At 72.5% G+C, this 57671-nt stretch carries 32 protein-coding genes (1 of these 32 only partly in view); 8 read left to right on the top strand and 24 right to left on the bottom strand.

From position 1 onward, the window contains the following. The 6 genes in view from ACFWHU_RS15140 to ACFWHU_RS15115 are tightly spaced (at most 38 nt apart) and all read left to right on the top strand, a layout consistent with a single transcriptional unit that may run on beyond the window. Window positions 1–416, top strand: the end of a protein-coding gene (locus tag ACFWHU_RS15140) for an amino acid adenylation domain-containing protein (RefSeq protein ID WP_387225176.1). The gene continues 1453 nt to the left of window position 1, outside the view; the window shows 416 of its 1869 coding nt (coding positions 1454–1869); the start codon falls outside the window, past its left edge; the stop codon is at window positions 414–416. Window positions 417–432: 16 nt separating this feature from the next. Beyond that, window positions 433–5022, top strand: a complete 4590-nt coding sequence (locus tag ACFWHU_RS15135) for a condensation domain-containing protein (protein ID WP_387225175.1) — start codon at window positions 433–435, stop codon at window positions 5020–5022. Between the two features lie 38 nt (window positions 5023–5060). After that, on the top strand, window positions 5061–5984 hold the full coding sequence (locus ACFWHU_RS15130; protein ID WP_387225174.1) for a 3-hydroxyacyl-CoA dehydrogenase family protein: 924 nt from the start codon (window positions 5061–5063) through the stop codon (window positions 5982–5984). Further along, a complete protein-coding gene (locus ACFWHU_RS15125; RefSeq protein ID WP_387225173.1) occupies window positions 5977–12885 on the top strand; it encodes an amino acid adenylation domain-containing protein in 6909 nt (2302 codons plus the stop codon). Before ACFWHU_RS15130 ends, ACFWHU_RS15125 begins: the two co-directional genes overlap by 8 nt. Beyond that, complete coding sequence (locus tag ACFWHU_RS15120; protein ID WP_387225172.1) at window positions 12882–22085, top strand: amino acid adenylation domain-containing protein; 9204 nt, start codon at window positions 12882–12884, stop codon at window positions 22083–22085. The genes ACFWHU_RS15125 and ACFWHU_RS15120 overlap by 4 nt, the downstream gene beginning before the upstream one ends. Then, window positions 22082–22300: an MbtH family protein gene (locus ACFWHU_RS15115; protein ID WP_387225171.1), complete on the top strand. Its 219-nt coding sequence runs from the start codon at window positions 22082–22084 to the stop codon at window positions 22298–22300. Before ACFWHU_RS15120 ends, ACFWHU_RS15115 begins: the two co-directional genes overlap by 4 nt. A gap of 72 nt (window positions 22301–22372) precedes the next feature. Here ACFWHU_RS15115 and ACFWHU_RS15110 read toward each other — a convergent pair whose 3' ends face one another. The 8 genes from ACFWHU_RS15110 to ACFWHU_RS15075 form a co-directional block, all read right to left on the bottom strand. After that, window positions 22373–23224, bottom strand: a complete 852-nt coding sequence (locus ACFWHU_RS15110) for a nuclear transport factor 2 family protein (protein WP_385799944.1) — start codon at window positions 23222–23224, stop codon at window positions 22373–22375. After that, window positions 23221–24705, bottom strand: coding sequence for a phytoene desaturase family protein (locus tag ACFWHU_RS15105; RefSeq protein WP_385799943.1), 1485 nt, complete (start codon window positions 24703–24705; stop codon window positions 23221–23223). The genes ACFWHU_RS15110 and ACFWHU_RS15105 overlap by 4 nt, the downstream gene beginning before the upstream one ends. After that, window positions 24702–26444: an ABC transporter ATP-binding protein gene (locus tag ACFWHU_RS15100; protein ID WP_385799940.1), complete on the bottom strand. Its 1743-nt coding sequence runs from the start codon at window positions 26442–26444 to the stop codon at window positions 24702–24704. Before ACFWHU_RS15100 ends, ACFWHU_RS15105 begins: the two co-directional genes overlap by 4 nt. Continuing rightward, on the bottom strand, window positions 26441–27199 hold the full coding sequence (locus ACFWHU_RS15095) for a class I SAM-dependent methyltransferase (RefSeq protein WP_387225170.1): 759 nt from the start codon (window positions 27197–27199) through the stop codon (window positions 26441–26443). Before ACFWHU_RS15095 ends, ACFWHU_RS15100 begins: the two co-directional genes overlap by 4 nt. 46 nt (window positions 27200–27245) lie before the next feature. Then, window positions 27246–27824 (bottom strand): hypothetical protein, encoded by a 579-nt coding sequence (locus ACFWHU_RS15090; protein ID WP_385799937.1) that lies wholly within the window; start codon window positions 27822–27824, stop codon window positions 27246–27248. Further along, the gene (locus ACFWHU_RS15085) at window positions 27821–29554 is read right to left on the bottom strand and encodes an alpha/beta fold hydrolase (protein ID WP_387225168.1); all 1734 of its coding nucleotides are present in this window, start codon (window positions 29552–29554) and stop codon (window positions 27821–27823) included. Before ACFWHU_RS15085 ends, ACFWHU_RS15090 begins: the two co-directional genes overlap by 4 nt. 345 nt (window positions 29555–29899) lie before the next feature. Next, the gene (locus ACFWHU_RS15080; RefSeq protein WP_383835403.1) at window positions 29900–30091 is read right to left on the bottom strand and encodes a hypothetical protein; all 192 of its coding nucleotides are present in this window, start codon (window positions 30089–30091) and stop codon (window positions 29900–29902) included. Window positions 30092–30120: 29 nt separating this feature from the next. Beyond that, on the bottom strand, window positions 30121–30312 hold the full coding sequence (locus ACFWHU_RS15075; protein WP_242574632.1) for a hypothetical protein: 192 nt from the start codon (window positions 30310–30312) through the stop codon (window positions 30121–30123). Between the two features lie 613 nt (window positions 30313–30925). Here ACFWHU_RS15075 and ACFWHU_RS15070 point away from each other — a divergent pair. Together ACFWHU_RS15070 and ACFWHU_RS15065 are read left to right on the top strand one after the other, a co-directional pair. Beyond that, window positions 30926–31462 carry an ArsR/SmtB family transcription factor gene (locus ACFWHU_RS15070; protein WP_385799932.1) on the top strand — a complete coding sequence of 179 codons (537 nt, stop codon included), beginning with the start codon at window positions 30926–30928 and terminating at the stop codon, window positions 31460–31462. Between the two features lie 76 nt (window positions 31463–31538). Further along, window positions 31539–31847, top strand: coding sequence for a hypothetical protein (locus ACFWHU_RS15065; RefSeq protein ID WP_387225167.1), 309 nt, complete (start codon window positions 31539–31541; stop codon window positions 31845–31847). Between the two features lie 46 nt (window positions 31848–31893). On the opposite strand, the gene ACFWHU_RS15060 is transcribed toward ACFWHU_RS15065, so the two are convergent. From ACFWHU_RS15060 to ACFWHU_RS14985, 16 genes are all read right to left on the bottom strand, one after another. Then, complete coding sequence (locus ACFWHU_RS15060) at window positions 31894–33255, bottom strand: MFS transporter (RefSeq protein ID WP_387225166.1); 1362 nt, start codon at window positions 33253–33255, stop codon at window positions 31894–31896. A 50-nt stretch (window positions 33256–33305) separates the two neighbouring features. Beyond that, complete coding sequence (locus ACFWHU_RS15055) at window positions 33306–33770, bottom strand: hypothetical protein (protein ID WP_387225165.1); 465 nt, start codon at window positions 33768–33770, stop codon at window positions 33306–33308. Further along, window positions 33767–34795 (bottom strand): 4'-phosphopantetheinyl transferase family protein, encoded by a 1029-nt coding sequence (locus ACFWHU_RS15050; RefSeq protein WP_387225164.1) that lies wholly within the window; start codon window positions 34793–34795, stop codon window positions 33767–33769. Before ACFWHU_RS15050 ends, ACFWHU_RS15055 begins: the two co-directional genes overlap by 4 nt. Next, window positions 34776–35948: an acyl-CoA dehydrogenase family protein gene (locus ACFWHU_RS15045; protein ID WP_387225163.1), complete on the bottom strand. Its 1173-nt coding sequence runs from the start codon at window positions 35946–35948 to the stop codon at window positions 34776–34778. The genes ACFWHU_RS15050 and ACFWHU_RS15045 overlap by 20 nt, the downstream gene beginning before the upstream one ends. Next, entirely contained in the window at window positions 35945–36757 is an 813-nt protein-coding gene (locus ACFWHU_RS15040) for a hypothetical protein (RefSeq protein WP_387225162.1), read from the bottom strand. Before ACFWHU_RS15040 ends, ACFWHU_RS15045 begins: the two co-directional genes overlap by 4 nt. Further along, window positions 36754–37686 (bottom strand): hypothetical protein, encoded by a 933-nt coding sequence (locus ACFWHU_RS15035; protein ID WP_387225161.1) that lies wholly within the window; start codon window positions 37684–37686, stop codon window positions 36754–36756. Before ACFWHU_RS15035 ends, ACFWHU_RS15040 begins: the two co-directional genes overlap by 4 nt. 3 nt (window positions 37687–37689) lie before the next feature. Next, the gene (locus ACFWHU_RS15030) at window positions 37690–37956 is read right to left on the bottom strand and encodes an acyl carrier protein (RefSeq protein WP_078073563.1); all 267 of its coding nucleotides are present in this window, start codon (window positions 37954–37956) and stop codon (window positions 37690–37692) included. A gap of 122 nt (window positions 37957–38078) precedes the next feature. After that, window positions 38079–39386, bottom strand: a complete 1308-nt coding sequence (locus ACFWHU_RS15025; RefSeq protein WP_385799918.1) for an alanine racemase — start codon at window positions 39384–39386, stop codon at window positions 38079–38081. After that, window positions 39379–40776 carry an ATP-grasp domain-containing protein gene (locus ACFWHU_RS15020; RefSeq protein WP_385799916.1) on the bottom strand — a complete coding sequence of 466 codons (1398 nt, stop codon included), beginning with the start codon at window positions 40774–40776 and terminating at the stop codon, window positions 39379–39381. The genes ACFWHU_RS15025 and ACFWHU_RS15020 overlap by 8 nt, the downstream gene beginning before the upstream one ends. A gap of 80 nt (window positions 40777–40856) precedes the next feature. Further along, window positions 40857–41786, bottom strand: a complete 930-nt coding sequence (locus tag ACFWHU_RS15015) for a 3-oxoacyl-[acyl-carrier-protein] synthase III C-terminal domain-containing protein (protein WP_387225160.1) — start codon at window positions 41784–41786, stop codon at window positions 40857–40859. Then, window positions 41783–43129: a glutamate synthase-related protein gene (locus tag ACFWHU_RS15010; protein WP_387225159.1), complete on the bottom strand. Its 1347-nt coding sequence runs from the start codon at window positions 43127–43129 to the stop codon at window positions 41783–41785. Before ACFWHU_RS15010 ends, ACFWHU_RS15015 begins: the two co-directional genes overlap by 4 nt. Continuing rightward, the gene (locus tag ACFWHU_RS15005; protein WP_387225158.1) at window positions 43126–44142 is read right to left on the bottom strand and encodes an asparagine synthetase A; all 1017 of its coding nucleotides are present in this window, start codon (window positions 44140–44142) and stop codon (window positions 43126–43128) included. Before ACFWHU_RS15005 ends, ACFWHU_RS15010 begins: the two co-directional genes overlap by 4 nt. Before the next feature lie 14 nt (window positions 44143–44156). Beyond that, on the bottom strand, window positions 44157–45437 hold the full coding sequence (locus ACFWHU_RS15000; RefSeq protein ID WP_387225157.1) for a methylaspartate mutase: 1281 nt from the start codon (window positions 45435–45437) through the stop codon (window positions 44157–44159). After that, entirely contained in the window at window positions 45434–45859 is a 426-nt protein-coding gene (locus ACFWHU_RS14995; RefSeq protein ID WP_387225156.1) for a cobalamin B12-binding domain-containing protein, read from the bottom strand. Before ACFWHU_RS14995 ends, ACFWHU_RS15000 begins: the two co-directional genes overlap by 4 nt. A gap of 265 nt (window positions 45860–46124) precedes the next feature. Continuing rightward, a complete protein-coding gene (locus ACFWHU_RS14990; RefSeq protein WP_147874551.1) occupies window positions 46125–46331 on the bottom strand; it encodes an MbtH family protein in 207 nt (68 codons plus the stop codon). Window position 46332: 1 nt separating this feature from the next. Then, window positions 46333–56841, bottom strand: a complete 10509-nt coding sequence (locus ACFWHU_RS14985; protein WP_387225155.1) for an amino acid adenylation domain-containing protein — start codon at window positions 56839–56841, stop codon at window positions 46333–46335. Window positions 56842–57671 lie beyond the last annotated feature (830 nt).

Below are 57671 nucleotides of genomic sequence, written 5' to 3'. Positions count from 1 at the left end.
TCGTGCCGACGGACCGGATGCCGCTCACCTCCACCGGCAAGGTGGACCGGACGGCGCTGGCCGCCCTCGCTTCCGTGGCCGGGGATCCCCCGCCCCGGCCACGGGACGACGACGGCTGGACCCACCTCCAGAGCGTCCTGCGGACCGTCTGGGCCGACGTACTGGGGCACCCGGACGCGGGCACGGACGACAACTTCTTCGGCCTCGGCGGCAATTCGCTCAAGGTGCTTGAGCTGTACAGCGCACTCGAGGAGCGGTGGCCAGGAACGGTGCGCGCCGGAGAACTGTTCGACCTCACCACCATCGCGGCCCAGGCCCGCGCCATCGGGGAGCGCGTCGGGGGCGCTGCCGGCGACACCGCGGAACAGGCCCCGCCGACAGCCCGCCGTTCCGTCCCGGTCGCCTACGAGCTGTGAAGAAGGAGTGTTCCGCGTGAACGCGCAGACAACCGGTGCCGCCACGGCCGACATCGCGGTCATCGGCATCGCGACACGGCTGCCCGAGGCCGCCGACCTGGCCACGCTGCGCGCCAACCTGCGCGCCGGCCGGGACTCCGTGCGGCCCGTTCCCCCCGAACGCGTCGCCCCCACCGGCCTCGACGCGTCGCTCGACTACCCGGACATGGGCTACCTCGACCGGATCGACCTCTTCGACCACGAACTGTTCGGCCTCTCCCGTTACGAGGCGGAGGTGACCGACCCCCAGCACCGGCTGGCACTGCACCTCACCCAGGAGGCCCTGGAGAACGCCGGATACACCCCCGCCGCACTGCGCGACAGCCGGACGGCGGTGGTCTTCAGCTCACCCGGCAACGGATATCTGCCGTTCGTGAGCGAGCCGGGCACCCTCAGTCTCATGGGCAACATGCCCTTCGCCCTGCCGGCCCGTATCTCCCACCTCTTCGCCCTGACCGGACCGTGCTACGGCGTGGACACCGGGTGCAACGGATCGCTGGTGGCCGTCCACCAGGGCTGTCGCGAACTCAGGGACGGCGAGGCGGACTACGCCGTGGTGGGCGGCGTGAGCCTGCGTCACTTCATCGCCCCGGCGGCGGCGGCCGACGACTTCCCCGGCATCGCCTCGCCGACCGCCCGTTCCCGGGCCTTCGACGAGGCGGCGGACGGCGCGGGCGCGGGGGAGGGCGGCGCGGTGCTGCTGCTCACCACCCTCGAACGGGCCCTGGACGAAGGCGCGTTCGTCCACGCGGTGATCCGGGGCACCGCCACCGCGCACAACGGCCGTCACTCCGCCACCATCGCCACGCCCAGCGCCCGCGCGCAGGCCGACGTCATCGCACGGGCCTGGGACCGGGCCGGACTCGACATCGGTACGGCCGGATACCTGGAGGCGCACGGCTCCGGCACCCGGCTGGGCGACGCCGTCGAGGTGGAGGGGCTGGCGCTCGCCCGGCAGGGGAGGCGCGAGCCGCTCGCGATCGGCTCCCTGAAGACCAACCTCGGCCACCTCGACCACGCGGCCGGCATCGCCGGGCTGGTCAAGGCGATCCTCAGCGTGCGGCACGGAGAGCTGTACCCGTCCCTGCACTTCCGGCAGGCCGCGGCGGAGGTCGACCTCACCGGGGCCGAGCTGGAGGTGGTGACCTCGCTGCGGCCGTGGCGGACCGAGGGCGTACGGCGGGCGGGCGTCAGCTCCTTCAGCCTGGGCGGCGTCAACGCCCACTGCGTGGTCGAGGAACCGCCCCCGCTCCCCGATGTCCCGTCGGACGGGGCGCCGCGGATGGTCGGTGTGTCGGGCCGTACCGAGGCCGATCTGTACGCGCTGTGCGAGCGGCTCTCGGTGGAACTGCGCACCAGCCCGCTGCCGTTCGAGGACATCGCCTGGACCCTGAACACGGGCCGGGAGCACCACCCCTTCCGCCTGGGCGTGGTGGCCGACCGGACACGGCACCTCGCCACCGAGCTTGCCGCCGCGGTCACCTGGGGCCGGCTCGCCCCGGTGTCCACGCCGCCCGCCCGGCCCCGCGTCGTCCTCCTGCTCTCCGGCGACGCGCGGCCGCCCGCCGCGACCGGTGCGCCCGCCCCGCTACCCGAGACCCTGCGGCTCCCGGCCGCCCACGCCGACGCCGTACGCGGGCAACTGGCCGCACACGCCGCCTTCGTCGGGGCCGGGATCGCACCGGACGGGCTGATCAGCTCCGGAGTCTCCCGCTACGCGGTCCGCCATCTGGGCGGCACGCTCACCGACGAGGACATCAGGGACCTCGCGAGCGGCGACGTCACCGTCTCGCCCGTGGACCCGGACCGGCTGCGGGCCGCCGCCGACGAACAACTGGCCCTCGGACCGGTCGTGTTCGTCGAACTGGGCAGCCGCGGGGAGCTGAGCGACCTCCTCGCGGACCACCTGGCCGACCGTGCCGACGCCCATGTGCTCACCGCGGGACCCGCGACGGACGGTGTGCTCGGTGTGCTGGCGCGGCTCTACGAACTGGGGCACGACCCCGACTGGGCAGCGCAGACCCCGGCGGGGCGCCGTGTGCCACTGCCGGGCCCGCCGTTCCGGGGCGTTCCCTGCTGGGCGCGACGGACCGGCGAGCTGTTCACGGCCTCCGCCGCCGCGCCGCCGGACACCGCGGTGATCCCTGAGGCCCCGGCGGTACGGAAACCCGCCCCGCCCGTTCTCGAGCCGTCCGCCACTGCCACCGCGCCGGGCGTCCCGGCGGAGGCTCCGGGCGCGACGCCCGCCACTGCCACCGCACCCGAGCCGCCCGCCCCGACCGCACCCGAGCCGCCCGTCGTGCTCCAGCCGTCCGCCACCGCCGCCACACCCGAGCCGCCCGCCGCCCCGGACTCCGAGGCCGAGGTGCTGCCCTGGCTGCGCGAGACCCTGGCCGAACTGCTCTACGCGGACGCCGTCGCCCCCGACGACGACTACTTCGCCATAGGCGGCAATTCCATCATCGCCCTGCTCCTCCTCAAGCGCGTCGAGCAGCGCTACGGCGTCAGCCTGCGCATGATCGACGTCTACGACCACCCGGCCGTCGGCGATCTGGCCTCCGCCGTGCAGGCCGATCTGACGCCGCCCTCCGGCCCCGCCCCGTCACCCGGATCCCAACGGGCCATACCCGGCGAGGACACCACCGCCCTCCCGCCGATCCGGCGGACCGACAACCTGGTGCTGTCCTACGGGCAGGAACGCATGTGGTTCCACCACCAGCTCGATCCGGGCACCACCCTCTACAACCTCCCGGGCGCGTCCCGGCACAGCGGCCCGATCGACCCGGAAGCCATGCGGCTGGCCTGGGAGGACCTGGCCCGGCGCCACGAAGTCCTGCGGTCCAACTTCGTCTCCGTCGACGGCCGCGCACGGCTCGCCGTCCGGCCCGAGCTCGGCGACTTCTTCCGCTACGAAGACCTGACGGGCAGGCACGACGCGGAGCGCACCGCCCGCGAGATCATCCGTGTCGAGTCCGAGCGGTCCCTCGACGTGGAACGGGACTCGCTGGTCCGCGTCACCCTGATCCGCCTCGCACCCGACGACCACCTCTTCTGCTGGCTGACCCATCACGCGGTGAACGACGGATGGGCGCCGCAGATCCTGATGCGCGAGCTGATGGAGTTCTACCAGGCACGCTGCGAAGGACGGGAGCACCTTCCCGAACCGCTGCCCGTGCAGTACCGCGACTACGCGCACTGGCAGCGCGAGCTGATGGAGCACGGCCTGCTCGAAGGCCAGCTGCGCTACTGGAAGGAACGGCTCACCGACCCCCCGGTCCTTCAACTCCCCACCGACCGCCCGCGCGCCGCGCGAATGGACTTCGCGGGAGCCGCCCACGGCCTGACCATCCCGCCCGAGCTGGTCGACCGGCTCCGCAAGGTCGGTGTGGAGGAATCCGCCACGCTCTTCACGATGCTGCTCACCGGGCTCACGATGACCCTGTCCCGGTGGGCGGACCAGCAGGACATCGTGGTCGGGACCCCCACGATCGGCCGTACCCGTCCCGAACTGTGGGGCCTGCTCGGCTTCTTCAACAACACCATCGCACTGCGCTCGGACCTCTCCGGGGACCCGGACTTCCGCACGCTGCTGCGCCAGGTGCGCACCGGCGTGATCGACGGCCTGGAGAACCAGGAGATCCCCTTCGACGCCGTGGTGCGCGAAGTGGCCCCCGAGCGTGGCCCGGCCCGTAACCCGATCTTCGACGTCATGTACGTCCACCAGACGCTGCCGCCGCACTTCGTCTTCGGCGAAAGCCTGTTCGGCCCGGCCGTTGACGAGGAGGGCGGTCCGCTGTTCCCCGGTCTTCCGCCGGGGACGTCCAAGTTCGACATCTCGGTGGTCGTCGGGGAGCGCGCCGGAGCCGACGACCTGGACGTGGTGGTGGAGTACAGCACCCACCTCTTCGACCGGGGCACGATCGCGGCGATCACCGGCTCCTGGGTCGACCTGCTGTGGGCGGCGACCGGGGACGCCGATCTCCCGCTCTCCGCGCTGCCGGGCCGGCCCGCCGACCACCACCGGGTTGACGCCGCGGCCGGCCTGCGCCCGTTCGAGCTGCCCACCGACCGGCCGCGCCCCCAGGGCGGCGGCAGCGGTACGACGGCCCGTCACGAGGTCCGGCTCCCCGACGGACTCGCCCCGGCCCTCGACGAGGCGGGCCTGCTGGCCGTACTCGTCACCCTGCTCACCGAGCGCGCCGAGTCCGACGAACTGGTTCTCGGCCTCGTCCGGCCCCACACGGCGCCGCTGCCCCTGCGGATCGACGTGACCGACGAGCCCTCGCTCACCGAACTCACCGCGCGGATCGCCCGGTTGTACGCGGAAGCGGAGGTGCGGGCGCAGGCCGGGCCGCTGCCGGGGGAACCGCTGCCCTTCGACATCACCGCGGACCTTCGAGGTACCGCGGGCGCGGCCGACGGCCCCGCTCCCGACCTGCACTGGAGCGTCGCCGACCACTGGATCGCCGTCGACTACCGCACCGAATTGTTCGACGAGGCGACGGTGCTGGCCCTGGCCGACGACTTCGTCACCCTGGCGCGCGCCGCGGCCGCGTCCGCCGAATGACAGCGCGAGCGTGCACCGAACGGGAAGGAACCACACGCGTGGTCGAGAGCAAGGACAGTGAGCCGAACACCGCCGGGATTCCGGTGGGCGTCGTCGGAGCGGGCACCATGGGCGCCGGGGTCGCCCAGTGCTTCGCGGCGGCCGGCCATCCCGTCGTGGTGGTCGATCCCGACCCGGCGGCCCGTGCGAGCGGACCGGAGCGGCTGCGCGCCGGCATCCGCGCCGCACGGCTGCTGCGCCGGCAGGACCCCGGCCCCGCCGAGGAGCGCGTGAGCTGGGCGGCGGACACGGCCGCCCTGTCCGATGCCCTCTTCGTGGTGGACTGCGCCCCGGAACGGATCCCGCTCAAGGCGGAGATCTTCCGCGCCCTGGACCGCACGTGCCCCGCCGAGGCGGTGTTCGCCTCGTGCACCTCCGCGATTCCCATCGGCCACCTCGGCTCCTTCACCGACCGCCCCGCCAACGTCATCGGCACCCACTTCATGAACCCGGCGCCGCTCAAGGACACCGTCGAGGTCGCCACCTCCACGTCCACCGGCGCGCAGACCGTACGCAGGACCCTGGACCTCCTGGCCGGCCTCGGCAAGAAGGCGATCGTGGTCGGCGACGGTCCCGGGTTCGTCAGCAACCGCGTACTGATGCTGACGGTCAACGAGGCGGCCACCGTCGTGGAGGCAGGCACCGCCGACGCCGACACCGTGGACCGGGTCTTCAAGGACTGCTTCGGGCACGCCACGGGGCCGCTGCGCACCGCCGACCTGATCGGTCTCGACACCGTGGTCGACACGCTGGCCGTGCTGCGCGAGTTCACCGGTGACGACCGGTTCCGTCCGACACCGCTGCTGTCGAAGCTGGTCGCCGAGGGAAGCGTCGGCAGAAAGGCCGGCCGCGGCTTCCACTCGTACCCCTCACACCGGTCCTCCATCGATCCGCGGCCCGCAGGAGCTGACAGCCATGTCTGATCACGGCAGCACGTGGATGCCGAACGCCGACCTCGTCGCCGAGGCCGTGGACATCCACGGCCCGGTGGACGTGACCCTTCTCCAGGACGCGATACGCCAGGTGACCGGCGAGGCGGAAGCCGTGCGTCTGCGCGCGAGCGACGGCGCCGGCGGCCGCGCGGAGTTCACCGACGGCGGGAGCGTTCCGCTGACCATGGTCGACCTGGGCGACGAGCCGGACCCGGCCGCCGCCCTCGACGCCTGGCTGCGGGGGGAGACGGCGCCGGGCCGGGACACGTCACGGTCCTCGCAGGCACTGATCCGGCTCGCGGACGACAGGTTCACCTGGTTCCACGGGCATCCCCGGCTAGCCCTGGACACGTACGGCTGCGCCCTCGTCAGCCGCCGCGCCGCCGAGGTCTACACCGCGCTCGTGGCCGGCCGGCCCGTCTCCGAGGGCGCTCTCCCGCCCCTCGCACGGCTCACCGAGGCCGAGGCCGCCTACCGGGCCTCGTCGGCGCCCGAGGCGGACGCCGCCTTCTGGCGGGAACGCCTCGCCGGCCTGGCGCCCTCCGCGCCGTCCACGGCCCCCGGCCTCGCACCGGTGGCGGGTCTCCCGCAGTCGGCCCCGGACACGGAGCGGGTACGCGCCGCGGCCCGCTACTGCGGAGCCCACCCGCGAGCGGTCCTGATCGCCGCCGTCGCCGCCCATCTGCACCGGACCACCGGCGCCGCCGATGTGGTCCTCGGACTGCCCGTGGACGGCCGTTTCGAGCGCGCGCTTCAGCGCGTGCCTGGCGCCGCCGAGGACATCGCCGCGCTCCGCCTCGACGTGCGGCCGGACACACCGTTCGCGGACCTCGTCCGGCAGGTGGCCCGTGAATCGCGCCGGGCCCGGCGCCACCAGCGGTTCCGGCACGCCGAGGTCTGCCGGGCGCTCGACGCGACGGGTGTCTCCGAGAGGCTGTACGAGGCGATCGCGGACGTACGGGAAGCGGCGCCGGACCTGCGCTTCGGGGACCACCGCGCGGTCGGCCGACGCCTGGGCAGCCGGCTGTCCACCGCTCCGAGGTTCCTGCTGGACCAGGACCCGGACGGCCGGACCCTGCGCGTGGCCGTTCTCCACTCCGGGACCGAGCTCGACCTCGGCGCCCATGCCCGCGACCTCAGCACACTCCTGACCGCGGCGGTCTCCGCACCGGGCCACACCTTGGCGGTGCTGGACACGCGGTCCGCCGGGGAACAGCCCGGCGCGGTCGCCCCGGCACCGGCCGCCACGGGGCGGACGGACCAGGACACGCTCACGTCGGTGCTGGACGCGGCCGCGCGACGCGGCCCGGACGCCGTCGCCGTACGCGACCGGAACGGACAGCTGACCTACCGCCAACTCCACGAGCGGGCCAACAAGCTGGCCCGGCTGCTCATCAGCCGCGGCGCGGGTCCCGAGCGGCTGGTCGGCCTGCTGCTGCCGCGCACCACCGACATGCTCGTGGCGATGCTGGCGGTCCTGAAGTCCGGCGCAGCGTACCTGCCGCTCGACCCCGCCTACCCCGACGAGCGCCTCCGCTACGTGGTAGGCGACGCCCGGCCGTCCTGTCTGCTCACCGACACCGCCCACGCCGACCGGGACCTCGGCACACCCACCGGCCCGATGCTCGCCCTGGACGAGGAGTCGGTACGGGCGGAACTGACGTCCGCCGCGTCGCACGACATCACCGACGGCGAACGCACCGCACCACTGACGCCCGGTCACCCGGCGTACGTCATCTACACCTCCGGATCCACCGGCGCCCCCAAGGGCGTCGTCGTGACACACCGCAACGTGCTGCCCCTGCTCGCGTGGGCCGAGGAGGAGCTCGGCGCCGACGCGCTCGCGCACAGTCTCGCCGCCACCTCGTTCAGCTTCGACGTGTCCGTGGCCGAGGTGTTCCCGCCGCTCGCGACCGGCGGCACGGTCGAGGTCGTACGGAACCTGCTGTCGCTCCTGGACGACGAACCGCCCCGGTGGTCCGGCGGTCTCGTCTGCGCGATTCCCTCGGCGCTCGGCAAGCTGCTGGACCGTACGAACCTCGACCTGTCGGCCCGCACCCTGGCCCTGGGAGGCGAGGCCCTGCCCGCCGACCTCGCCGACCGGGTGGTCCGGACGATGCCAGGCACCCGGCTGTTCAACGCCTACGGGCCGACCGAGGCCACCGTGTACGCCACCGCGTGGCGGGCCGACGTTGACCCGACGACGACCGCGCCGCCCATCGGCCGGCCTCTCGGCCACGTCCGCGCCTATGTGCTCGACGACGCCATGAAACCCGTCGAGGTCGGCGCGGCCGGGGAGTTGTACCTGGCCGGTGACGGACTGGCCCGCGGCTACCTGGGACGTCCCGGGCTGACCGCGGACCGCTTCCCGGCGGACCCCTTCGGCCCGCCCGGCACACGGATGTACCGCACCGGGGACTCGGTCCGCCGCCGGTCCGACGGGCAGCTCGACTTCCTGGGACGCGTGGACGAACAGGTCAAGATCAACGGCTTCCGTGTGGAGCCCGGCGAGGTGGAGGCCACACTGGCCCGCCACCCCCAAGTCGCCGAGGCGATGGCCGTCGTACGCACCGACCACGCGGGGGACGCCCGGCTGCTCGCCTATCTGGTCCCCGCCGACGCGTCCGCGCGGCCCGCGCCGCAGGAACTGCGCGCCTGGCTCACCGAACGCCTTCCGGCGCACCTGGTACCGGCCGAACTCCGTCTCACCGACGCCCTTCCCCGCACCCCCAACGGCAAGCTCGCCCGCGAGACCGACCCCGCGCCGCTCTCCGTGCCGCAGCCGGATCCGGCCCCCTCCACCGCCGTCAGCCCCGCGCCGCCGGCCGTCGTCGTGTCCCCGCCCGCCCCCGCCCCCGCGCCGGAGCCGGCGCGCGAAGCTCCCGCCTCGCGGGAGGACCTGGTCGCCGCCGCCTTCGCGGAAGTGCTCCGCGAGTCCGACGTGCCGCGCGACAAGAGCTTCTTCGACCTCGGCGGCGACAGCATCATGTCCATCCAACTGGTCAGCCATCTGCGCCAGTCGGGTCTCGTCCTCATCCCGCAGGACATCTTCGAGTACAAGAACGTCCAGGCCCTCGCCCGGATCGCGCGGGAGACCGGCCGGCAGTCCACCGGCGGGGACGCGGTGGCCGTCGGTGACGTACCCCTCACCCCGATCATGCACTGGCTGCGCGACCAGGGCGGGCCCATCGACGGCTTCCACCAGGCCGTGCTGCTCCGGGTCCCCGGCGGCGTGCGCGAGTCCCTGCTGACCTCGGCCGTCCAGTCGCTGATCGACCACCACGACGCCTTCCGGCTCCGCCTCGACCGCTCGGCACCGGGCTGGTCCCTGGAAGTCCGGCCGGTCGGCAGCGTCTCGGCCGGTGACTGCGTACGCCGCGTGCCCGTCGAGAGCCTCTCCGGGGAGGCCCTCCTGCGTGTGCTGTCCCGCGAGACCGCGCGGGCGCAGACCGAACTCGACGTGCGGGACGGCCGTATGGTGCGGGTGGTCTGGTTCGACGCCGGCCCGGACACACCCGGCCGGCTCCTGTTCATGGCCAACCACCTGGCCTGCGACGGTGTGTCCTGGCGCGTCGTGGTGCCCGACCTGGTCGGCGCGTACGAGGACGTCGCGGCGGGACGCTCTCCCGGCCCGCGCCCGGTCGAGACGTCCCTGCGCCACTGGAGCCGCGCGCTTCAGGAGCAGGCCCGCACCGAGGAACGGCAGGCCGAACTGCCCCTGTGGGAGCGGATGCTGGCCGTACCGGGCCCCCGCTTCGCCCGGCGCCCCCTGGACCCCGCCCGCGACACCACCGGCACGGCCCGCTCCCGCACGGTCGTCTACGGCGCCGAACGGGCCCGGCACCTGTTCACGACCATCCCGGCGGCCTTCCACTGCGAGATCAACGACGTACTGCTCACGGCGCTCGCGCTGGCAGTACAGCGGTGCATGGGCACCACCGAGGACGTGGTGATCGACATCGAGGGCCACGGCCGCGAACCCGTGGTGCCGGGCGCCGACCTGTCGCGCACCATCGGCTGGTTCACCAGCATGTACCCGGTGCGCATCGCGCCCGGCGCCCCGCTCTCCGGCGGGACGGTGCCGTCCGGCAGCGACCTCGGCCGTGCCCTGCGCGGGGTGAAGGAACAGCTCCGTGCCATCCCGGACAAGGGCATCGGCTTCGGCATGCTCCGCTACCTCAACCCGGAGACCGGGCCCCGGCTGGCCGCCGCCGAGCCCAGGCACATCGGCTTCAACTACTTCGGCCGCTTCCTCCTCCCCTCCGAGGGCGGCGAACAGGTCTGGTCACCCGCTCCCGAGACGGGGATGACGGCGGGCGCCGACGCCGGGATGCCGCTGGACCACCCGCTGTCCATCAACGCCCTCACCGAGGACACCGCGGACGGCACCGCGCTGCGCATCGCGTTCTCCTGGGCCGACGGGATCGTGGACGACGAGCGGGTCGACGAACTCGTCGACAACTGGTTCGAGTTGCTGGACGCCCTGGCCGCCCACGCGGCCCAGCCGGGCGCCGGCGGCCGTACCCCGTCCGACTTCCCGCTGGTCCGGCTCGACCAGCGGGCGATCGAGCGGCTGGAGAGCGACCACCCCGGTCTGGACGAGATACTGCCGCTCTCCTCCCTCCAGCAGGGCATGCTCTACCACCTGCTCCTCGGCTCGATGAACAACCCCGAGTCCGGCGACCCCGCGGAGGTGTCGCACTCCCTGTACACCATCCAGTTCTGGCTGGAACTCGAAGGGACACTGGACACCACGGCCATGCGGGCCGCCTTCCGCGCCCTCCTGGACCGCCACCGCAACCTCGGCGCGGCTTTCGTGCACACCGGACTCCCGCATCCCGTCCAGATCTTCCGCCCCGGCATGGACGTGCCCTGGCAGGAGACGGACCTGAGCGGCCTGCCGGAGGACGAACGCGAGCGCGAGGTCGAACGCCTCCTGGAGAAGGAGCGGGCCCGGCCCTTCGAGCCGGCCCGGCCGCCGCTGCTGAGGCTCCTGCTGATCGACCTCGGCGCGAACCGACGGCGGCTGGTGCTCTCCACCCACCACATCCTGCTGGACGGCTGGTCGCTGCCGATCATCATCGGCGAACTCTTCGCCCACTACCGGGCGCGGGTCACCGGGACGCCACACGCGCTGCCCACCGGCACGCCGTTCCGTGAGTACGCCAACTGGCTCTCCCGCGTGGACGGCGAGGCGGCCGAGGCCGCCTGGCGCACCGCACTGGCCGGCTTCACCCCCACCAGGATCGGGAACCGGCAGCCCGGCGAGCCGGTGCCGTCGCGGCATCTGCGCTCGTCGCTGGGCGAGGACGTCACCGGAGCGCTCGTGGGCACCGGCCGACGGTACGGTGTGACGCTCGCGACCGTGCTCCAGACCTGCTGGGCCATCCTGCTCGCCGAGGAGACCGGCCGTCAGGACGTCGTGTTCGGCTCCGTGGTCTCCGGCCGCCCCGCCGAACTGCCCGGGGTGGAAGCGATGGTGGGACTCTTCATCAACACCGTGCCCACCCGGGTGAGCCTCGACCCGGAAGAGTCGCTCGGTTCCCTCTTCGTACGGGTCCAGAACGAACAGGCCAAGCTGCTGCCGTATCAGCACATCAGCCTCACCGACATCCGCCGTATCACCGACAGCGGCGACATGTTCGACACGATGATGTCCTTCGCCAACTACCCCTTCGACGGGGAGTCGTTGCGCCGCCCCGCGCCGGACCTGGAACTCATCCGTGCCTCCGGTGAGGACCGGCAGCACTACCCGCTGGGCGTGGTCCTCAGCCACCGCGACGACGTCCTGAGCCTCCAGATCGAGTACCACCCCCACCTCATCGACCCGGACCGCGCGAACGACCTGGTCGAGCGCTTCGTCGCCCTGCTGACCCGCAGCGCGCACGCGCCGCACAGCGTCCTCGGCGAACTCCGGTCCGCCGACCTGCTCGTGGACGGGGCCGCGGACGTCCCGGCCGCGGCGCTCCCGGCCCCCGGCCCGTCGGCACTCGGCGGGGGCACCGGGGTGCTCCTGCCGCTGCGTGAGGAGGGCAGTCGCCCGCCCCTGTTCTGTGTGCACCCCGCGGCCGGTATCGCCTGGTCCTACGCCGGACTCAGCGGGCCGCTCGGCACCGATCAGCCGCTGTACGGGCTACAGGCACGGGGCCTGGACGGATCACAGGTACTGCCGGGGTCGGTCGCCGAGATGGCGGCGGACTACGTCGCCCAGCTGCGCACCGTACAGCCGACCGGTCCCTACCACCTGCTCGGATGGTCGTTCGGCGGCATCGTCGCGCACGAGATGGCCGTGCAGCTCCAGCGGGCGGGGGAGGAGGTCGGGCTGCTGGCCGTACTCGACGCCATGCCCGCCGCCCCCGCCACGGGGAACAGCACCGGCCCGGACGGCGCGAGCGACGGGAGCGCGGCCGCGGAGGCGAGCGAGGCCGGCGACGGGGACGACGGCGCGGGCGCACCCGGCCGGTTCGGCCCGGACCACGTGATGCGCACGATCCTCCAGTTCTTCGGCTACGACCCCGCCATCTGGGCCGACGAGGAAATGACCTATCCGCGGTTCCTGGAGATCAGCCGCGCCTACCCCGGTCTGCTCGCGACGTTCGACGAGGCGATGATCGAGACGCTCTGCCGCGTCTACGCGAACAACGCAGTCCTCTCCCACGAGCACACCCCGTCCCGTTACACCGGTGACCTGCTGGTCTTCACGGCACTCGAAACCTCCGCCGACGACGCCGCACGCCAGTGGGAGCGTTACGTCGACGGCGGGAAGCCGGACGTGCGCGCCGTGGAGTGCCCGCACGCGGAGATGGGCCGGCCCGGTCCGCTGGCGGAGATCGCCGAGATGCTCGCCCCCGCGCTGCGCGGCCGGCCCACCGGGTCGGAGGTGACCGGGTGACCCTGCCGGACCGGTCCGGTCCGGTGCCCCTGACCTCGGCCCAGCGCGGTATCTGGCTGGGCGACCGGCTCGCGGGTCCGGGGCGCTACCACGTGGGTCTGTCCATGGACATCATGGGACCGCTGGAACCGGACCTGTTCGAGGCGGCCTTCGAGGTGGCCGTCACCGAGACCGCGCCGCTGCGGGCCCGGTTCACGGTCGACGACGACGGCGAACCGCGGCAGTGGGACGGGCCGTCGCCGCCGTGGACCGTGACCCACGTCGATCTGCGTGCCGAGCCGACCCCGGCCGTCGCCGCCATGGCATGGATGCGCACGGATGTGGCCCGGCCGTTCGACCTCGGAGCGGGGCCGCCGTTCCGGACCGCACTGCTGCGCCTGGCCGACGACCGGTTCTGCTGGTATCTCGCCTGCCACCACCTGGTGCTCGACGGCCTGGGCAGCGCCCTGTTGGCGCGCCGGGTCGGCCGGCTCTACGCGGCCCTGGAGCGCGGGGAGCGGCCGGCGCCGGCCGTGCACCCCCTGGACGCGCTGCTGACCGCGGAACGTGCCTACCGTGCCTCGTCCGAGGCGCCCGCGGACCGCGATTTCTGGAAGGCGAGGCTGGCCGGGGCGACACCGCTCCGCCACCCCGGCACGGCCGGCGGCCTGGCGGTGCGCGGCGGCGCCCGCCTGCCCGCCGCGGGCCTGGCCGGACTGCGCGACACCGCCCGGCGGCTCGATGTGCGATGGCCGGTGCTGGCGACGGCCGCCGCGGCGCTGCTCGCACACGTCCGTACCGGCGCGGGCGGCACCGGCGAAGTGGTGCTGGGTCTGCCGGTCACCGCACGCGACCGGGAAGCGTCCCTGCTGGCCGCCGGCACCGCGTCGAATGTTCTGCCGCTCCGCACGCGGGTCCACGCGCACCGCCCGGCCCGCGACCTGGTGCGCGCGCTGGCCGACGAGATGAGCGCCGTACTGCCCCACGGGCACTATCGGCACGAGGACCAGCTGCACGACCTCGGACTGACCGGATCGGGAGGTTCGCTGTACGGACTGGCCGTGAACGTACTGCCGTTCAGCTACGGCCGCGACTTCGCCGGCCGCCCCGCGGCGATGCGCAACATCGCCATCGGACCGGTCCAGGACCTGTCCGTCACCGTGTACCCGGACGACCGGCGCGGCGGCCTGCGCATCGACCTGGACGCCGACCCCGCCCGGTACACGAGCGCCGAGGCGGCGGCCGAGGCCCGCCGCTACGCCAGACTGCTGCACCGGCTGGCCACCGACCCGGAAGGCGACCTGCGCGACCACGCCCACCTGTCCGCGCGCGAACGCCGCAGCTCGGCGCCCGGACCGGGCGTACGACCTGCCGTCGCCCCGACGACGCTCCCACAGCTCTTCGAGCGGGCCGCGTCCCGCTTTCCCGACGCGGCGGCTGTCCAGGACGGCGACACCGTCCTGCGCTACCGCGAACTCGACGCACGCGCCAACCGGCTGGCCAGGGCCCTGGTCCGGCGCGGCGCGGGACCGGGACAGCTGGTCGCCGTACAACTCCCGCGCTCCGTCGACCTGGTGACCGCGCTCGTCGCCGTGGCCAAGTCCGGCGCCGCCGCGGTGCCCGTCGACCCGCACTGGCCGGACGAACGGATCCGGCTGATCCTGGCCGGCACCCGCCCGGTCTGTGTGCTGACGCCCGGCGAACTGGCCGCCCTGCTCTCCGTCACGGACGACACCACGAACCTCACCGACGCCGAGCGCGGGACCCCACTGCTGCCCGCGCATCCCGCCTACGTCATCCACACCTCGGGATCGACGGGCCACCCCAAGGGCGTCGTGGTGCCGCACGAAGGACCCGTGGCGCTGCTGACGGACACCGCCTCCCGCTTCGGTTTCGGTACGAGCGACGTGTGGACGCTCTTCCACTCCTGCGCCTTCGACTTCTCCGTATGGGAGTTGTGGGGCGCGCTGGTGCACGGCGGACGCCTCGTCGTCGTCCCGCACGACGTGGCCCGCTCACCCAGAGCCCTCCTCGATCTTCTCGTCCGCGAGCGCGTCACCGTGCTGAACCAGACCCCGTCCGCGTTCGCCGCCCTCGACCACGCCGACGCCGAGGACCCGGCGCGGGGCCGCGCACTGGCCCTGCGATGGGTGATCTTCGGGGGCGACGCGCTGCTGCCGCGAACCCTGCGCGACTGGTACCGGCGCCACGGGCCGGACACCGCCCCTCCCACGCTCGTCAACATGTACGGCATCACCGAGACCACCGTCCACGCCACCCGCCTCGACCTGACCGCCCGCCACGCCGAACACGGCGGAAGTCCGATCGGCACCGCGATCCCCGGAACCCGGATCCACCTGCTGGACGACAGCCTGCGCCCCGTACCGCCGGGTGTCACAGGCGAGTTGTACGTCGGCGGCCGGGGCCTCGCCCACGGTTACCTCGGACGGCCGGGACTCACCGCCCAGCGCTTCGTCGCGGACCCCTTCGGTCCGCCCGGCTCGCGCCTCTACCGGTCCGGCGACCTGGCCCGGTGGACGACGGACGGCACCCTCCAGTACCTGGCGCGCGCGGACGACCAGTTGAAGATCCGCGGCCACCGCGTCGAGCCCGCCGAGGTCGAGGCGGCGCTCCTGGCCCTGGACGGCGTGGCCGGCGCCGCCGTCACCGCCGTCCGCGCCGCCACGGACGGAGAACCACGACTGGTCGGCTACGTCGTCGCGCGCGACCCCCGCCCCGCGCCGGACTTCCCGGACCGGTTGCGCCGCGAGTTGCGCGCGAGCCTGCCCGCCCATCTCCTGCCGGCCGAACTGGTACGCGTCGGCGCCCTGCCGATGACCGCGAACGGCAAACTCGACCGCACCGCCCTGCCCGCGCCCGGCGAACTCACGCCGGGCGAGGCCGAGACGGCCGGCCGGGACCTCCCGGTGTTCGCCACTCCGCTCGAAAAGGACGTGGCCGGACTGTTCTCCGAACTCCTCGGAGCGGCCCGGGTCCGCCCGGACGGCGACTTCTTCGACCTCGGCGGCGACAGCCTGCGCGCCGCCCGGCTGGCCGCCCGTATCCGCGCCGCCCACCACGCCGACATCGACGTCCGCGACATCTTCGACCACCCCACGGTCACCGCCCTGGCGGCCCACGTCGCCCGGTGCGCCCCCGTCCGGGCGACGGCCCAGTCACCGGCCGGCCGCCCGGACCGTATCCCCCTGTCCCACGGGCAACGACGTCTGTGGTTCCTGCACCGCCACACCGGTGCGGACGTGACCTACAACGTGCCCCTGACGGTGCGCCTGACCGGTTCCCTGGACCGCGCCGCCCTCGCGGCGGCTCTGGGCGACGTGACCGACCGGCACGAAATCCTGCGCACCGTCATCGAGGAGGACGACGGCCGGCCCCATCAGCGCGTCCTGCCGCCCGAGGCGGGCCGCCCCCGCCTCGTCGAAACGGCCACCACCGAGGACGAACTCCCCGCCCTGCTCTCCCGGGGCGCACGGCACGCCTTCCGGCTCGACCTCGAACCCCCGCTGAGGGCCGAGCTGTTCACCACCGGTCCCGGCGAGGCGCACACCCTGCTGCTCCTCGTGCACCACATCGCCTGCGACCACGCGTCTCTCGCCCCGCTCGCCGCCGATCTCGAAATCGCCTACACCGCGCGGCTGAGTGGTGCTCCGCCCGCCGCGCTGCCACCGCTGCCCCGTCAGTACGCCGACTTCGCGCTCGCCCGCCACGCGGACTCCGGCACCGGGGGAGACCCGTCCGCCGACAGGGCAGGCGGGCTCGCCCACTGGGTCCGCGCGCTGGACGGCCTTCCGTCCCGCATCGCCCTGCCCGCCGACCACACCGCGCCGCCGACGGACGACGGAGCCACCATCGCCTTCCGTGTCCCCGCCGAGCCGCACCGACGCCTCGCCCGGCTCGCCACCGCCGAACGCGCCAGCATGTTCATGGTCGTACACACCGCGCTCGCGGTACTCCTCACACGCCTCGGTGCCGGGACCGACATCCCGGTCGCCACCGCCGTCGCCGACCGGCCCGATCCCCGTCTCGACGCGCTGGTCGGCTTCTTCGTCAACACGCTCGTCCTGCGCACCGACACCTCCGGGAACCCCACCTTCCGGGATCTCCTCGGCCGCGTCCGCACGGGCGACCTCGCGGCCTTCGCCCACCAGGACGTGCCGTTCGAGCACGTCGTGGAGGCGCTGGCCCCGCACCGTCCCGAGAACGGTCCGCCCCTCTTCCAGGTGATGCTGGTGGTGACACCGCCGCCCCCCGGACGGCTCCACCTGCCCGGTCTGCGCGCCGAGGTCACCATGGTCGGCACCGGCACCGCCAAGTGCGATCTCGCCTTCAGCCTGTACGAGCACCGCGACACACAGGGCGCCGCCCAGGGGTTGGAGGGCGTACTCGAATACCGCACCGGCCTGTTCGCGCCGGGTACGGCCCGTGCGATGGGCGAACGCCTGGTCCGGCTGCTCACCCGGATGGCCGACGGCCCAGACACCCCCATCGGCCGGGCCGACCTGCTCGACCCGGCCGAACGCCACGAGCTGCTGCACCGGTGGGGCGCGACACCGGCCAGGCCCCACCCGGCCGGCAGCACCGCCCGGAGCGTCCCCGAGCGGATCAACGAGCACACGCGCCGCGCGCCGGACGCCGTGGCACTGCGCTCGGACACCGAAAGCGTCACGTACGCGGAACTGGAGGCCCGTTCCGACCGGCTGGCAGGCCATCTCGCCGCCGCCGGCGTGGGCCCCGAGACACGCGTCGCCGTGCTCATGGAACGCGGCGTCCTGTACGCCGTCACCGCGCTCGCCGTCCTCAAGAGCGGAGGCGTCTACGTACCGCTCGACACCAGGGCACCCCGGGCGCGGCAGACACGCGTCATCGCCGAGGCCGGAGCCACCGTGCTGGTCGTCGGCCCGCAACTGCCGCCCGGGGAACGGCCCGAGGGGGCGACGACGGTCCTCGACGCCGCCGACGCCCTTACCGCGCCACCCCCACGCGGCACCCCGCCGCCGGGCGCGCCCATCGATCCGCTCCGGCTGGCCTGCGTCATCTTCACCTCCGGATCCACCGGAGTCCCCAAGGGCGTCGCCATCACCCACGAAGGCATCCTCGCCCTCGGCGCCGACGCCTGCTACGAACCCACCACCGCCCGGCGCATGGTGATGCACTCCCCGCACTCCTTCGACGCCTCGACGATGGAACTGTGGGTGCCACTGCTGAACGGCGGCGAGACCGTCGTCGCCCCACCGGGCGAACTGGACCTGCTGACCCTGCGAAGGCTGATCACCGAGACCCGTCCCACCAGCCTGTGGCTGACCGCCGGACTCTTCCAACTGGTCGCCGAGGAGGACCCGGCCTGTCTGAGCACCCTCGACGTCGTGTGGACCGGCGGCGACGTCGTCTCGGCCCGCGCCGTCCGGACGGTACGGCGGCACTGCCCGGACACCGGCATCGTCAACGGCTACGGCCCGGCCGAGATGACGACCTGCGCCACCTGGCACCAGGTCACGGACGCGGACCTGGCCGACCCGGCGGGCCGCCGGGGCATCTCGATCGGCCGCCCGCTGGACGGCGGCCGGAGCTACGTACTGGACGCCGGACTCCAGCCAGTACCCGCCGGGGTGACGGGGGAGCTGTACCTCGCCGGTACCGGTGTCGCCCGCGGCTACCTCGGCCGCCCCGCACCGACCGCCGAACGGTTCGTCGCCGACCCCTTCGGCCCGCCCGGCGCGCGCATGTACCGGACGGGCGACCTGGCGCGCTGGCTGCCGGACGGCACCCTCGCCTTCGCCGGGCGGGCCGACGGGCAGGTCAAACTGCGGGGGTTCCGCATCGAGACCGACGAGATCGCGGCCGCGCTCGCCGCCCACGACGGCGTGGCCCAGGCCGCCGTGACGATGCGTGAGGGCGGACCCGGCGGGAAGCACCTGACCGCCTACGTGGTGCCCGCCGAGGGGACGACGGTCGACCTGGCGTCACTGCGCCGGCACCTCGCCGAGACGCTCCCCGACTACATGGTCCCCGCCGCCTGGGCGGTACTCGACACGATGCCGCTCACCCGCAACGGCAAGCTGGACCGCGCCGCCCTGCCCGAGCCCGACCGTGGGGCCGGCCCGCCCGCCCCAACCGCCGCGCCGCCATCCGGCGGCGACCCCGACCCCGGACACCCCCGCGGCGAACGGGAACACATCCTGCGCGCCATCTTCGCCCAGTTGCTCCGGACCCCGGCGATCGGCCTCCACGACGGCTTCTTCGACTCGGGCGGAGACAGCATCGGCGCCATCCAGCTCGTCAGCCGCGCCCACGAGGCCGGTCTGAGGATCACCGTGAACGACGTCTTCCGCGCGCCCACCGTCGCCGGGCTCGCCGCCCGCGCCGAGGCCGCGGAACCCGAGGCGCGCCCCGCCAGCGCGGACCCGGACGGCGGCGAGGGTCCGCTGCCGCTGACCCCCATCATCCACTGGTGGCGCGAACAGGCCGGTGACATCAGGACGTTCAGCCAGCACATGGTGATCCGCACCCCCGCCGGGCTGTCCGCGGACCGGCTCACCACCGTCCTCCAGAGCCTCGTCGACCGGCACGCCGCACTGCGTATGCGCCTCGACACCACCGGGGAGGCGTGGCGGCTCGACGTGGCGCCGGCCGGACAGGTCCGCGTGGACGGCCAGGTGCGCCGCCGTGTCACCGTCACCGACGCCCCGCTGCCCGATCTGCTCGCGGACTCCCTGGACGAGGCGCACCGCCGTCTCGATCCCACCGACGGCCGTCTGCTGGCGGCCGAGTTCCTCGACCGGGGCACCGAGCGAGGCGGTCGTCTGCTGCTCGTCATCCACCATCTGGCCGTCGACGGAGTCTCCTGGCGGATCCTGCTGTCCGAACTGGCCGCGGTCGAGCGCGCCCTCGCCGCCGGGAACCCGCCGCCTTCCCTCACGCCGCCGGTGCAGTTCCCGGCCTGGGCACGACTCCTCGCGGCACAGGGGGCGGATGGGACCCGCCGCGCGGAACTGCCGCTGTGGTCAGGGACGGTGGAGGCCCCGGACGTCCCGCTCGCGGAGCCGCTTCCGTCCGGCGCGGCCGGCCCGCCGAGCGAGTTGACCGTCACCCTGCCGCCCGGCCGGACCCTGCCCCTGCTCACCGAGGTCGGTGCGGCCTTCCACTGCGGCGTCGAGCCCGTACTGCTCACAGGCCTGACGCTCGCGGTCGAGGAGTGGTCCCGCCGCCGGGGCCGGGCACCCGGCCCGGACGGTCTGCTGGTGGACCTGGAGTCCCACGGCCGCCCCGACCCGCCGGAGACCGACGTGTCCCGGACCGTGGGGTGGCTGACGGCCCTGTACCCGGTCCGGCTGCCCCGCAGCGGTTGTTCGTGGACCGACGTGTGGAGTGTGGGGCCCGCCCTGGGCCGCGCGCTCAAGCAGGTCAAGGAGGTGTTGCGGACCGTCCCGGACCGCGGCGTCGGGTACGGCGTCCTGCGCCACCTCGACCCGGTCGCCGGGCCCCGCCTCGCCGGCGGAGCCTCTCCCCAGATCGGCTTCAACTACCTGGGCCGCCTCGCCACGACCCACGACGCCGACTGGGGCATCGCCGAGGAACAGGCCACCCCTCGCGCGGCCGGAGCCACCGGCCGGCTGGGCGCGCACCTCCTCGACATCAACGCACTGACGACGGACGGCGCCTCGGGGCCCCGGCTCACCGCCACGCTGGGCTGGTCGGCCGGTCAGTTCACCGAGGCCGAGGTCCGGATGCTCACCGATCTGTGGTTCGCCGCCCTCGACTCCCTCGTCCTGCACGCAAGAGTCCGCGGCGGCGGCCGAAGCCCTTCCGACGTGCCACTCGTCCGGGTCGACCAGGCGGAGATCGACCGGCTTGAGGACTCGTATCCGAAGCTGGCGGACGTACTCCCGCTCACCCCGCTGCAAGAGGGGCTGCTCTTCCACGCCCTGTACGAGCCGAGCGCACCGGACGTCTACCAGGCCCAGTGCACGGTCCGGCTGCACGGCCCCCTGAAGCCGGACGGCCTGCGTGCCGCCGCGACGGCCCTGCTGACGCGGCACCCCAACCTGGGCGCCGCCTTCGTCCACCAGGGCCTGCGCCACCCGGTCCAGGTCATTCCCGGCTCTCCCGCCCCCGGATGGCGGGAGATCGATCTCACGGGCGTCTCCGAGAGGCGCCGCGACCGGGTCTTCGACCGGCTGGCCGGCGCCGATCTGAACCGCCGCTTCGACCTCGATCGCCCACCGCTGATCCGCTTCACCCTCATCCGGTGGGGCCCCGACGAGCACCGGCTCGTCCTGACCAACCACCACCTGGTCATCGACGGCTGGTCGTTGCCCGTGCTCGTACGGGAACTGCTCGACCTCTACGCCCACGGAGGCGACCCGGACGCACTGGACCCGGTCACCCCCTACCGGGACCATCTGGCCCTGCTGGCGACCCGCGACAGGGCCGCCGCCCGCGAGGCCTGGCGCACCGCTCTCGCCGGCCTTGGTGAACCACGGCGGCTCACCCACGCCGTTCCCGAGGCCGCCGAGCGCGCCACCACGCTGAGCGCGACACTGGCGGACACCACGACCAAGGCACTGCGCGGTCCGGGAAGCGAGGGGGTCACCCTCAACACCGTTGTCCAGATGGCCTGGGGTGTGCTGCTGGCCCGTCGCGTCGGCACCCGGGACGTGGTGTTCGGTACGACCGTCGCGGGCCGCCAACCCGAGCTTCCCGGCATGGAGTCGATGATCGGCCTGTTCATCAACACGGTGCCGGTACGGCTGCGCCTCGACGGCGCGCAGACGGTGGGCGAGACCCTACGCCGCCTGCGGGACGAGCAGACGCGGCTGCTGCCGCACCACCACATCGGGTTGAGTGAGATCCAGCGCGCCCTGGGCCGACGGGAGTTGTTCGACACCCATCTGGTGGTCGAGAACTACCCCCTGGACCCGGTCGCGTCGGCGCGACCGGTGTCGGGGCTACGGGTGGCCGGCGTGGAGGGCCGGGACGCCACCCACTACCCGCTGACCCTGGTGGCGTTCGCCGCCGACGAGTCCCTGCGACTGCGCCTCGACCACCGTCCGGGCGCTCTGGCACCCGAAGCCGCCCCCGGCCTCCTCGGTGAACTGACGCGCCTGCTGGACACCATCGCCGCGCGGCCGGAGCTGCCGGTCGCCGATCTCATGCGCGCGGAATTCCGCGAGGACGACCGATACCGAGAGGACACACCATGACCAACCCGTTCGACGACGAGAGTGGAATCTTTCTGGTGCTGGTCAACGACGAGGGGCAGCACTCCCTCTGGCCGCGGTTCGCCGATGTCCCGGCCGGCTGGACCCGTACCTTCGGTCCCGACAGCCGCGCCGCCTGCCTGACGCACATCGAGGCCACCTGGACCGACCTGCGTCCGAAGAGTCTCATCGCGGCGACGGACGGCTCCACTCACTGAAACGCGGGACACCACGGCGCCGTTGTCCCGGCGCCGTGGTGTCCCTCTGGTGGTGTCTTTGAGATCAGGCCCTTACACCCCGCCGTAGCCCGGGTCGAGCACGAAGCGGACCAGCTTCACGCGCCCGTCGTCGGCGAACTCACCGAAGGCCAGGATCTCCTGCTGCCGTGACGGCTTCCCGTCCCGGCTGGTGGTGTACCGGGCCGCGAAGCGGTTGCCCTCGCGCAGCGACCGGAGCACCTCCACGGGGTAGCTGTGGCCGTGCTTCCGCCCTTCCTCAAGTGCCTTGAGCACGGCGGAGCGCTGCATCAGCTTGCCCCCGACGTGGTGCAGCGCGTCCGGGGTGTGGAAGTGGTCGTGCGCCTCGGCCACGGCCACCCCCGGGTCGTAGCCCGCCGTGTAGTACGCCCGCAGATAGTGCGCGGGGTCCTGGGCGGGCGTGGGCTCGGCCCCGGCCGCGGGCGGCGGGGCGGTGGTGGTACCGGGTGCGGGGCGGGCCGCGGCGTCGAAGGGGTCCTCACCACCCGGCCCGGACCAGCCGGGCCGACTGGAGGAGAAGCCGGTGGTGCTCGCCACCCGCCCGTCCTCCGCGATCTCGGCGAAGAGCGTCACATGGGTCGCGCTCTGCACCTTCCACAGCATGGGTGTGCCGATCGTGTACCGAGCGGCGGCGGTGCGCCCCTCCACGATCACCTCGTGGATGTACAGCTCGTAGGGTGCGCCCAGGGAACGCCTGGAGCGGAGGCCGCCCAGGATCTTCTTCAGGTCCAGTTGCCGGCCGTTGACCTGGTGCTCGCCGTCGGGCAGGTGGTAGCGCGACCAGACTTCCTCGACGGGGTCGGTGCCGTCGAAGGCGTCGGCGTGGTACGCGCGGAGGTAGCCGGCGAAGTCCTCGGCGGCGGTGGGGGGATGGGCGGTGCTCATGATTCTCTCCTGATCTTCTCGGCGGTCCTTGCTCCGCCGTGGGGCCCCAGATGAGGAACTGCGGTGATGCCGAACTCACGTCTGAGCGCGGCGAGGGCGGCGAGATGGCCGCACATGCCGTGCACGCTGGGTCCGGGTGGTGTCGAGGCGGAGCACAGGTACACCCCTTGCAGCGGGGTGCGGTAGGGGTTCCACGCGGGCGTCGGCCGCAGGAGGGACTGCCGGAGGGTGAGGGCCCCCGCGCCGATGTCGCCACCGGGGTAGTTCGGGTTGTACGACTCGTAATCGGCCGCCGTCACACCGCGCGACGCGAGAACGGTGTCGGCGAAGCCGGGCGCGTACCGCTCGATGCGACGGGTGATCAGCGGCACCGGGTCCCTGGTGTCGCCGTTCGGCACATGGGCGTAGGCCCACACGGGGCGGCGTGCTCCCGACGCACGGCCGGGGTCGGTCACGGCCGGGTCGACCAGCAGCACGAATGGTTCCTCGCTCGCCTCGCCCCGAACGGCGGCGTTCTCCGCCTCGACGGTCTCGGCACGCCTGCCGCCCAGATGCACGGTGCCGGCCAGCCCCATCTCGGGGTTGGACCAGGGGATGGGTCCCTCGATCAGGAAGTCGGCCTTCGCGGCGCCAGGACCGTACCGGAAGCGGCTCAGGGCGCCGCGGTAGCGTGCGGGCAACCTGTCCCCGGCCAGCTCGAGCAGGCCGTGCGGCGTGGTGTCCAGCATGATCACGCGGGCGTCGAGTTCCTTGAGGTCGGTGACCCGGTGGCCCGTGTGGAGCACCCCTCCGTGCGCCCGGAGATCGTCGGCCATGACTTCCGCGATACGGCGGCTTCCCCCCTGGGGCAGCGGCCAGCCGCTCGCGTGCGCCAGATGCCCGAGCAACATCGCGATCGCGGCGGTGGGCAGGCTCGGCAACCTGCCGACGCCGTGCGCCGCGACGCCGGTGAGCAGCGCCCGAGCCGCCTCGGTACGCAGGCCGTTGGTCCGCAGGAGGTTTCCGAGCACGCGTGTGCCGAGCGAGAGCGGAGCGACCATGTCGCGCGGCAGGGAGCGCTGACCGGACAGGAGGAGATCGGTGACGGCCGACGAGCGCCGCACCAGCGGTGCCATCAGACGGCGCCAGGTCTCCCCGTCCGGACCGAGGCGTTCGGCTGTCTTCGCGAGGTCGCGGTAGGCGAAGGCGGCGTCGCCGCCGTCCAGCGGATGCGCGTAGGCGATGGGCGGCTGGAGCAGCGCGACACCGCGGGCCGCGAGGTCGAACTCCCGGAAGAACGACGAGGCGGCGGCCATCGGGTGGACCGCCGCGCAGATGTCGTGCCACACGTTGGAGTCGAACAACGCCTCACCGCGCAGGCCGCCACCGATGGTGGCGGCCTGCTCGTGGACGTGCACGGTCAGACCGGCGCGCGCCAGGGTGACGGCAGCGGCCAGTCCGTTCGGGCCACTGCCGACCACGGCTACGTCGGCGCCCGTCATATCAGGGCGTCCTCGGCACCGAACTGCTGGTGGGCGAGACGCCGGTACACCTCGTCGGACTCGATGAGCTCCCGATGGGTGCCGGTCGCGCGCACGCGACCCTCCTCCATCACGATGATGCGGTCCGCCCGCACGATGGTGGACAGCCGGTGCGCGATGGCCAGTACGGCGCACTCCCCGGCGGCTTCGAGCATCGCGTCGCGCAGCGCGGCCTCGGTGTCGCTGTCCAGGTGGGCGGTGACCTCGTCCAGCAGGATCACATCCGGCCGCTGCAACAACGTCCGGGCGATGGCGAGCCGTTGCCGCTGTCCGCCGGACAACCCGGCCCCGCGCTCGCCGAGATCCGTGTCGAGCCCCTGCGGCAGTTCGCCGACGAAGCTCTCGAGGCTGGCGAGCCGCAGCGCACGGGCGACCTCCGCGTCATCGGCAGACGGATTCGCGTACGTCAGATTCTCTCGGATCGTGCCGCGCATCATCGGCGCGTCCTGCTCGACATAGCCGACCAGCGACCGCAGTTCCCCGAGACGGAGACCGGCGATGTCACGGCCCGCGATCCGGATCGTTCCGCTGTCAGGAGAAAGGAACCTCTCGATCAGTTGGAACGTCGTCGTCTTGCCGGCACCGGAAGGACCGACGATAGCAGTAAGTCCCTTGCGCGGCAGGGAGAACGAGACGTCCCTGAGGACCGGCACATCCGCGTTGTAGGCGAAGCTGACCTTCTCGAAACGGACCGCGGACGTCGGCGTCCCGGCCGGCTCCCGCTCGTTGCGCGGCGCGAGGTCCCCGTCGTGTCCGTCTTCCTCTTCCTCCTGGGGGATGGCCCCCAGCTCCAGCACACGCTGGACCGCCGCGCGCCCCTGCTGGGCCTGACCGATCGACATGAAGAGCATCACCAACGGGGACACCAGGTAGAACAAGTACATGACGAACGAGGTGAGATCGGCCGGCGGCATGTCCCCGGTCGCCACCCGTGCCATGCCCCAGGAGATGACGACCGCCAGCGAGAGCTGCGTGCCGACGTTCATCGTGGGTGTGAGCAGCGCGCTGAAGCCGGTGACCCGGATACCGCTGCGCCGGGCCTTCTCCGCCAGGCGCGCCAGCTCCTCCGTCTCCCGCTCCTCGGCACGTGACGCCTTCACCGTGGTGAGGGCTCCCAGCACCCTTTGCAGCCCCGAGCCGAAGGCGCCGACGTTCTCCCGGTTCTTCAGGGCGGAGACGCGTACCTGGCGGGCCAGCAGCAGGGCGACGACGCTGGCCAGGCCGAGGCAGCCGATCGTGGCGAGCAGCAGGAGCCAGTCGAGCATGGCCATCAGGACGATGCCGCCGACCAGCATGAAGACGGACGTGACCATCTGCGCCAGCGCCTGCGCGATGACCAGGCAGGCGATGGAGGTGTCGGAGACGGTGCGCGAGAAGATATCGCCGTGTTCGAGGCGTGCGAAGTGCGGTATCCGGCTCCGCAGCAGCCGGCCGCCGAGAATCCGGCGGGCGTCGAAGACGATGCTCTCCCCGGCCCGGCCGATCACATAGGTGTGGCCGGCGCTCATGGCCGCGTCCGTGATGAAGAACAGCGCGATGAAGGTGATGGGCCAGACGACCGACTTGTCCAGCGAGACCGCTTCGATCAACTGCCCGAGCATCCAGGGCTGGGCGAGCGTGGCCGCCGCACCGACCAGACCCATGCCGATACCGACGATCAGCAGGGCCTGGTGGCGGCGGACTATCTCCCGGAGGTTCATGCCGGCTTGGTGTACGACGCCACGAACAGGCCCGCCTCGGGGGCGTACGCGTTCCCCTGCCAGTCGCTGTAGTGGCCCTCGGGCACCAGACCGGCCGCCCGCGCGTACCCGTCCACCTCGTCGGGGATGAGCAGACGCGCGACCTCGGTGCCGATGCGGTGGGTGCCGTCCGACTCGAACCACACGGTGGACACCTGCCAGATCGTGTTCTCCATGAAGAGCGTGCCGTGCATCTGGAGGCCCGTGTTCGGTTCGGGATAGGGCGCGAAGATCGTGGTGCGCGTCCGGCCCTCGTGCTGGGCGACGATCCCCGGCCTGTTGTGCGTCTCGACCAGCAACCTGCCGCCCGGCAGCAGGTGTTCCGCGGCGCGGGCGATGGCCTCCCGCTGTTCCGCGGGGTCCAGGACCAGCGCCAGCGTGGAGCAGACGCAGTAGACCAGACCGTACTGACGGCCACCGCTGTAGGTCCGGATGTCACCGATCTCCGCGGTGACGTCGTCGCCTTCCTCGGCCTTCTTCTCCAGCGCCGTGAGCATCTCCGGTGAGGAGTCCACGCCGGTGACCGGGCCGACCCGGCGCGACAGCGGCAGGGCGATCCGGCCCGTGCCGACGCCGAGTTCCAGGGTGCCCAGGGCCGGGTCCGGGTGGTGTCCCGCGAGGGCCTCGACGGTGGTCAGCGTCGCGGCATCGTTCGGGAAAATGCGGTCGTACCAGTTCTCGAACTGTTTGCCGTAGCCTATGTCCGCGATGGTCACGGGAGCTCCAATCCTGTTTCGGTGGACCCTCTGGCGGGGTGCGGTGTCAGACGGCACCGAGGAATGCCGGCCCGGCCGGTTTCATCGGCAGATAGGTGGACACGTAGAGGACTTCCGGGTCCTCGCTGTCGTCGTGTCCGGGGGCCCGGACCACCGAGAACTGGAATCCGCGGACGTCGGACGCGTCCGACGCGTCTCTGATCTGCTTCCTGATGAATTCGGTCAGCACTCGGAAGGGCGGCGAGTTGGTCGGGTCGTCCCCCTTCTGGATGCTTTTCAGGATGGCGGTGCAGATGTCGAACACGGCCTTCTCACGACGGCGGGAGGAGAACCAGAAAGCCTGGATCATCTTGCGGTTCGTGATGAGGTCCAACTCGACCCAGGCGGACGTCTGCCGGTTCTCGTCCAGGGTGCGGTAGAGGTAGTGGAAGTCGTGCGTCGCGGGGTTGGGCGCGAAGAACTTCCAGTTCGGTACGAGCGAGAACACGTCCTTTCCCCGCGCGAGTTCGAAGGCCGGGTGCGGATGCTGGGCGGCCAGGGTCGTCACCAGCAGAGTCGCGCCGGCGATACGTGTCACGGAGCCCGGTCCGGTGAATGCGTCCTTGAGGAGTGAGGTCGCGTTCATTTGGTGTCGCCCACCTTCCCGGAGGGGTTCTCGTCGGATTCCTGAACGGCCGACGGGGCGCGCGGAGTGCAGTGCTCCCGTACGAAATCGGCGACGAGTTCCGTCGCGGTGCGTGTGTGGCGCGGGTCGGTGAGAATCGTGTCGTGCCCGCCGCGTTCCACCACGACGACCTCGCCGTGCTGGTCCCCCGCCTCGTGGGACCGGGCGATGTCGTGGTACATCAGCAACTGCTCGGGATCGGTGTCCACCGTCAACTGCGCGGCGATGACCAGACCGGGAACCGGCAGCGGCTCCAGGTTTCCGGTGTAGTTCTCCAGCTCCTCGCGGACGGCCTTCCACTCCTGATCCGCGGCGACCCACAGCCGTGAGTCGGCGTAGTGGGCGAAGACCTTCTTCCGGTAGGCGGCGGGCAGGTCGTTCACCCAGTCGGGACGCCCGAGCAGGGCCCCGAACCCCAGCTTCGTCCAGAGGCTCATCAGCGCGAGGGACTCGGTGAAGATCTCGCTGCCCTTGCGCTGCTTGTCCGACCGTACGAGCTGCGCGGGGTGCGTGGGGTCGAGGTAGACGACGCCGGCCACCCGGTCACCGAGCTGCCGCACGACCCGGCGGTTCAACTCCCCACCCAGGGAGTGCCCGACGAGTACCACCTTGCGGTCCTCCGGCAGGGCCTCGCGGATCAGGTCCTCGAGGTCGTTGACGGACTCCTGCACGGTGTAGGGAGTGTCCCTGAGCCGCTTGCTGGGGCCGTAGCCCGCGCGGGAGTAGGTCACCGAGGCGTAGCCCAGGTCGAAGGCCAGCCGCTCGACCATCCACGCGAAGTGCTCGGTGGTCGAGGCGAGACCGTGGTTGAAGACGAGGACCGGACGGTCGGGGTGGTCCTGGCCGCCGGTGTCGTACGTCAGCACGTTGCCGTTGCGTGTGGTGACGGTGCGGGACGTCGGCCACCCGGCCACGGCGCGTGCGCGCCGCTGCGTCGCCATGACGCCCGCGGCGGTGACCCCGCCGGCCAGCAGCACCAGCGCGGTCTTGACCATCCTGTCATCCCGGTCGGCCACCACCGGGAACGACTTCGGCGTGGTCGTGTAGGCCACCATGGGATGCATCGCGGGGAACGCGGTCATGAACCTGCCCAGCCCCATGACGAACGCGTTCGCGACATGGAAACTGCCCGCGGCGGCGATCACCGGACGGGTCAGCCTGCCGCCGGCCAGATAGACCACCGGGAAGAGGCATTCCATCGCCAGGACCCCGTGCTGCGTGATTTTGCTGGCCCGGGGATAACGCTGCGTCAGACGGTACGCGCGCTCCCAGCCGTAGGTGCGTGTACGCATCACACCGGGCAGGGCCGAGCCGTCGCGCCACATGGTCCCGGCCATCTTCGCCCAGCCCGACGCCGCGTAGGACATGTTGGCCTGGATCGCCAGGTACCACATCAGGGCGTCCTTGACCTGCGGGCTGACCGGCAGCCGGGCCAGGCCGGTGACCGCCTGGACCTGGGTGGCGACCTGATCCGCACCGTCCGTTCCGTAACGGTGCCGGGCCTGAAGCACCGTCGTCGTGACGCCCAGGTAGAGGTTGCCCGCCGCCCGCCATTTGCTGTTGCCGGGCAACAGCATTCCGAGGCTGCACGCGACACGTGAGGCGTGGATGGCCAGCGTGGTCTTCCTGCCACTGACGGCGTTCGTCATCTTCTGGATCGCCGGGACCCTGCTTTCCGGCGTCTTCTTCATGATCTCCCAGTCGTTGAGGCCACCGGGTTCGAAATTCCGGTGCTGACTGAGGTATTCCAGAGAGGAAGACAGACTGGAAAGGGCCGCAAGGCGCTCGGAGATGCCTATCGCGCGATCCCTGGAGATAGGGATCGGAGAGAACAACGAAGCTGCGAGTTTCTTTGTCAGCTGCATACCTGGGGCTTCCTTTGTGCTGAATGGCCAGAAGGTACGATCGACGCACTGTCGGGCCGCGGTTCCGACGCGGCCCGACAGTGCTGCCTGCTCCCGGAATCAGCTCCCGGAAGATGCTCTCAGGGGCCGGCAGAGCCCCTGAACAGCGTGAAGCTCAGCCCGACAGCGGTATCAGTCGTTGGCCCCGGCCTCGTACGCCTGGACGCCGACCCACGAGACACCGGCGCCGCCGACGAAGCCGGCACCGAAGGCGACCAGGCCGGGGGTGGCCTGGACGGGCGCCATGGCGACGACCTCGCCGTGGGACCCGTCGGTCAGGTGCTCCGGGGTGATGGCCGCAACGCTCTCAATGATTCTGCTCATTGCATTCCCTTTCGTTGTGATGGGATGGATCAGCCGAAGACGCGGCCGGCGACATACGCGCCCGCCACGACGGTGACGCCGGCAGCGGCGCCGCCGACGTACCAGCAGGTCGCCACGGCGGCTGCGGGGGTCGCCAGGACGGGCTCCTGGGTGTCCTCCTTGTAACCCTGCTCCAGAACACCCAGCTTCTGGTCGTTCATGAATTCGGCGATGGTCGCCACGCTTCGCTCCCTCATTGCAGTTTCGCGCAGACAAGCAGGGATTTGAGGAATTGCATTAATCCGCAACGAAAAGCCGCAGATTCGCACGGAGCTCGGACATGAATTTCCTGCCCGCCGTGCACACTGCGGAATATCGCCCCCGCTAATCAGCACTGTTTAAATGCCTGACTTTGCGGGAGCCATAATAAGGGCCATTGACCTTGCTGGATCAAGCCTTTACCGATGTGGTGCACATCACACTGTAAACAGTGGATGACATGGGGCGCATTCTTGCACCGTCCATCATTTCCCCGTGGCGCGAAAAAAAGATCGATGGATGGGCCACTCAAAAGTGAGAACCCGCTGGTAGCGCGGTGGTAATGCGTGATCTGGAACAATCAATTCCGGAAAGCTCGTGGCCGGAACCGAATGGCCTTTTCCGTCAAAATCCTGGCTCGGGATATTCCGGCTGGCCGCAATCGGTCACGGCCCGAAAGATCAGGTATTCCGGAACGAGGGTTCATGACGGGACCACCGGTCGGCCCCCGCCGGCCGAGCCGTGCCACGGGGCCGGGTTCGCGGGGCCGCTCCGGCTGCCGGATGGTGGGTGAGCGGCCGGGGATAGGCTGGCCGGATGAGTGATGGTGCGCCGCCGTGGGAAGCGTTGGCCGGGCAGGTTGCCGAGCTGTCTCGGCGCCTCACCGAACTTGAGGAGCGAGCACAGGGCGGTACGCGCGAGCCACTGGCCGAAGACGCGTCCACCGAGACCTACTGGGCCCTGCCGAAACTCCGGGAGCGCCTGCAGGCCGTGGCCCGAGGGGGAGTGCTCTTCACCGGGTCCGTGGTCGGTCTGGACGGCGAACTCGTGGAGTGGGAGCGGTCCGAGGCCACGGAGTCGGTGCTGAGCTCCGACTGGTCCGAGGCGGCCGAGGCGCTGGGCGCCTTGGGGCATCCCGTGCGGCTACGGCTGATCCAGGCACTGGCCGAAGGGCGAACCGCGGTCACCGAGCTGATGGAGCTGGAGGGACTCGGCACGACCGGCCAGATCTACCACCATCTACGGCAACTCGTGTCCGCCGGCTGGCTGGAGACGACAGGGCGCGGGCGCTACCAGATCCCTCCGACCCGACTCGTCCCCCTCCTGGTCGTGGTCACCGGAGCGCGCCGCTAGACAGCCGAATCCCGCTACCGCGGTTCGGCGCACGGCAGCGGGCTCTTCGGCTCAACAGGAGTCAGGGTGAGCGGAGTTGGCTCGTTCGCCGGCCGGGACCGGGGCGACACTGCTGATGGCGACCGGGGTGTGCTGGTACGACGGCGCCCGCTGGCACGTCGCCGACGGACTGCTGGAGTACTGCGCGGAGCACGGCATCGACCTCGACTTCGAGTCGGGGCTCGACCTGAGCCCGTACGTCCTCGACCGGGACTTCACCCCGGAGTCCTACCTCGACCACTACTACCACCGCGACGACGCGGACACCCTGACGGTCGCCGAGCGTGCCACCGTGCTCGACGCCATCCGTCCGGTCTTCGACCGGTACCCTCCGTCCGGCCGATGACCCCGTACGCCGGACCGCCCCCGGGGGGGCGTCCGGCGGAGAGACTTCAGACGACCGGGGACGCCACCTTCTCGCGCGGCTGCGGCAGTTCGGCCGAGACGGACGCGGGTGCCAGGTCCGCGTCGGTGTTCTCCGGGGACGGTGCGGGCTCCTCCTCCGCCCCCGCGTCGGCCACCGGCTCCAGGACCGGGTGGCGCAGCGCCAGCACCGCGGCGACCGGGGCCACCAGGGCCACCGTCCCGCACACCAGCCAGGTGAGCTTGAGGCCGATCACGAGCGACAGGCCGCCGAACAGCGCGATGGAGATCGGGCCCACTCCGATACTGGCCAGCGTCAGGGTGGCCAGCGCCGACCCCATCCGGCCCTTCGGAGCCGCCTGCTGATAGACCGTCACGATGGCCGGCCCGTTCAACCCCGCCATCAGCCCCACCGCGGCACCCGTCACGGCGATCGTCAGGACCGACGGCATCAGGGCCATCAGCAGGATGCCCACGGCGATTCCCCCGCCGCTCACCACGAAGCGCACCACCAGCGGGATGCGGTGCGCGAGGAACGCGCCCAGCGCGCTGGAGACCAGGGCGCCCGTGCTGAACGCCGCGATGATCACGCCGATGGCGTGCACGCCCCAGCCGTTCTCCTGGACGAGCAGCGGCAGCGCCACGTCGATCGGCCAGCCGAACGCCATGTCCAGGCAGAGCGCGGCGACAAAGGTCCAGCGCAGCCTGGGGTGCGACACCAGCAGCCGCAGCCCGTCGCCCGACGAACGCACCAGACTCCGGCCGGGCTTGCGCTCCGGCGGTTCCATCCCCTTCGTGACGACGAACAGCGTGCCCAGCGAGATCGCGCAGGTGACGGTCGCCACCAGCAGCGCCCGCCACAGTTCGCCCGAGGCGATCATCCAGGCGCCGAGCGGCGAACCGATGATCGGGGCGATCCGGGTGACCATGGCGTACAGGGAGTTGGCACGGGGGAGCTGGTCGTGGGTGGCCAGATGGGGGATCACCGAACCCGCCGACGGACTCGCCAGTCCGAACAGCAGCCCGTCCAGAAGGCTGATGACGACGAGGGGGGCGAGCGTCTGGGAGGAGTGGACCACCACGGTCCCCACCGCCAGAAGCACCAGCCGGGCGCTGTTCGTCCGCAGCAGCACGTGCCGGGGGCCGAACCGGTCGGCGACCGCCCCGCCGAAGATCAGCATCAGGGCCCGGGGGATCGTCGCGGCGAGCATCAACGTGGTGACCGCGCCCGCGCCCCCCAGCTGGATCGCCGTCCAGCCCATGGCGATCAGCAGGATGAAGTCACCGCCCATCGAGGCGCCCTGCCCGGCTACCAGGGCGTTGATCCTCTTCCACTGGATCGGCGGCTCGCCGCCGGTGCCGGATGCCGCTGATACGTCCGTCGTAGCCATGGGTCTGTCCTTCGGGAGATCGGATGAGGATCAGGGAGTGCGGATGAGGATCAGTCGGTACGGGGAGAACCGGCCGCCGCCCGGCCGCCGTTGACGCCCGGCCAGGGGCCTGGCAGCGGCAGCCGTACGGCGCCGGATCCCCCGCGCAGCGCGTCCTCCACGGCCCGGACCGTCGCCAGCCGCTCACTCGCGGCGGGGATCCGCCCCAGCCGCGCGGGCGCGTCCGAGGTGATCTCCAGATGACCGCCGAGATAGCCGCGGCCGTGGGCCGCGAGCACCAGGCCCGCGGCGCGGATCGCCGTACCGCGATGGGCCGGCCCGGTGGTCAGCCCCGGAAGGTCGGAGGGCGTGAAGCGCACCCGCACCGAGTACGTGGCGGGCTCCCGCCCCGGTTCGAGCGGGCAGTCCGCGCCCCGCCGCGCCTCCCCGGCCTGCGGCCGGCGGGCGGCGAACGCACGTGTGACGGTGCCACGCGCCGTACGGGACGGCGGGCGTACTGACCGGTGGGCGTTCATCGTGAGCACTCCCCTCGCGGCCACGGCTCTGCGGGTGACCGCTGGAATTCGAACGGTAGGGAACAGGGCGTCTGGTCGGCGGCGCTTGACGGGGCAGGCGGGCGGAAGTTTCCCGGTTCGGGACCGGGCGCGCGCCGGCCCCAGTCGAAGAGCCGCAGTCCGCGCACCTCGTCGTCGAGGACGGCCAGCGTCGCGACGAAACCCGGGGGCGCGGACAGGTCGCGCAGTTGCCACCGCCGGCCCGCCAAGGCACCGGTGCCGTGCACCGTGCCGGGCGTGAGCACATTCAGCCGCAGCCCGTCGAGCAGACGCCCGCCGCTCGCCTTCACACAGGCCTCCTTGCGCGACAGCAGCCGGTGGTAGGCGACGCGCGCCGCGTGCGGGGTCTCCTGCGCGGCGACGCTCGCGGCCTCGTCCAGCGGCAGGAAACGCGCGGCCAGCGCGACGGCCGGGGTCTGTTCGTCGACGCGTTCGATGTCCACACCGACCGGCGCCGACAGGCAGACCGCGAGCAGCGCGTGCTCCGCAGACCGGCTCAGACTCCACTGCCAGTGGCTCAACGGGCCGTCGAACACCGGTTTTCCATGTCTGCCCGCCGACCAGTGGACCGTGCAGCCCGCGATCCTCAGATAGCCGCCCAGGATCGTCCTGACCGCGCCGTGCGTCAGGACGTACCGGTCGGCCGACAGCCGGTCCCGGATACGCGCGGCCCGCTCCCGTTCCCTGATGTCGAGCAGGGAGGCGACCGGTTCGAGCGAGTCCCCCGCGCCGTCCAGCCCGATGCGCCACACATCGGCGCCCGGCGGCGGACCCGCGACGGCCGGCGGCGGAGGATGAACGGCCCCGCAGGCGGGGCAGGGCGGCGGGGCGCCACGGGCCTGCGCCCTGTCAACCGTTCGCACGGTGACGCCGGCGGCGGTGGAGACGGCGTCGGCGCCGACCGGCAGCGGCACGGCCGTGGTCGTCGCCGTGGTGCCGAGGAGGGCGGCGCTCCGCCGCCCCCGCTCAGGCGGCCGGCCGGACATCGTCGAGCCTGCCGTTCAGATGCCCCTGGGCGAGGGTGAGCCGCTGGACGTTGCTGGTGCCCTCCATGAACTCGAAGGCCCGCGCGTCGCGCGCCCACTTGTCCAGCAGTGGATGCTCCCAGCGGGCGCCGGGGCCGAACATCCGCAGCGCCAGGAGGGTGGACTCCTCCGCCAGTGCGGTGGCCCTGATCTTGGCCGCCGACGCGAGTGTTCCGTCCCTCGGGTCGTGGTCGGCGGACTCGGCCGCCGCCATGACCGTGGCGCGGGTGCCGGCGAGCCTGTCCGCCAGATCGGCGAGGCGGTCCCGGTCCCCGGAGCTGAGCTGCCGCCGGTTGGCGACGACGTAGTCGTGGGCGCCCTGCGCGACTCCGAGGGCGAAGGACGCCACGACCGGGCGGTAGCGGTTGAAGGTACGGACGGCAGCCCACATGCCGCCCCGCGTCGCCGGGCGGTGGCGTCCCAGTACGTCCGCGTCCGCCACCGGCACGTCGCGCATCCGCAGCTCGCTGAGTTGGAGACCGCGCAGCCCCAGGGTCTCCAGGGGAACCCCGGTGAAGCCCGGCCGGTCCGCATCCAGCAGGACGGCGACCACTCCCAGCGGACCGGGGTGACGGCGGGCGAACACCACACCGATACCGGCGCGCGCCCCGTTGCCGACGAACCGTTTGGTGCCGTTCAGGAGCAGCCCCTCCCGCCCGTCGCCGGCCGGTCCGAGCGCCGTCTCCATACTGGCCGGGTCCGAGCCGTGCGCCGGCTCCGTCATACCGAAGAACGTCCAGGTGGGCCGGTCGGCCAGCCGCCGGTAGTAGCGGTCCCGCTGCTCCTCGTCGGCGATGTCGGCCACGACGAAGCCGGACATCGACGGGCCCGGCAGCGCCAGGACCGCCGCCGCGTCCACGCGGGCCAGCTCCTCCATGACGACCACCTGCTCCACGCAGCGGTCCACGTACACCGGGCGCCCGCCGACCCGCAGTGGATCCGGGTTGTAGGCGGCGGGCATCCCGGTCAGCCGGAGCCAGCGCGGATCGGTGCCGAGCAGGGCGGGGCCGAGCGACGGGTCCGCGTCGAGTCCGAGCGCGGTGGGCCGCAGCAGGGCGGCGTGTTCGCGGGCGAGCCCGCGCAGGCCGGCGAGAAATCCGGGGTCGGTGGTCATGGCCGCTCCAGGTCGGTCGGCGGTGGGTAACCGGCATGCGCTGTACGGCCGTTGGATGCGGCGCCGTCAGCGGGTGGGGCGCCGGCGGTGAGCGCGGCGTCGTCACGGGGCGCCCTCTCGTCCGCCGCCGGCGCGTAGGTGTCGGCGAGCAGTTCGGAGACCCGTACCTCGCTGCCCGGTCCGGCGGCCAGGAAGCCCGCCGCGCCGAACAGGTGCAGACATGTCCGGCCCGTCTCGTCCAGGCTCCGGTGCACCCGCCGCAGGGTGTGCGGCGCCGGGGCGGCCCTGAGCAGCGCCCGGCACTCGGTGGTCCCGGCGACGGCGTCGGCGAGCATCGCCCGTACCAGCGGCAGGTTGAGAGTGACGGTCCGCTGGACCGTACGGCCGCCCAGATGCGCGGTGACCCGGTCGACCAGGCGCTCGGCCAGCCCGAGCCTGAGCCAGGCGAGGCCGGTCGCCCAGCCGTCCGGCTCCCCGGCGGGCGGGCCCGAGCCGTCGATCCGCAGGGCGATCAACTCCCGCCCGTCCACGACGGTACGGCCCAGTCGGCGCTCGCCGTTCCCGGCACCGCGCGGGCGTGGCCCGAGGAGTGTCTGATGCCGGTCGCACGTCGCCTCGGTCTCGCGGGGCACGAACACATGGCCGCCGGGACCGGCCGGCAGGACGCCGGGGCTGGTCCCGTCGTGCAGCAGGATCAGCGCGGCCACCGGCCCGTCGCGGTATGCCGCCTCGCGGTGGCGTTCCGGTCCGCCCGACGGCGCGGCGGTGACCGGGCCGCCCGCGGGTGGACGTGTCGTGGTGACGGTCATGGCACCAGTTCCTTCCGTCTCGGTGCCACCCGCGCCGGGGCGCGTCCGGCGGGCAGCGTGAGCAACAGGCCGCATTGGTAGGGGAGTACGGGGTCGCGGTCGGCGAGCAGGACCCGTCCACCGGGACGGCCGTCCGCCCGTTCCAGGAGCCCGGCCAGGGCCAGCCAGACACCGGCGCACGGATGGCCGGGCTCCGCCCGCGCCAGGACCGTGTCCCGGAGCGGACCGGTGAGGCCGGCGCCGGCGATGACGCCGTCGGCGCGCGGGGCGTACGGTCGGTCGGCGCCTTCCTCGGCCGGCTTCGGGGCGCCCGCCGTCCGCCGGCCGTCCGCCGCCCTGAGGCCGTCCACGGTGACGACCGGACGCTCCAGCGGTATCGCCCCGTCCGGCCCGAGGAGCAGAGCCACCGCCACGTCGCGCGCGGGCCGTACCGCCCGGTCGTCGGGCGGCAGTGTGCTCTGCTCCATCACCAGGACGAGCGCCCGGCGCGAACTCCCGTCGGCCAGCCGGTCGTAGGCGATGCGCAGCGCGGTGAACGGACCCGCGACACCCTGCTCGGAGATGCCGAGCAGCATCGGGTCGCCGGGCATCAGATCGGCCAGCAGACAGCTGGGGAAGCTCTGGTGCCGGCAGTCGGGGCTTCCGTCGACGGTGATGACGAGGTCGATGTCCACGAGGTCGGCGGCCAGCTCCCGGGCGATCACCCGTGCCATGTCGTGGTAGCTGACGGCGGTGCCGTCCTCCAGCCAGGAGAAGTCCGGGAGGGCGCCGTACACCGACTCCACATGGTCCCGGTAGGGCCGGGTGTCATTGCCGCCGGAGTCGGCGGCGGTGAAGGCGAAGGGGATGACGCGTTCGATGGACGGTCCGGCCGCGCCGTCTCGCGCGGCCGGACTCCTCCGCGTCCCCGGGTGCGGGGTGAGCGGCACGGGTCACCGGCTCTCGGCGATGTAGCCGGCCAGGGCGCCGACGCTCTCCAGGTGGCTCTGCTCCAGGCTCTCGGGGTCGACCTCGATGTCGAGGGCGTCCTCCAGGGCCATCAGCAGACCCAGCACGCTGGTGGAGTCGAGGCTCAGGTCGTCGAAGAGGCGGGTCTCCTCGGTGACGTCGGTCAACTCCTTGCGCAGCACCTCGGAGAGGGCGACGACGATGGCGTCGATGATCTGCCGGCGGTCGGTGTCCTGGGCGACGGTGGTCATGATGGTTCCTGCCTTCTGTATGAGATGTGGATGGGTGTGGGGACAGACATGAGGTCGTGCGGGTCCCACGGGCCGTACGAGATCCGTGGGAGGAGCGGCGCCGGGGCGCGCCCGGCCACGCCTCAGCCGAAGTCGTGCAGGATCTGCGGCGCGAGCATGCTCTCGGCGTCGTCGCGGGTGTGGATCAGCCGGGCCTCACCGTTGTGGACCAGCACCTCGGCCGGGTAGCCGTGGCTGAGGAAGTGCACCGGCGACGCGGTCGGCCCGTACGCCCCCGAGCGCTCCACGCCCACGAGGTCGCCGGGGCGCAGATCGGCGGGGAGCTGGACGGCCTTGCCGATGGTGTCGTTGGGGGTGCAGAGCGGCCCGGTGACGTTCCACGCCGTGTCCTCGGCGGCCCCCGCCCGGTTCAGCAGTCGCATCGGGAAGTTGCGCTTGACGAACGAGCCGATCCCGACGGCCGCCATGTGGTGGTTCGTTCCACCGTCGGCCACGGCGAACCGTTCGCCCATCGACTCCTTCACGTACCGCACCTCGACCGCGTACAGCCCGCTGTGGCCGACGAGGAAGCGCCCCAGCTCCATGACGAGACGGGTCTCGGGGTGCCGCGCGGCGAAGGACTCGAACACCGGGTTGAGCCGCTGCGCCAGCACCGGCACATCGAGGTCGCGCTCCTTGGGGAAGTACGCGACGCCCAGGCCGCCGCCGACGTCGACCACCTCCAGCGGCACACCCAGCGTCGCGGAGAGATGCTCGGCGAGCTCCAGGATCCGGGCCGAGTTCTCGGCGATGACGTCCTCGTCCAGGAAGCGCGTCCCCATGTACGCCTGGAAGCCGATGAGTTGGACGGAGGGATGCCGGGCCGCCAGATCGGGCGCCGCGGTCAGCGCCTCCTCGTCGATGCCGAACTGGCGCGGCTTGCCGCCCATCGTCAGTCCGCCGCCCTTGACCGCGAAGCTCGGGTTGACCCGCAGCACCACGCGGGCGACACCGCCGAGGCCCGCCGCCACCTCGTCGATCATCGCCAGTTCGCCGAAGGACTCACAGATGACGGTGATGTCCTGCTTCAGGCAGGCGGTGATCTCGTCACGGCTCTTGCCGGGGCCGAGGAACATGATCCGCTCGGCCGGCACACCGGCCCGCTGCGCGGTGACCAGTTCGGTCAGCGAGGAGACCTCGGCGCTCGCGCCCAGCGATCGCAGCAGCGCGCACACACTGACGTTGGGGTTGGCCTTGAGCGAGTAGAACATCTCCACCGACGGGTGCAGGAGATCGCGCAGACCGTTGTACTGACGGGCGATCACATCGCCGTCGTACACATACAGCGGAGTCCCGAACCGCTCGGCCAGCTCGGTGACGGGCAGGCCCTGGACGGTGTGGGTACCGCGCGTCCCTGAGATGGTCGCACCGGATTCAGTCAGATCAGACATGGGTCAGGCTCTCCTTCCGCACGCGCAGCGCGACGGCGTCGTCGAGTTCGGCCAGTTCGGCCTCGGAGTGGGCTATCAGCAGTCCGTACAGCCGGCCGCCGTAGGAGTCCGGCGCGGCCGCGCCGGACCCGGCCGGAGCGGCGGCGTTGACCGTCGCGAAGTTGTTGACGAGCAGACCGCGGCCGGACGCGGTGGTGAAGAGCAGGTCGCCGAGCCGCTCCCGGAGTTCGCCGAACGGCATCGCACCGGTCAGCGACACCGGGTACTGGCGCGCGAGGGCGACGGTCCCGGGGCCCATGAACCGCTCCTGAAGGGCGGTCTGATAGGTCGACATGTTGTTGCGGGCGTTGATCTCCAGCACCGGCAGCAGACCGCCGTCGCCCGTGACGATCGCGTCCACCCCCACGACACCGTGGAACCCGTCGGCGGCGAGCCGGGCGCCGAGCAGGTCCGCGCACCGCTCGATCTCGGCCCGGTGCGCGGCGGAGATCCGGGCGGGGATGCGGTGCCCCTTGTGCACCCCGTTCTCGGTGATGGCCTCCTTCACGAAATCGAATCGGACCGAGCCGTCCCGATACACCGTGAAGTGGTAGTTGAGGTCGACGGCCTTGTCCGCCCACTCCTCGATCACCACCGCGAGGCGCGGGTCGCCGGTACGCCGGGAGACCCGGGTGACCATCCGGACGAGCTGGTCGAGCCTGCGCTCGTCCTCCACCACCATGATTCCCTTGCCGGAGACCCCGAAGGCGTCCTTCACCCCCACCCGGCGACCGGCGGCCAGTGATTCGCGTGCCGCGTCCGCCGCCGCGGTGAACTCGTCGACCGACTCGCACTCCCAGCCCCTGGCCTGGGGGAGCCCCAGCTCGTCGGCGACCCGGCGGCTGTAGATCTTGCTGTTGACGGACTTGACCAGTGCGGCGGGCGGCAACGCCGGTGCCAGACCGGTCAGTTCGCAGAGCCGCTCCTCCAGTACGGACATGCCGTGCGGCAGCAGATGCGCGCCGCGTTCGGCCAGCCGGGCGAGCGCCCCGGTCAGCACCGGGGAGCGCAGCGCGTCCACACTGACGCTGTGGGCGGGGTCCTGCGCGTCGGTGACCAGGATCTCCGGCAGCTCCAGGCCCAGTTCCTCCAGGTAGGAGAGGTAGCCGGGGTCCGGCGCCGACTTCAGTACGACGCAGTCGTCGCGGCCGGCGAGCAGCAGCGCGAACTCGTCCATGCGGTTGACGATCGCCGCGGAGGCGCTGCCCCCGACCGACGGGAGTCCGACCTCGTCCACGGCCCACTCGTCCTCCACCTCGAAATTGCCGAGCAGGACGAACGGGGTGCGCGGATCGCCGGTGCAGGCGTGTTTCACACCGTCGAGGAAGTTCTGGCGGGGGGACGGTGGCATGGGCTTCTTCCTTCTCACGGTGTCGGACGGGTCGGGTGGAGCGGACGGGCGAGGGCTCGCGGGCACGGCCGGCTCCGGGATCAGTGGCGCAGTACGGCGGCCGAGAAGGTCGCGCCGAGACCGACGGCGGCCATGAGATAGAGGTCTCCCGGCCGGAGCAGGCCCGTCTCGCGGACCCGCACGTAGTTGATGAACGGGTCGGCCGTGAAGCAGTGGCCGGTCACCGGAATGTTGTCCAGGAAGACCCGGTCGAGCGGGATGCCGAGGATCTTGCAGGTCCACTGCCAGGAGAGCCGGTTGACGTTGTGCGGCAGGACCAGCGCCAGGTCGTCGAGCCCGACGCCGGCGTCCTCGGCGGCTTCGCGCATCACGGCGGCCAGGGTGGCGTTGTGCTCCTTGAGGAACCGGGGGTCCAGCGGGTACGGGGGGAACTCCTCGCTGTACCGGCCGTGGGTGCGGGTCGCGAAGCCGAGCAGCCGGTCGCTCTCCCCGTCCGCGGAGACCAGACAGGCAGCCGTCCCCTCACCCATGACGGTGCTCTCCGGGATGATCTGGAGGGTGCGGCTGAACGCCTTCTCCCCGGCGAGTACCAGCGCCAGGGCGTCCGGGTCGCCGTCGGCGGCGAGCAGCCGTCCGGCCAGGTCCACCGCGAACAGCCCCGTCGCACAGCCGTGCTGAGTGAGCGTGAAGGCGGTCGCCCGCGTCAGACCCAGTTCGGCGCACAGCCCCTCGACGGTGTTCTCGCCGGCCGGGGCGACCGTGGAGACGGTACGCGGATGGATCACGTAGCGGACCCGGTGCTCGTTGCCCCGCAGCCCGGTCAGTGCTTCCACGGCCGCCGTCAGCGTGGCGCGCAGATCCCGGCCGGGGGCACGCAGCACCGTCCGCAGACCGTAGAACCTGCGGAAGGTCCACATGAGGCTCGCGTCGGCGCCGACGTCCGCGCCGATGTCGGCGATCGGGACGTTCTGCTCGGGCAGATGGCTCGCGACGTCCAGCAGGGCGGTCATGCCCGTCCTCCGATCCGGTCCGCGGTGGCGGCCGCCGTGGTGGCGGTGTCCGCGAGGGGCGGCCCGGCCGTCCCGGAGCCGTACGAGGGGGACCGGTCCGGCCACCACAGGTCGTCCGGGCCGAGCGCGTCGGTCGTGTACTTGCCCAGCGCGCTGATCAGCAGCCTGCTCTCCAGGGCCAGGGCCTCCACCAGCCGTACGAGCCCGTCCTCCGGGTCCTCGTCGACCGCGACGAGTGCCGCGCGGCCCAGCCCCGTCGCCGTGGCGCCCAGCGCCAGACTCCGTACCACCCGGCCGCCCTCCCACATCCGGCCGGTCACCAGCAGGCAGCCGTCGGGGCGACCGATGCGCCGCAGGCACTCGGCAAGCGGCAGCCCGACATGGTCGAGGAACACGCGCGGCGCCCAGCCGGTGCCGCCCTCGGCGCCGTCGACGGTCACCGCGTCCGCGCCGGCCCGCCAGGCGGTCGACGCCGCGTTCGCGATGTCCCGGCCGGGATGGAACTTCGCCCACACCCTGGCCCGGGGGAAGTTGTTGCGCATGAAGCGCAGCTGCTGGCGCACGATCTCCTCGGTGTACGTCCCGGGGCTCGCGAGCCGCAGTCGGCTGCCGGGGCCGAGGACGTCCCGCACCGCGAAGCGTTTGCCGAGCCGGTCGGCGTCCGCCTCGTCCACCACGGTCATGCCGCCGAGGCCCGGCTTGGCGCCCTGACCGATCTTCAGCTCGAACGCGAGCCGCCCCGACTCCAGCAGCGGCTCGGTCGCCGGGTCGCTGTAAAGGAGGTTCCAGACCTCCGAGTCGGCGTCCTCGGTGCTCTGCTGCACCACCACGCCGCCCGTGCCCTCGGGGCACTCGTCGAGATACGCGCGGATGCGCGCCGTGATCGCGGAGGGCGCCGCCCGGCCGGCTCCGGTGCGGTAGCCGTGCACCGGGACCATGTTCTCCCCGATCACCATGGGGATACCGAGCCGCCCGGCCTGGCGGCTCGCGGCGATCCCGAGATCACCGCTGCCGGCGCGGGTGGAGCCGAAGGCGGAGAGGTAGACCGGCAGCGGCGAGTCGAATCCGCCGATGACGGTACGCAGGCTGACGTCGTCGTCCAGCGGTTCGCGGCCCAGCTCGATCAGCTTCTCCAGCCGCCGGGGCACGAAGACCGGCGGCACGATCCGCGCCCGGTCGAGCTCGTCGGCGTATCCCTGCCCGGCGTCCGCCCCCGCGCCGAACAGCTCGGCTCCGTACGCCGCCACCGGCGGGAACACCTCACGGGTGCCGCTTCGCGCGCGGGCCCGTACCGCCGCCACCGGGAGACCGCCCGCGGTCAGAGGAGTGTGCGGTGTCGTCACGGCGCGATCACCCCCGGCAGCTTCGGGTAGGCGCTGACCTGCCAGAGCGCGTCGAGTCCGGTGAGGAAGCGGACCAGCCGCTGCACCCCCATGCCGAAGCCGGCGCTCGCGGGGATGCCCTCGCGCGCCATCGCCAGGTACCAGTCGTACTTGGCGGGGTTCTCGCCGCTCTCCCGCATCCGGGTGATGACGGTTGCGTAGTCGGACTCGCGCTCGCTGCCGCTCACCAGTTCGCCGAAGCCGCCGTGCGCGATCAGGTCGAAGTTGCGCAGCACACCGGGGCGGTCCGGGTCCTCGCGGTCGTAGAAACCGCGCGAACCCTTGGGGTAGTCGGTGATGAAGAACGGCCGGTCGGCATCGTGCGACAGCGCCTCCTCACCGGTCCAGTCGATCTCGGCGTCGGCGCTCTGCGCGTGCCCGTGGCCGCGCAGCCGTCCGACCGCCTCCGCGTGGGTGCAGGCGTCGAACTTGCCCGTGAGGAGTTCGGCGAAGGCCAGCGGGTCGCGGCCCAGGCCGGAGAGGACCTCCGGAATCGTCTCCCACACCCGTGCGGTGACATGCCGGAGCAGCTCCGCGGCGATCTCCATGACGTCGGCGCGCGACGCCCCGGCCATCTCGACGTCGATCTGGTGGAATTCGACGAGGTGCCGTCCGGTGTGCCGGGTCTCCGGGGGCTCCACACGGAGGTTCGGCGCGATGTAGAACAACTTCGGAAAGCCGCGCAGCGACGCCTGCTTGTAGAGGATCGCGCTCGTCATGAGCTTGTACGGCTCGCCGTAGTAGTCGACGTCCAGCGCCTTGGCACCGCGCCCACCGGGGTCGGTGACCGGTCCGACGAGCGGCGGAAGCAGCTCGACGAAGCCGCGCGAGCGCAGGAACTCCCGTGCCGCGTACAGCGCTTCCTGCTGGACGAGCATCGCGGCCCCGAGCGACGGCGAGCGCAGGTGCTCGCCCAGGGGGGCGGGCGGCCGTGCGTTCGCGATCGTGGTACCGACATCTTCCGTGGGGGGCATCAGCTCTCCTGATCTCATGGGTGGTCGAACCTCCTTGCGACACCGTGCAGGGCGGACATCAGCTGGTCCGAGGTCATGGCGGCCCGCGCTCCGGGGCCGGGATCCGGCCGGATCGGCATCGAGCCCACCGACGACCAGCGCAGCCGCCCCTCCGCGTCCACGAAGCTCCGTGACCGGCCGGCGTTGTCCGGGTGCAGACAGAACGGGATGTCCAGGTGGCCGCGCTCGAAAGCGGTGGTCAGCGAGCGCCCGAGGTCGTCGCCGAGTTCCAGCACCGCCGTGACGAAGGCCCGTGCCTCCGCGTGGATCCCGCTCTCCGGCGGAGGAGTTCCGGCGGGCGGCACGGCGGCGTCGGCCGCCGCGAGCGCCGCAGCCTCCAGCGACCGGACGTTCTCCTCGACGGTCGGGATCCGGTGCGCCTCGGCCGCGGTCTTGACGATCAGGCGCCGCGCCCCGGAGCGGACCGCGAGCCGCGCGGACTCCTCCAGCAGCCGCCCCGCCCCGTACGCCGTGACCGGGAAGACGCCCATGTACGTGTAGAGGACGATGTGCCAGTCGGTCCCGGTGGGCAGGAACTCCGCGGCCAGCCGACGCAGCGCCTGGACCGCCTCCTCGTCCTGCGCCGGATGCGCCTGCTGGGCGTAGCTCATGGAGACGCTGCCGATCCCGTGCCGGGTGAAGAACACCGCTTCGAGCAGACTGATCGCGACCAGCAGACTCGGCGGGCAGAGCTGGCCGAGCATGCAGCCGCCGAAGCTCTCCAGATGCGGGGCGGGCACGGTGGCGGCCAGCAGCTCGCAGGCCCGCGCCCAGTTGCGGACCGAGTCCCGCAGCGGGGTACGGCCGTAGGGCAGGCAGTACGAGACCGGGCCGCCCTCGGTGGCGTCGATTCCCGCGCCGGCCAGGGCACGGATGATGTGGTGCGGTCGTGACGAGCCGTGGCGCACCTGGACGGGGAAGGACGCGTCCCGTACCCCGTCCAGCAGTGCGCGGGTGGTGTCCCGGGAGTGGCTGACGATCGGGTAGCCGTTGAGGCCGGCCCCCTCGTCCAGCGCCCGGCGGGCGGCCGCGTGGTCGCCCAGGCGGGTGTAGCTGTCGATGGTCAGGGTGCCGACGGTGGTGGCCGCCGCGGACTTGGTCCGCTCCAGGCCCAGACGCATCCGGGGGAGGTCGCTGAAGCCCATCCGGGGCTGGACCACGAGCCGGCCCGCCGCGGCCGATTCGGCCACGAACCGGCCGAAGGGCGAGCGGAGCTCGGGTGTGCGAACGGCGGTCGGGGCCGCGGCCGCCGTCATGCCGTCACCCGGTTCCGGCGCGCGGTGGCCGGCTCGGGGCCCGGCAGCAGTGCCAGGAACTCCCGGAAGGCGGCCACGTTCCCGTCGTCGAAGACGGCGGTGAAGCCCGCGTCGAGCAGTCGCAGCGCGGCGTCCGTGTCGGGGGCCCCGGTCACGCCCAGCTTGCCGCCGATGACGACCGGCAGCGCGGCGAGCGAGGGCTCCCGGCGCAGCCGGGTGATGGCACCGAGTCCGTCGCGGTACCCGTGGCCGTTGACACTGCTCATGACGACCAGGTCCGGGCGGGACGCCCGGCACTCCTCGATCAGCAGGTCGTCCGGCACGCAGGGGCCGAGCCCGATCACCCGATGCCCCAGCTCCTCGATGAGGAGCTGAAGGAAGACCAGATTCCAGTTGTGCGAATCGGATCGGGTACTGGTCACCAGGACCGTGAGCTCGCACTGCGACACCATGGCAGCTCTCCGAAAAGATATATGGGTCTCTGCTCCGGCGGACACTTTCTTGAACCGGCGCCATTCCTTGTACCGCACCAGAAATATAGAAGTCCGAAGGGGGTGCGGACGGAAGTTGATGCGGCAGTAAGGCGGGCAGTCGGTGAAATACGGGGCGGCCGGCGCCGGGCCGGGAAAACGAAATGGCGGCCCGCCGTGCGCAGAGGCACGGCGGGCCGCCGAATTCATCCGGATCTCAGGTGTACTGCGCCACCAGGCTTTTCGGGCGGATGTCCGTCCAGTTCTTCTCGATGTACTCCAGGGACTCCTGGCGGCTGCTCTCACCTTGTGCGATGTCCCAGCCGGCAGGCACATCGGCGAACACCGGCCACAGGGAGTGCTGGCCCTCGTCATTCACCAGGACGAGGAAGGTGGCGTTGTCGTCGTCGAAAGGATTGGTCATCTCAGTTCCTTGTCTCGTTGAGGCCGAGGTCAATGACCTGCGGATCCGACAGTCGTTGCCGAAGAATTCGGCCGATGTGTGCGAGCGGTTCTGGTTCGGTCATACGGAGATGGGTGGAATTGATTTCGTGCCGCTGCGTCTCTCCGTCGGTGTAGGGGTCCCACAGAGCGGCGGACGGTGAATCGGGACCCCGTCCTTCGGCCGCGGTGAAAAGCAGCGGATCACCGGTGAAAACGCCGGGCCGATAGGCGCGCATGAGGGTGGCGTGATTGACGGCGGCGCCGACCAGCGCCGCGACCTCCGTCTCGGCGAAGCCCGCGAGCACCGGGTCCCGGCGCCGCAACACCTCCACGACGGCGGCCGTTTCGAACCGCGCGAAGAAGGCGTCCGGCAGCGGGTCCGGGCGCCCGGCCTCCTCGGCGGCCGGCCCCACCAGCATCTCCACGGTCTCCCGGTCCGTCATCGGATCCGCCGCCTCCTCGGGCGGCACCGGGTAGGCGTCCATCAGCGCGAGCAGCTCCACCTCCTCGCCGGCCGCCTGGAGCCGGGTAGCGACGGCATGGGCGACGACACCGCCGAAGGACCAGCCGAGCAGCCGGTACGGCCCCCACGGCTGCACCCGCCGGATCTGCTCCAGATAGTCCTCGGCCAGCTCCTCGACGCTCGACGCCCGGTAGTCCGGCCGGGTCAGCGCCCTCGTCTGGAGGGCGTACACCGGCTGGGAGTCGCCCAGATGCCTGGTGAGCCCGGCGTACGCCCAGCCCATGCCCGCTCCCGGATGGACGCAGAACAGCGGTCGCCCGCCGCCCTCCGCGCGCAGGGGCAGCAGCACCCCCAGGGCGTCACTCTCGGCCTCGTCGCCGAGCAGACCCGCCACGGTGGGGGAGCGGAACAGGTCCCGTACGGAACGCTCCACGCCCAGCACCGACCGGACACGGCTCATCAGCCGTACCGCCAGCAGCGAATGCCCGCCCAGATCGAAGAAGTTGTCGTCGATCCCGACGCCCGTCACACCCAGGAGCTCCGCGAACAGCCCGCACAGCACCTCCTCGCGGGGGTTGCGCGGCCCGCGCCCGGACCGGGCGCCGTCGCGGACCGGGGCGGGGAGTGCGGCCCGGTCGAGCTTCCCGTTCGGGGTGAGCGGCAGCGAGTCGAGGACCACGACGGCCGAGGGGACCAGGTACTCGGGCAGGGTCTCGGCCAGCCAGGACCGCAGTGCCCCCTCGTCCACCGGCGAGGAGCGGGGGACCACGTAGGCGACGAGCCGTCTGTCGCCGGGGCGGTCCTCGCGGACCACGACGGCGGCGCGGCCGACGGACGGGTGCCGGGCCACCGCGGCCTCGGCCTCGCCGGGTTCGATGCGGAAGCCGCGGATCTTGACCTGGTTGTCGGCCCGGCCGACGAAGCGCAGCTGCCCGCCGGTCGTCCAGCTCACCAGGTCGCCCGTGCGGTACAGGCGTTCACCGGCCGCGCCGAACGGGTCGGCGACGAACCGCTCCGCCGTCAGAGTGGGCCGCCCCAGATAGCCGCGCGCGAGATGGGAGCCGCCGAGGTACAGCTCACCCGTGCCGCCGCGCGGCACCGGACGCAGCCGCTGATCCAGCACGTAGGCGCGGGTGTTGTCCATCGGCCGGCCCAGATGGACCAGATCCAGCTCCCGCTCGTCGAGTCCGAAGCGCTGGTGGTGGGTCCCGAAGGTGGCCTCGGTCGGCCCGTAGGAGTGGACCAGCACGGTGTCCGGGCAGTGGGCGAGGACACGCCGCACGGCGTCCGGCGACAGGACGTCGCCGCCCGTCCACACCTCGCGCAGCAGTCCGAGGGTGTCCAGGGCCTCGTCGGCCAGCAGATGGAACAGACCGACCGTGAAGTACGCGGCGGTGACGCCGTGCCGTTCGACGGTGCTCCTCAGCGCGGGGAGATCGGTGCCGTCGCCGGTCCCGATGACGAGCCGTGTCCCGGCCAGCAGCGGGACCCAGATCTCGTACGTCGACGCGTCGAAACCGAAGGCCGAGTGGACGAGCATCCTGCGGTGGGTCTCCCGGTCCCAGCACCGGTCGGCCGCGAGCCGGACGACATTGCGGTGGGTGACGCCCACGGCCTTGGGGCGGCCGGTGGAGCCGGAGGTGAACATGACGTACATCAGGGCCTGTTGGCCGGTCGGTACGCCGGGTGCGGTGTCGGGCGTGCCGACCGGGGCCGGGATGTCGGCCCGCAGGACCGCCGTCCCCGCGGCGCGTTCCCCGGCCGCGATCCCGGCGTCCGCCCGGTCCGCGTCGGTCAGCAGGACCGTCGCGCCCGACTCCTCCATGATCATGCGGACCCGCGCGGCCGACAGGGCGCTGCCCACCGGTACGTACGCGGCACCCGCCTTCAGCACGGCCAGGGTGGCGACGATCAGGTCCGGACCGTGGTCCATGAGGACGGCGACGGTGCCCTGCGGTGCGGTCCCGGCGGCGATGAGGCGGTGGGCCAGGAGATTGGCCCGGCGGTCGAGTTCGGCGTACGTCATGTCGCCGTCGTCGTGGCTGACTGCGATCCGGTCGGGGGTGCGCCTTGCCCGGTCCTCGAACAGTTCGTGGACCGTGCCCTGCGCGAGCGGGCCGAGGGTGGCGGTGTCGTTGTACTCGGTCAGGAGCAGCCGGTGGTCCTCGGCGGTGAGCAGGTCGATGTCGTCGACCGGGCGCCCGGGGTCGGCAGTCACCGCCCGCAGCAGATGGGTGAGGCGCGTGGAGAGGAGCGCCGCCGTCCGCGCGTCGAACAGATCCGTGGCGTACTCGAGATATCCGTACAGCCCTCGCGGGGCGCCGTCCGCGTCGTGCCGCTCGGTCAGGGAGAGCGTCAGGTCGAACTTCGCGAGTCCGGTGTCGAACGCCACCTCCGTGGCGCCCGGCACGGGACCGCCACCGGCCGGCCGCGCGGTGTTCTGGAGCAGCAGCATGATCTGGATGAGCGGGTGGTGGGCGGTGGAGCGGGCCGGGTTGAGGTGTTCCACGAGCTGCTCGAAGGGGAGCTCCTGGTGGGCGTAGGCGGCGAGGTCGGTGTCGCGTACGCGGGTGAGGAGGTCGGAGAAGGTGGGGTTGCCGGAGACGTCGGTGCGCAGGACGAGGGTGTTGACGAAGAACCCGACGAGGTCGTCCAGGGCTTCGTCGCCCCGGCCGGCGACGACGGTGCCGACCGGAATGTCGGTCCCCGAGCCCAGCCGGGACAGTGTCAGCGCCAGCGCCGCCTGGAGGACCATGAACAGCGTCGTCCCGTTCTCGGCGGCGAGCCGGGCCAGAGCGTCGTGCTCCGGGCCGTCCAGCGTCACGGGCACCGAGCCGCCCCGGTGCGTGGCGACGGCAGGCCGGGACCGGTCGGCCGGCAGCTCCAGGACCGGCGGGGCGCCGTCCAACGCGTCGCTCCAGTACGCCAGAAGTCGCTCCCGGGGACCCTCAGGGCCGTCGGTGTCCGGCGCTTCGCCCATCATGTCGGCCTGCCAGAGCGCGTAGTCGGCGTACTGCACCGGCAACGGCCGCCACTGTGGGGCGTGTTGGGCGAGCCGCGCGCCGTACGCGGTCCAGAGGTCCGCCATCAGCGGGCCCATCGACCAGCCGTCTCCCGCGATGTGGTGCAGGACGATCACGAGGAACCGCTCGGCGTCGTTCTCGTCGTCCCCGGGGGACTCCACCAAGGCCGCCCGCAGGGGCAGTTCGGCACTCAGGTCGAACACGTGCCCGGCGGCGGCGTCGACGGTGGCCGCCAACTCCGCGCGGGGCACGCGCAGCACGCGCAAGGCCGGGCGGGCGTCGGGCAGGATCCGCTGGTACGGCTCACCGTCCACCGCGCCGTAGACCGTCCGCAGCACCTCGTGCCGTGCCCCGACGTCCGCCAGCGCCGCGGCGAGCGCGGTCGTGTCCAGCGGTTCGTCGAACCGCAGGACGACGGGGATGTTGTACGCCTGGCTCGGCCCGTCGAGTTCGTTGATGAACCAGAGCCGGCGCTGCGCGAACGACAGCGGGATCCGCTCCGGCCGAGCCTGCGGCACCAGCGGGGCCCGGACCGGCGCCCCGGCGGTTCCGCCGATGCGCTCCGCCAGTCCGGCCACCGTCGGCGCCTGGAACAGATCCCGGATCGCCACCTCCACACCCAGAGCCGCCCGCACCCGGTTGATGAGCCGGGTCGCCAGCAGGGAGTGCCCGCCGAGGTCGAAGAAGCTCTCGTCCGCCCCGACCCGGCCGAGACCGAGCACTTCGGCGAAGAGTCCGCACAGGATCTCCTCCCGCAGCGTGCGCGGCGCGCGTCCCGGCGCGCTGTGCCGAGGCTCCGGCGCGGGCAGCGCCCGCCGGTCGAGTTTCCCGTTGACCGTCATCGGCAGGGCTTCGAGCGTCACGACGGCCGAGGGCACCAGATAACCGGGCAGGCTCCGCGCCGTCGCCGCGCGCAGCCCCGCCTCGTCCACGGCTCCGCCCGGCCGGGGCACCACATAGGCGACCAGGCGCTTCCCGCCCGGCGCGTCGTCGCGCACCACCACGGCGACCCGCCCCACGGACGGGTCCCGGGCGATGACCGCCTCGACCTCACCGGGTTCGATGCGGAAGCCGCGGATCTTGACCTGGTTGTCGGCCCGGCCGACGAACCGCAGTTCACCGTCGGGCGTCCACGCCACCAGGTCCCCGGTGCGGTACATCCGCCCGCCGTCCGTCGCGAACGGGTCGGGCACGAACCGGTCCGCCGTCAGATCCGGCCGGCCGACGTACCCGCGCGCCACATGGTCACCGGCGATGTACAGCTCGCCGCTGGTACCCAGCGGCACCGGGTGCAGCCGGCCGTCGAGGACATGGGCCCGGGTGTCGTCCAGCGGGCGGCCCAGGGACAGGGTTTCCGGCAGGCCGCCGGAGCGGTCGTACCGGTGCAGATGCGAGGCGAACGTCGTCTCCGTCGGGCCGTACACATGGGTCACGGCCGTGTCCGGGCAGTGTTCGAGCACCGTGCGCACCGCCGCCGCCGACACCACGTCGCCACCGGTACCCACCTCGCGCAGCAGCGCCAGCGTGTCCAGTGCCTCCTCGGCCATCAGGTGGAACAGCCCGACGGTGAGGAACGTCGCGGTGACCCCGTGCCGCTCGATCGCGCGGCTCAGGGACCGCACGTCCGCGCCGTCCCCGCCGGCCGTCACCAGCGTGCCGCCGGCCAGCAGCGGCACCCAGATCTCGTACGTCGAGGCGTCGAAACCGTACGGCGAGTGCACCAGCACCCGGCGCTGGACCTCGTGGTCCCAGAACCGGTCCACCGCCAGCCGGGCGACATTGCGGTGGGTCACCCCGACGCCCTTGGGCCGACCGGTGGAGCCGGAGGTGAACATGACGTACATCAGGGCCTGTTGGCCGGTCGGTACGGCGGGCCGGGTGTTGGGCGTGCCGGCCGGGGCCGGGCCGTCGGCCCGCAGGACCGCCGTGCCCGCTGCCCGCTCGGCGACCGCGACCTCGCTGTTAGTGGTGGCCGCGCCGACCAGCAGCAGCCGCGCCCCGACCTCCGCCATGACGAGTCGCACCCGCTCGGCGGGAGAGCGCCCGTCGATGGGCACATAGGCCGCGCCGGTCTTCAGCACCGCGAGCAGGGCGACGATCAGGTCCGGGCCGTGGTCCATGAGGACGGCGACGGTGCCCTGCGGTTCGGTTCCGGTGGCGATGAGGCGGTGGGCGAGGAGATTGGCCCGGCGGTCGAGCTCCGTGTACGTCATCTCGCCGTCGTCGTGGACGAGTGCGACGGCGCCGGGGGTACGCCGGACCCGGGCCTCGAACAGCTCGTGCACCGCTCCGTGCGGGAGTGGAACGCCGTCGGTGTCATTGTACTCCGTGACGAGCAGGCGGTGTTCGTCCGCGGTGAGCAGGTCGATGTCGCCGACCGGACGCCCCGGATCGGCCGCCACCGCCCCCAGCAGATGGGTCAGGCGCTTGGAGAGGAGCGCCGCCGTCCGCGGCTCGAACAGGTCCGTGGCGTACTCCACGAAACCCTCCAGGCCACGGGGCGTTCCGTCGTCGTCGCGCCGCTCGGTCACCGTCAGCGTCAGGTCGAACTTCGTCAGCCCCGTGTCGAACGCGACGTCCGTACCGGCCAGCGGGGAGCGCGTCTCCGCCGCGCCCGTTTCCGCCGCGCCCGTCTCCGCCGCGCCTGTCGCCCCCGCGCCGTTCTGGAGCAGCAACATGACCTGGACCAGCGGGTGGTGGGCGGTGGAACGGTCCGGGTTGAGATGTTCCACCAACTGCTCGAAGGGGAGGTCCTGGTGGGCGTAGGCGGCGAGGTCGGTGTCGCGAACGCGGGTGAGGAGGTCGGTGAAGGCGGGATTGCCGGAGACATCCGTGCGCAGCACCAGGGTGTTCACGAAGAAGCCCACGAGATCGTCCAGCGCCTCGTCCTCGCGGCCCGCGACGACGGTCCCGACCGGTATGTCGGTCCCCGCGCCCAACCGGGACAGCGCCACTGCCAGCGCCGTCTGGAGGACCATGAAGAGCGTCGAGCCCTGCGCCGCGGCGATCCTGGCGAGCCTCTGATGGGTCGCACCGTCCACCGCGAACGGCACCAAGTCGCCCCCGTGCGTGGCGACCGCCGGCCGGGGCCGGTCGGCGGGCAGGTCGAGAACGGGCGGAAGTCCCTCCAACGCCGCCGACCAGAAACCCAGTTGGCGGGCGAGCGGGCTCTCGGCGTCCGCCGCTTCGCCCATCGTGTCGCGCTGCCAGAGCGCGTAGTCGGCGTACTGCACCGGCAACGGCCGCCAATCGGGGACCTGTTCGGCGAGCCGCGCGGTGTACGCGGCCGACAGGTCCGCCAGCAGCGGCTCCATCGACCAGCCGTCGCCCGCGATGTGGTGCACCAGCACCACCAGCACCTGGGCGCCCGAGTCCGACGTCTCCAACAGCCAAGCTCGCAACGGCAGTTCCGTGCCGAGGTCGAACACGTACCCCACCGCGTCACCGATCGAGGACACCAGCCGCTCATCGGTGGTGCGCACCACCTCCAGCGACGGACGGACCCCGGTCAGGATCCGCTGGTACGGCTCGCCGTCCACCGCGCCGTACACCGTCCGCAGCACCTCGTGGCGCTCGGCCACATCGGCCAGCGCGGCCGCGAGCACGCCGGCGTCCAGGGGTTCGTCCAGTCGGAGCACGACGGGGATGTTGTACGAACGGCTCGGCCCGTCCAGCTCGTTGACGAACCACAGCCGCTGCTGGGCGAAGGACAGCGGAATCCGCTCCGGCCGCTCGGTCGGCACCGGCGCGGGGCGCGCCCCGACCCCCGCCAGTTCGTCCAGCCGCCGGTCGAGACCGGCCACGGTGGGAGCCAGGAACAGATCGCGGATCCCGAGATCGGCACCGAGCACCGACCGCACGCGGTTCACCAGGCGCACGCCGAGCAGTGAATGCCCGCCGAGATCGAAGAAGTTGTCGTCGGTCCCCGCCGACGGAAGACCGAGCACTTCGGCGAAGAGCCCGCACAGGATCTCCTCGCGCGGCGAGCGCCCTGCGCGCGAGGTACCACCCGACGCGGCGGCGAAACCGGTGTCCCGGCTCCGTTCGTCCGCCACCCGTTCGCGCCGTTCGGCCAGGGTGTGGCGTTCGGCATCGGTGAGGGCGACCGCGTCGGTGACCCGGGTGGCCGGATCGGCGGCGACGGCGTCGAGCGCACGGATGAAGAAGTCGAGCAGCAGGGTCGCGGTCGGTGCGTCGAACAGGTCGGTGGCGTACTGGAACCACACCTCGATCCCGGCGGCGTCGCCCGCGCCGTCCAGCGTCTCGACACAGGACACACTCAGATCGAACTTCGCGGTCTCCAGCCCGGCCGGCTCGATCGTGCCCGGGACATCGCCGAGAGGAATACCGGGATCGGCGTCGTTCTGGAGGGTGAGCATCGTCTGGAAGAAGGGGTGGTGCGACAGCGAGCGGACCGGGTTGAGGTGCTCGACCAGCAGGTCGAAGGGCAGATCGTCATGGGCGTACGCCGCGAGGTCCGTCTCCCGTACCCGGTCCAGGAGCTCGGTGAAGGCGGGGTCGCCCGACACATCGGTGCGCAGCACAAGGGTGTTGACGAAGAACCCGACCAGATCGTGCAGCGCCTCGTCCGGGCGCCCCGCCACCGGTGTGCCGATCGCGATGTCCTCACCCGCGCCCGCCCCGGACAGAGCCGCCGCCAGCGCCGCCCGCAGCACCATGAACAGGCTCGCCCCGTGCTCGGCCGCCAGCTCCCGCAGCCGCAGATGCGTCTCGGCGCCGAGCCGGACGGTCACGGTCTCGCCCCGGTACGACGGCTCCGCCGGGCGCGGCCGGTCGGCCGGCAGGTCCAGCACTCCCGGCAGACCCGCGAGCGCCGTCCGCCAGAAGGTGACCTGACGGGCCATCACACTCGCCGAGTCGTCCGCGTCGCCGAGCATGTCCCGCTGCCAGAGCGTGTAGTCGGCGTACTGCACCGGCAGTTGCTCCCACTGCGGGGCCGCGTCCGCCGACCGCGCCGCGTACGCCGCGGTCAGGTCCCGCAGCAGCGGGCCCATCGACCAGCCGTCCGTCGCCACGTGGTGGAGCAGCAGCACCAGCACGGACTCGTCCGGGCCCGTCACGAACAGCCGTACCCGCACGGGGACATCGGCCGGCACGTCGAACGCCTCCCCGGTGAACGCCGCCACCGCCGCGTCGCCCGTCCCCGGCGCGCACTCGACGACCGCGAAGGCGCCGTTGGCATGGTCGCGCACCCACTGGTACGGCTCGCCGTCCACGGCGGGGAACACCGTCCGCAGCACCTCGTGCCGCTCGATCACGTCTTCGACGGCCGCTGCCAGCGCGTCCCGTCGCGGGACACCGGCCAGCCGCAGCACCAGCGGCACGTTGTACGTCGCCGAAGGGCCCTCGAGCCGGTTGAGGAACCACAGCCGCCGCTGGGCGAAGGACAGCGGAACCCGGTCCTCGGCCGGGGGGTGCTCGTGCTCCGGCAGCGCCGCCTCCTCCGGGCGGACCGGCTGCTCCCGGGACGGCCGCATCGCCCGCAGCAGCGCCCGGTCGATCTTGCCGGTACTGGTTCTCGGAAGCGACTCGATCAGGCTGATCACACCCGGCACCGCGGGCGGCGGCAGCCGCTCCGCGAGCGCCTCGCGAATCCCGGCCTGAGTCGGACGACCGTCCGCGACGACGTACGCCACCAGCCGCTTCGTACCGTCCGGCGACTCCTGAGCCACCACGGCCGCCGCCCGGACGTCCGGGTGACCCAGCAGCACCGACTCCACCGCCGCGGGGTCGATCCGATGCCCGCTGATCTTGACCTCGTCGTCCACCCGGGACACGTGCACGAGCCGGCCGTCGGAGCCGAGGCGCACCACGTCGCCGGTACGGTAGGCCGGTTCACCGCCGAGCAGGGTGAAACGACGGGCCGTCAGTTCCGGTCTGTCCAGATAGCCACGGGCCAACCCGCCGCCCAGCAGCCACAGTTCACCGTCGACCAGGGCGGCTCTGACCCCCGGCAGCGGCAGTCCGATCGGCACTCCGTCGGCCTCCGCCGTACCATCGGCCGGGCCCTCGGTCAGGTCGGCGACGGTGGCGACGACGGTCGCCTCCGTCGGCCCGTACGTGTTGAGCAGCCGCACCCGCGAGCCCACCGCGCGCCGCCAGCGCGCCACCCGCTCCGGGAGCGCCGCCTCGCCGCCGATGATCACCGTACGCAGGGCGGCCGGCAGCTCCGCCACGCCGGCGGCCACGGCGTACGCCAGCTCGTGCCAGTAGGCCGTCGGCAGATCGAGAACCGTCACGCCGTGCCCCGCGCAGCCCGCCAGCATCCCGCGCACGTCAAGCATGTCGTCGGTGCGCAGCACCAGGGTGCCGCCCGCGCAGAGCGTCACGAAGATCTCCTCGACGCTGGCGTCGAAGTGCAGCGGGGCGAACTGGAGGACCCGGTCGTCCGCGCCGATGCCGTACCGCTCCGTCGCGCCGGCCACGAAGTGCGCCAGCGCCTCCTGGCCGACGAGCACCCCGTTGGGCGTGCCGGTCGACCCGGAGGTGTAGATCACGTACGCGGTCCCCGCACCCGCGGTATCTCCCGGCAGCACCGCCTCGCCCTCGGCACGCACCGTGTCCGGATGCGGCGGCTCCCCGTCGCACGCGTCGGCCAGGATCGCCGTGTTGCGCGCCAGGGGCGCGTCCGGGTCCAGCGGCAGATAGGCCGCCCCGGTGCGCAGCGCCGCCAGGACGGTCACGATCGCCTCGACACCGCGCCGCCTGCACACCGCGACCAGCCGCCCGGGACCGGCGCCCGCCGCCTCGAGCAGCACGGCTCGCGCCGCGACGGCCTCGGCCAACTCGCCGTAACTCAGCCGGACATCACCGTGCACCAGAGCCGTCCGTTGCGGATCGGCCGCCGTCCGCCGGGCGATCAGCTCCAGCACCGGTACCACCGGAGCGGCCTGCGGGCCGCCGTCCAGGAGCACGGACGGCTCCGGGACACCCCGGTTCGGCTCGGCTTCGGTGGTGGGCACCGCGAGGTCGGTTGACCGCATCGGACGTCCTCCTTACGGGGGCGTTGGTCGGACGAGACCGGCACCGGGGGAGCGGAGCCGGGACGACGGCCGACGGGAACGCCCGGTCCAGGGCCCGCCGTCCTTCTGGCAGAAGGCTAGGTACGGGCGGGGCCGACGATCGGCAGTACCTGAGGCAGATTGGGCGGAACGTGCCCCTGCCGCGGCACCGACGCCGGCGGTCGCGGGCCCTCACGACCGGGCGCGGAAGCGCGCCGCACGAACCGGAGCTGACGGCACCGCGCCGATTGCCGGGTTGTCGCGCGGGGGCGGTGCGTGTGGGCGGCGCCTGCGCGCAATGCACCATGTGAGGGGAGCCGGCGGGCGTGGGCGTGTCCACCCGGCCGGACGGTGGGGAGCGCACCGCGTCGGATCTACGCTCCCGCCGTCGCGGGAGGCCGCAAGTCCTCACGGACGGTGCGAGCGCTGCGTGTGCGGGCGTCGACGTGTCTACGCTTCCGCCGACTGTAGGTGAACGCTCAGCCCACCCCGCGTTCAGGGCGCGGCGGCTTGTCCGCCCGGCCGGGGCGTGTGCGAGTAGCGGTCGCTTGCCGGTCTACGCTCCCGCCGTCGTGGGAGGTCGTATGTCCTCACGGGCGGTGCGTGCGCCGCGTGAGTGGGCGTCGGCGTGTGCCGCGACGGGCGGTTTGCGTGGGTGCGGGCCGTACGTGAACGCTCAGCCCACCCCGCGTTCACGGCGCGGCGGCTTGTCCGCCTGGCCGGGGCGTGTGCGAGTAGCGGTCGCTTGCCGGTCTACGCTCCCGCCGTCGTGGGAGGTCGTATGTCCTCACGGGCGGTGCGTGCGCCGCGTG

Source organism: Streptomyces sp. NPDC060366 (genome assembly GCF_042725135.1).
Classification (GTDB): Bacteria; Actinomycetota; Actinomycetes; order Streptomycetales; family Streptomycetaceae; genus Streptomyces.
This window is presented reverse-complemented; position numbering and strand designations above follow the sequence as displayed.

Coding starts and splice junctions, on each gene's coding strand:
- ACFWHU_RS15005 (WP_387225158.1), bottom strand. CDS start 44,142: ATGCCCCCCACGGAAGATGTCGGTACCACGATCGCGAACGCACGGCCG.
- ACFWHU_RS15115 (WP_387225171.1), top strand. CDS start 22,082: ATGACCAACCCGTTCGACGACGAGAGTGGAATCTTTCTGGTGCTGGTC.
- ACFWHU_RS15045 (WP_387225163.1), bottom strand. CDS start 35,948: ATGACCACCGACCCCGGATTTCTCGCCGGCCTGCGCGGGCTCGCCCGC.
- ACFWHU_RS15090 (WP_385799937.1), bottom strand. CDS start 27,824: ATGAACGCGACCTCACTCCTCAAGGACGCATTCACCGGACCGGGCTCC.
- ACFWHU_RS15105 (WP_385799943.1), bottom strand. CDS start 24,705: ATGACGGGCGCCGACGTAGCCGTGGTCGGCAGTGGCCCGAACGGACTG.
- ACFWHU_RS15000 (WP_387225157.1), bottom strand. CDS start 45,437: ATGACGGCGGCCGCGGCCCCGACCGCCGTTCGCACACCCGAGCTCCGC.
- ACFWHU_RS14985 (WP_387225155.1), bottom strand. CDS start 56,841: ATGCGGTCAACCGACCTCGCGGTGCCCACCACCGAAGCCGAGCCGAAC.
- ACFWHU_RS15015 (WP_387225160.1), bottom strand. CDS start 41,786: ATGACCGCCCTGCTGGACGTCGCGAGCCATCTGCCCGAGCAGAACGTC.
- ACFWHU_RS15110 (WP_385799944.1), bottom strand. CDS start 23,224: ATGAGCACCGCCCATCCCCCCACCGCCGCCGAGGACTTCGCCGGCTAC.
- ACFWHU_RS15100 (WP_385799940.1), bottom strand. CDS start 26,444: ATGAACCTCCGGGAGATAGTCCGCCGCCACCAGGCCCTGCTGATCGTC.
- ACFWHU_RS15030 (WP_078073563.1), bottom strand. CDS start 37,956: ATGACCACCGTCGCCCAGGACACCGACCGCCGGCAGATCATCGACGCC.
- ACFWHU_RS15025 (WP_385799918.1), bottom strand. CDS start 39,386: ATGTCTGATCTGACTGAATCCGGTGCGACCATCTCAGGGACGCGCGGT.
- ACFWHU_RS15040 (WP_387225162.1), bottom strand. CDS start 36,757: ATGACCGTCACCACGACACGTCCACCCGCGGGCGGCCCGGTCACCGCC.
- ACFWHU_RS15080 (WP_383835403.1), bottom strand. CDS start 30,091: ATGAGCAGAATCATTGAGAGCGTTGCGGCCATCACCCCGGAGCACCTG.
- ACFWHU_RS15060 (WP_387225166.1), bottom strand. CDS start 33,255: ATGGCTACGACGGACGTATCAGCGGCATCCGGCACCGGCGGCGAGCCG.
- ACFWHU_RS15125 (WP_387225173.1), top strand. CDS start 5,977: ATGTCTGATCACGGCAGCACGTGGATGCCGAACGCCGACCTCGTCGCC.
- ACFWHU_RS15055 (WP_387225165.1), bottom strand. CDS start 33,770: ATGAACGCCCACCGGTCAGTACGCCCGCCGTCCCGTACGGCGCGTGGC.
- ACFWHU_RS15020 (WP_385799916.1), bottom strand. CDS start 40,776: ATGCCACCGTCCCCCCGCCAGAACTTCCTCGACGGTGTGAAACACGCC.
- ACFWHU_RS14990 (WP_147874551.1), bottom strand. CDS start 46,331: ATGACCAATCCTTTCGACGACGACAACGCCACCTTCCTCGTCCTGGTG.
- ACFWHU_RS15070 (WP_385799932.1), top strand. CDS start 30,926: ATGAGTGATGGTGCGCCGCCGTGGGAAGCGTTGGCCGGGCAGGTTGCC.
- ACFWHU_RS15085 (WP_387225168.1), bottom strand. CDS start 29,554: ATGAAGAAGACGCCGGAAAGCAGGGTCCCGGCGATCCAGAAGATGACG.
- ACFWHU_RS15050 (WP_387225164.1), bottom strand. CDS start 34,795: ATGTCCGGCCGGCCGCCTGAGCGGGGGCGGCGGAGCGCCGCCCTCCTC.